General features: G+C 65.8%; 40 protein-coding genes and 1 pseudogene. 23 read left to right on the forward strand and 18 right to left on the reverse strand.

The window, feature by feature from the left end; all coding sequences use genetic code 11:
• Positions 1–90: 90 nt before the first annotated feature.
• A complete protein-coding gene (locus tag RFM40_RS28775; RefSeq protein ID WP_320278694.1) occupies positions 91–657 on the reverse strand; it encodes a hypothetical protein in 567 nt (188 codons plus the stop codon).
• A gap of 100 nt (positions 658–757) precedes the next feature.
• Positions 758–3,043, reverse strand: a complete 2,286-nt coding sequence (locus RFM40_RS28780) for a cation:proton antiporter domain-containing protein (RefSeq protein ID WP_320278695.1) — start codon at positions 3,041–3,043, stop codon at positions 758–760.
• A gap of 239 nt (positions 3,044–3,282) precedes the next feature.
• On the opposite strand from RFM40_RS28780, the gene RFM40_RS28785 reads away from it, so the two are divergent.
• Both RFM40_RS28785 and RFM40_RS28790 read left to right on the forward strand, forming a co-directional pair.
• Positions 3,283–3,471 (forward strand): hypothetical protein, encoded by a 189-nt coding sequence (locus RFM40_RS28785; protein ID WP_278075667.1) that lies wholly within the window; start codon positions 3,283–3,285, stop codon positions 3,469–3,471.
• A gap of 125 nt (positions 3,472–3,596) precedes the next feature.
• Complete coding sequence (locus tag RFM40_RS28790; RefSeq protein WP_320228648.1) at positions 3,597–4,328, forward strand: DUF2270 domain-containing protein; 732 nt, start codon at positions 3,597–3,599, stop codon at positions 4,326–4,328.
• Positions 4,329–4,356: 28 nt separating this feature from the next.
• Here RFM40_RS28790 and RFM40_RS28795 read toward each other — a convergent pair whose 3' ends face one another.
• The 3 genes from RFM40_RS28795 to RFM40_RS28805 all read right to left on the reverse strand — a co-directional run bounded on the left by RFM40_RS28795 (position 4,357) and on the right by RFM40_RS28805 (position 7,428).
• Entirely contained in the window at positions 4,357–5,733 is a 1,377-nt protein-coding gene (locus RFM40_RS28795; protein ID WP_320278696.1) for an amidase, read from the reverse strand.
• 111 nt (positions 5,734–5,844) lie between these two features.
• Positions 5,845–6,447: a sulfotransferase family protein gene (locus RFM40_RS28800; protein WP_320228645.1), complete on the reverse strand. Its 603-nt coding sequence runs from the start codon at positions 6,445–6,447 to the stop codon at positions 5,845–5,847.
• 81 nt (positions 6,448–6,528) lie between these two features.
• Positions 6,529–7,428 (reverse strand): VOC family protein, encoded by a 900-nt coding sequence (locus RFM40_RS28805; protein WP_320228644.1) that lies wholly within the window; start codon positions 7,426–7,428, stop codon positions 6,529–6,531.
• Between the two features lie 245 nt (positions 7,429–7,673).
• Here RFM40_RS28805 and RFM40_RS28810 point away from each other — a divergent pair, with 245 nt between their 5' ends.
• Positions 7,674–7,973: a hypothetical protein gene (locus RFM40_RS28810; protein ID WP_292303844.1), complete on the forward strand. Its 300-nt coding sequence runs from the start codon at positions 7,674–7,676 to the stop codon at positions 7,971–7,973.
• 246 nt (positions 7,974–8,219) lie between these two features.
• On the opposite strand, the gene RFM40_RS28815 is transcribed toward RFM40_RS28810, so the two are convergent.
• Together RFM40_RS28815 and RFM40_RS28820 are read right to left on the reverse strand one after the other, a co-directional pair.
• Positions 8,220–9,050 (reverse strand): aldo/keto reductase, encoded by an 831-nt coding sequence (locus RFM40_RS28815; protein ID WP_320228643.1) that lies wholly within the window; start codon positions 9,048–9,050, stop codon positions 8,220–8,222.
• A 253-nt stretch (positions 9,051–9,303) separates the two neighbouring features.
• Positions 9,304–9,927 (reverse strand): TetR/AcrR family transcriptional regulator, encoded by a 624-nt coding sequence (locus RFM40_RS28820; protein ID WP_430691744.1) that lies wholly within the window; start codon positions 9,925–9,927, stop codon positions 9,304–9,306.
• A gap of 518 nt (positions 9,928–10,445) precedes the next feature.
• Here RFM40_RS28820 and RFM40_RS28825 point away from each other — a divergent pair.
• The 3 genes from RFM40_RS28825 to RFM40_RS28835 are packed head-to-tail and all read left to right on the forward strand — an operon-like array spanning position 10,446 to position 14,178.
• Positions 10,446–10,907, forward strand: a complete 462-nt coding sequence (locus tag RFM40_RS28825) for a (2Fe-2S)-binding protein (RefSeq protein WP_320228691.1) — start codon at positions 10,446–10,448, stop codon at positions 10,905–10,907.
• The gene (locus tag RFM40_RS28830; RefSeq protein ID WP_320228642.1) at positions 10,904–11,887 is read left to right on the forward strand and encodes an FAD binding domain-containing protein; all 984 of its coding nucleotides are present in this window, start codon (positions 10,904–10,906) and stop codon (positions 11,885–11,887) included. Before RFM40_RS28825 ends, RFM40_RS28830 begins: the two co-directional genes overlap by 4 nt.
• Positions 11,884–14,178 (forward strand): xanthine dehydrogenase family protein molybdopterin-binding subunit, encoded by a 2,295-nt coding sequence (locus tag RFM40_RS28835; protein WP_320228641.1) that lies wholly within the window; start codon positions 11,884–11,886, stop codon positions 14,176–14,178. The genes RFM40_RS28830 and RFM40_RS28835 overlap by 4 nt, the downstream gene beginning before the upstream one ends.
• A 194-nt stretch (positions 14,179–14,372) precedes the next feature.
• On the opposite strand, the gene RFM40_RS28840 is transcribed toward RFM40_RS28835, so the two are convergent.
• A complete protein-coding gene (locus RFM40_RS28840; RefSeq protein ID WP_320228640.1) occupies positions 14,373–14,753 on the reverse strand; it encodes an SgcJ/EcaC family oxidoreductase in 381 nt (126 codons plus the stop codon).
• A 154-nt stretch (positions 14,754–14,907) separates the two neighbouring features.
• Positions 14,908–15,918, reverse strand: a complete 1,011-nt coding sequence (locus tag RFM40_RS28845; RefSeq protein ID WP_320228639.1) for a zinc-dependent alcohol dehydrogenase family protein — start codon at positions 15,916–15,918, stop codon at positions 14,908–14,910.
• A gap of 99 nt (positions 15,919–16,017) precedes the next feature.
• On the opposite strand from RFM40_RS28845, the gene RFM40_RS28850 reads away from it, so the two are divergent.
• Positions 16,018–16,947: a LysR family transcriptional regulator gene (locus tag RFM40_RS28850; protein WP_320228638.1), complete on the forward strand. Its 930-nt coding sequence runs from the start codon at positions 16,018–16,020 to the stop codon at positions 16,945–16,947.
• 52 nt (positions 16,948–16,999) lie between these two features.
• Here RFM40_RS28850 and RFM40_RS28855 read toward each other — a convergent pair whose 3' ends face one another.
• Both RFM40_RS28855 and RFM40_RS28860 read right to left on the reverse strand, forming a co-directional pair.
• Complete coding sequence (locus RFM40_RS28855) at positions 17,000–17,653, reverse strand: outer membrane protein (RefSeq protein ID WP_320228637.1); 654 nt, start codon at positions 17,651–17,653, stop codon at positions 17,000–17,002.
• A 320-nt stretch (positions 17,654–17,973) separates the two neighbouring features.
• Positions 17,974–19,134 carry a helix-turn-helix transcriptional regulator gene (locus RFM40_RS28860; RefSeq protein WP_320228636.1) on the reverse strand — a complete coding sequence of 387 codons (1,161 nt, stop codon included), beginning with the start codon at positions 19,132–19,134 and terminating at the stop codon, positions 17,974–17,976.
• 261 nt (positions 19,135–19,395) lie between these two features.
• Between RFM40_RS28860 and RFM40_RS28865 the strand changes: the two genes are divergently transcribed.
• Entirely contained in the window at positions 19,396–20,358 is a 963-nt protein-coding gene (locus RFM40_RS28865; protein WP_320278697.1) for an AraC family transcriptional regulator, read from the forward strand.
• 266 nt (positions 20,359–20,624) lie between these two features.
• Entirely contained in the window at positions 20,625–24,734 is a 4,110-nt protein-coding gene (locus RFM40_RS28870) for an autotransporter outer membrane beta-barrel domain-containing protein (RefSeq protein ID WP_320278698.1), read from the forward strand.
• 68 nt (positions 24,735–24,802) lie between these two features.
• Here the strand turns inward: RFM40_RS28870 and RFM40_RS28875 are convergent, their stop codons facing one another.
• Together RFM40_RS28875 and RFM40_RS28880 are read right to left on the reverse strand one after the other, a co-directional pair.
• The gene (locus tag RFM40_RS28875; protein ID WP_320228633.1) at positions 24,803–25,564 is read right to left on the reverse strand and encodes a slipin family protein; all 762 of its coding nucleotides are present in this window, start codon (positions 25,562–25,564) and stop codon (positions 24,803–24,805) included.
• A complete protein-coding gene (locus RFM40_RS28880) occupies positions 25,561–26,970 on the reverse strand; it encodes an NfeD family protein (protein ID WP_320228632.1) in 1,410 nt (469 codons plus the stop codon). Before RFM40_RS28880 ends, RFM40_RS28875 begins: the two co-directional genes overlap by 4 nt.
• Before the next feature lie 192 nt (positions 26,971–27,162).
• Here RFM40_RS28880 and RFM40_RS28885 point away from each other — a divergent pair, with 192 nt between their 5' ends.
• The 5 genes from RFM40_RS28885 (at position 27,163) to RFM40_RS28905 (ending at position 31,362) form a co-directional block, all read left to right on the forward strand.
• Positions 27,163–27,399, forward strand: coding sequence for a DUF1127 domain-containing protein (locus tag RFM40_RS28885; RefSeq protein WP_320220230.1), 237 nt, complete (start codon positions 27,163–27,165; stop codon positions 27,397–27,399).
• 271 nt (positions 27,400–27,670) lie between these two features.
• Positions 27,671–28,264: an OsmC family protein gene (locus tag RFM40_RS28890; protein WP_320228631.1), complete on the forward strand. Its 594-nt coding sequence runs from the start codon at positions 27,671–27,673 to the stop codon at positions 28,262–28,264.
• Positions 28,265–28,337: 73 nt separating this feature from the next.
• Entirely contained in the window at positions 28,338–29,582 is a 1,245-nt protein-coding gene (locus RFM40_RS28895) for a flavin-containing monooxygenase (protein WP_320278699.1), read from the forward strand.
• A gap of 17 nt (positions 29,583–29,599) precedes the next feature.
• Positions 29,600–30,910 (forward strand): NAD(P)/FAD-dependent oxidoreductase, encoded by a 1,311-nt coding sequence (locus RFM40_RS28900; RefSeq protein ID WP_320228629.1) that lies wholly within the window; start codon positions 29,600–29,602, stop codon positions 30,908–30,910.
• A complete protein-coding gene (locus RFM40_RS28905) occupies positions 30,907–31,362 on the forward strand; it encodes a MaoC family dehydratase (RefSeq protein ID WP_320228628.1) in 456 nt (151 codons plus the stop codon). The genes RFM40_RS28900 and RFM40_RS28905 overlap by 4 nt, the downstream gene beginning before the upstream one ends.
• Before the next feature lie 97 nt (positions 31,363–31,459).
• Here RFM40_RS28905 and RFM40_RS28910 read toward each other — a convergent pair whose 3' ends face one another.
• A complete protein-coding gene (locus RFM40_RS28910) occupies positions 31,460–33,031 on the reverse strand; it encodes a bifunctional AfsR/SARP family transcriptional regulator/alpha/beta hydrolase (protein WP_320228627.1) in 1,572 nt (523 codons plus the stop codon).
• Positions 33,032–33,379: 348 nt separating this feature from the next.
• Positions 33,380–34,798, reverse strand: coding sequence for an MFS transporter (locus RFM40_RS28915; RefSeq protein ID WP_320228626.1), 1,419 nt, complete (start codon positions 34,796–34,798; stop codon positions 33,380–33,382).
• Positions 34,799–34,932: 134 nt separating this feature from the next.
• Here RFM40_RS28915 and RFM40_RS28920 point away from each other — a divergent pair, with 134 nt between their 5' ends.
• On the forward strand, positions 34,933–35,859 hold the full coding sequence (locus RFM40_RS28920) for a LysR family transcriptional regulator (protein WP_320228690.1): 927 nt from the start codon (positions 34,933–34,935) through the stop codon (positions 35,857–35,859).
• Positions 35,860–36,026: 167 nt separating this feature from the next.
• Here RFM40_RS28920 and RFM40_RS28925 read toward each other — a convergent pair whose 3' ends face one another.
• Together RFM40_RS28925 and RFM40_RS28930 are read right to left on the reverse strand one after the other, a co-directional pair.
• Positions 36,027–36,329, reverse strand: coding sequence for a hypothetical protein (locus tag RFM40_RS28925; protein ID WP_320228625.1), 303 nt, complete (start codon positions 36,327–36,329; stop codon positions 36,027–36,029).
• A gap of 872 nt (positions 36,330–37,201) precedes the next feature.
• Positions 37,202–38,134, reverse strand: a complete 933-nt coding sequence (locus RFM40_RS28930) for a hypothetical protein (RefSeq protein WP_320228624.1) — start codon at positions 38,132–38,134, stop codon at positions 37,202–37,204.
• A gap of 227 nt (positions 38,135–38,361) precedes the next feature.
• On the opposite strand from RFM40_RS28930, the gene RFM40_RS28935 reads away from it, so the two are divergent.
• The 4 genes from RFM40_RS28935 (at position 38,362) to RFM40_RS28950 (ending at position 42,101) form a co-directional block, all read left to right on the forward strand.
• On the forward strand, positions 38,362–38,583 hold the full coding sequence (locus RFM40_RS28935) for a hypothetical protein (protein ID WP_320228623.1): 222 nt from the start codon (positions 38,362–38,364) through the stop codon (positions 38,581–38,583).
• A gap of 357 nt (positions 38,584–38,940) precedes the next feature.
• Complete coding sequence (locus RFM40_RS28940; protein WP_320228689.1) at positions 38,941–39,432, forward strand: RidA family protein; 492 nt, start codon at positions 38,941–38,943, stop codon at positions 39,430–39,432.
• Positions 39,433–39,492: 60 nt separating this feature from the next.
• The gene (locus RFM40_RS28945) at positions 39,493–39,714 is read left to right on the forward strand and encodes an alkylphosphonate utilization protein (RefSeq protein ID WP_126100844.1); all 222 of its coding nucleotides are present in this window, start codon (positions 39,493–39,495) and stop codon (positions 39,712–39,714) included.
• A 428-nt stretch (positions 39,715–40,142) separates the two neighbouring features.
• Entirely contained in the window at positions 40,143–42,101 is a 1,959-nt protein-coding gene (locus tag RFM40_RS28950) for an acyltransferase family protein (protein ID WP_320228622.1), read from the forward strand.
• 183 nt (positions 42,102–42,284) lie between these two features.
• On the opposite strand, the gene RFM40_RS28955 is transcribed toward RFM40_RS28950, so the two are convergent.
• On the reverse strand, positions 42,285–42,638 hold the full coding sequence (locus tag RFM40_RS28955) for a cupin domain-containing protein (RefSeq protein WP_320228621.1): 354 nt from the start codon (positions 42,636–42,638) through the stop codon (positions 42,285–42,287).
• Positions 42,639–42,893: 255 nt separating this feature from the next.
• Here RFM40_RS28955 and RFM40_RS28960 point away from each other — a divergent pair, with 255 nt between their 5' ends.
• From RFM40_RS28960 to RFM40_RS28975, 4 genes and pseudogenes are all read left to right on the forward strand, one after another.
• Positions 42,894–43,214, forward strand: coding sequence for a hypothetical protein (locus RFM40_RS28960; RefSeq protein WP_320228620.1), 321 nt, complete (start codon positions 42,894–42,896; stop codon positions 43,212–43,214).
• Positions 43,215–43,363: 149 nt separating this feature from the next.
• A complete protein-coding gene (locus RFM40_RS28965) occupies positions 43,364–43,693 on the forward strand; it encodes a hypothetical protein (protein WP_320228619.1) in 330 nt (109 codons plus the stop codon).
• A 154-nt stretch (positions 43,694–43,847) separates the two neighbouring features.
• Positions 43,848–44,195 carry a hypothetical protein gene (locus RFM40_RS28970; protein WP_320228618.1) on the forward strand — a complete coding sequence of 116 codons (348 nt, stop codon included), beginning with the start codon at positions 43,848–43,850 and terminating at the stop codon, positions 44,193–44,195.
• Between the two features lie 258 nt (positions 44,196–44,453).
• Positions 44,454–45,722 (forward strand): annotated as a pseudogene (locus RFM40_RS28975) (DUF763 domain-containing protein).
• Positions 45,723–45,834 lie beyond the last annotated feature (112 nt).

A 45,834-nucleotide genomic window follows, 5' to 3' on the forward strand; every position in this document is an offset into this window, starting at 1 on the left:
CCCGATAGCATGCAAAACTGTTCGCGATGTCCTCGCACACCTGTTCGCGATGTCCCCGGTCCAAACAGGCAGGAGTAGGGTGGGAGATCGCTAACCGCCTTCCGCCGCCACCATCTTCTCGACCACCCAGCGATACTTGCCGATCCTGCGATTGCGGCAAAAACCTTGCGCTTCAAACATCGCCAGCGCGCCGTTGTGCAGGAAGGCGCCGGCAACCGAACGCCCTTCAGCGTCCTCGGGATAGCTTTCCACCGAGCCGCCGCCGAGGCGGCCGATCTCGGTCAGCGCGCCGGCAAGCGCCGCCGCGGCCACGCCTTTGCCGCGCCGGGCCTTGTCGGAGAAGAAGCAGGTGATGCGCCAGTCCGGCAGCGCCGTCAGTTCCTCGCGATAGGCGCGCTGGTGTTTTATGCGCGGCAGCTCGGCGGTCGGCCCGAACTGGCACCAGCCGACGCAGTCCGGACCGTCGAAGACGAGCGCGGCGTGCGCCCGGCCCTCGCGCACCAAGGCCTCCTTGGCGGCACGGTTGCCGGCGGCGCCCACGCCCTTGGCGTGAAAGGCCATGCACCAGCAGCCGCCCCACACGCCATTGTGCCGCTCGACCAGCGCGGCGAAATGCGGCCAGGTGGTCATGTCGAGAGGTTTTGTGCTGAAACTCATCGCTGCCTCCTCAGCGGCGAGGATAGCCGATCCAAAGGGATTTTGAAGCAATGCTCTGGAGCGCCAATGTCCCCCACAAGGGGGGAGATTGGCTAATCGCCTACCCCGTACCCGTCCCCGACCTTAGCGCCTCCCTGCCCTCGTCGTCGCGGCGCAGGCGCGCGTCGGAGATCAGCACCACCGGGCACGGGCAGCGCTGCAGCACGCCGCTCGTCGTCTCGCCGAAGATGAGCTCGTCGCCCGGCCGGCGCGCCACGCCCATGACGATCAACGCCACGTTCCTGCCGGCCTGGCGGGCAATGGCATCGGCGGCGGCGGCCCTTGAGCGGATGGCGGTCTCGATCTCGACGCCATAGCGGTCGGCAAGCGCGACGATGTCCTTCAGCACAGCCTCCCTGCGGCGATGCGAGACGGTGTCGCGCGGCTCGTCGCGGCTGACCCGCGCGACATAAAGCATCTTGACCGGCGCGCCGGTGACGGCGGCAATGACAAGCGCCAGTTCGGCGCCTCGGCGGGCGACCGACGTGCCGTTGACCGGCACCAGGATCCGGCCTGACTGCGGACCGAGCCTCGGCATATGCCGGCCGGCGCTCGTCGCTTTCAGCACCAGGCAGAGCGGTCCGTCGAAGGCGCCAGCGATTTCGTTGAGCCGGCGCGAGAAGCCGCCCTTCGCGGTCAATGCGCGGCCGAGGCCGATGAGCAGCATGCCATAGCCCTTGCGCGCTTCCTTGGCGACCGCCTCGGCCGAGAGCGGCGCCTCGTGCCGGCGGCGTGTGAGCGGCGCTTCACGCGCCGGCTCCTCGTCGGCTTCCTTCGCCGCCTCGCGGCCCTCCTCGGCACCCTTCTCGATCTCGTCAAGATGCGCCGCCTCGCCGGGCTCGGCGTCGCTTTCGCCGCTGGCATGCAGCGCCGTCATCGGTTTGCCGGCGCCGATCACGCCGGCAAGGTAGGCGGCGAAGCGGCCGACCACGCCCTCGTCGACCACCACCAGCAGCCGCTCCAGATTGGCGATGAAGCCCCGCTGGTCGACCTCCTCGCGCTCCAGCCTTTTCTTCTCCGCCTCGCCGATCGGCAGCCGGCCCAGCGCCCAGCGCAGCGTCGGCGGCATGGCCAAAGTGGTGATGACGGCCATGGTGAGGATCATGGTGAAAAGCGTGTGCGAGATCACGCCGATCGACAGGCCGATCGAGGCGACGATGACCTCGGTCGAGCCGCGCGCGTTCATGCCGCAGCCGACCGCGATGCCCTCGGCGCGGCTCATGCCCGAGACTTCCGCGCCGATGAAGGCGCCGCCGAACTTGCCGATGCTGGCGATCGCCACCAGCGCCACGGTGAGCAACGCGAGCTGCGGATCCATGAGCACCGTGAGGTCGGCCGAGAGGCCGGCAACGCCGAAGAAGACCGGCATGAAGAGCGCGGTGATCACACCGCGCAATTGCCCCTCGATGTGGCGCGACAGGATCGGCGACTCGCCGACCAATATGCCGGCGACGAAGGCGCCGAGCACGGTGTGGACGCCGATCAGGTCGGTGATCAGCGCCATGGCGCCCATGATGGCGAGGATGACGGTGACGACGGCATATTCGGAGCGGAAGGTGTCGTTGGTCCAGCGGATGGCGTCAAAGACGATGCGGCGGCCGAGCGTGAAGGAAAAGGCCATGAAGAGGGCGACGCCGGCCAACGTGAAGGCTAAGCTGCCGGCCTCGATGCGGCCATGGGTGGCGATGCCGATGGTGATGGCGATGATCACCCAGCCGATCGTGTCTTCGATGATGGCCGAGGAGACAATGACCTGGCCGAGGTCGCGGCGCATGAAGTTCATCTCGCGCACCACCATGGCGACGATCTTGACCGAGGAGATCGACAGCGCAGTGCCGAGGAATAGGCCGGCGACGACGCGCTCGCCGCCTGCGGCGAGCAGCGTGTCCGGCATGAATTGCGCAGCGACGAAACCCAGTACGAATGGCAGGGCGACGCCAGCCGCGGAGATGGAAAAGCAGGCGCGGCCGACGCGGCGCACCAGCCGCAGATCCGTCTCCATGCCGGTGAGCAGGAGAAGCATCAAAACGCCGAGCTGGGCGATGGCGTTGATCATCGACTTTTGCGCGGCATCGCCGGCAAAGACCACGCGCTCGGCCGCCGGCCACAGCCACCCGAGCAGCGAAGGCCCGAGCAGAATACCGCCGATCAGCTGCCCCATCACCGCCGGCTGGCCGAGGCGCTCCAGCAATTCGCCGATGCCGCGGCCGACGACGAGCAGCAGGATGACTTCGAGAACGAAGATGCCTTCGCCGGACATGCCGCTCTTCTCGGCGGCGAAGGCGACGGCCGGCACCGGCGCAAGCGCCGCCGCGGCGAACGCGATCGTCCAGCGCCGATTAAGCATGAATGACAATTTCTGCACCCCTCGATTATGTCTGGCCATAACGGTTTCGCGCGGGCTTCGGTTGCACGGGGCGCGGGAGCTGCCAATCTCCCCCCTTGTGGGGGAGATCACCATCGCCGCACGCCTTCTGCCAAGTCAGTTGCAGCGTAAAATTCTATTCAAATGCGGCTGTGGATGTTTGCGTTTGCGTAAAGCGACTCGCGCATGTTCGAGACACGGCGGGCAATAAGGAGAAGCTAATGAAAAGCGACTTTGCCGCCGCCCACCTGCACCTCGACAGGGCCTGCCACTATCTGCGCGGCGACGATGAAACCAGCCGCACGGCACTTGCGGCGCTCGACCTCGTGATCGAGGCGGTCGCGACCGCCCAATATGCCCGGCCCGAGGCCGAAGTGGTGCCGTTTCCGGCGGCTTCAAAACGGGCATAGCGTCCCATCGCATCCTGACTTATCCGCCTGAAAGGGCGGGAACATTTTTGCCCGCCGCACATTGTGTTATATGGGGTGTGGCCGGCTCATTCGGCCGGCCACGGCGGAAGGCGCGTGGCAAGGGGATGTCGCAGGTCCAGACGATAAAGCCAACCGAGGCGGCCGCCGCGCCGCGAGGGTCTGATGCGTCCGCGCTGAACCTGACCTCATCCGAATTCGCAACCACCATGTCGCATTTCCACCGCGCCGAGATCGCACGCATGGCCGGCTGGCGCGACCGGCTCGATCGCACCAGCAACTGGTCGATCACGGTCGTCGCGGCGATGCTTTCGGTATCGCTATCGACGCCGAGCGCCCACCACGGCGTGCTGCTCTTTGCCATGTTGCTGATCACGCTCTTGCTGTGGATCGAGGCGCGGCGCTACCGCTTCTTCGACGTCTACCGGGCGCGGGTGCGCCAGTTCGAGCGCTATTATTTCGCGCAGATTTTTTCGCCACAGGCGGACTACGCCTCCAACTGGCTGGCCATACTCGGCGAAGGCCTGCGCTCGCCGCGTTTCCTCATCTCGCAGCGTTCGGCGCTGATCAGGCGGCTACGCCGCAACTACGTCTTCATGTACACGATCCTGATGCTCGCCTGGGTCTTAAAGATCACCACGCCGAGCCTGTCGCGCGAAGGCTCGCCGATCGGCTTCGGCGCCTCGCTCATCGACACCTTCCGGGTGGCGACCCTCGGTCCTATCCCCGGCATTGTCGTGGTGTGCGGTGTGGTAGTGTTCTATATCGGCATGCTCGCCGCAGCTTTCCTGATCAGCGCCGACGACGGCGAGTTGTCGTTCGGCGACGTGCATGTGTGAGCGGTCCAGCGTCGTATAAAGCGCCGCCTCACAATCCCGGCGGCCCGACGAAACCGTCGGTCAAGCGCGCCAGCGCCTTGGCGGCGGCGAGCAGCTTCATGTCCGAATGGCGGCGGCCAATGAGCTGAGCGCCGATCGGCAGGCCCTCCCGGTCGAGGCCGATCGGAAGGACGGCGGCCGGATGTCCAGTCAGGTTGAAGCGGCAGGCATGGCTCAGCGCGCTCCAGTAGGGCGTCTCGACGCCGTCGACGGGGATCGGCGCCCCCATCTCGCGATGGCGGAAGGCGGTGCACATCATCGCCGGGCAGACGAGCACGTCCCAGTCGTCGAAGAAGCGCTCCCAGGCGCAGATGAATTCGTCGCGTCGGTTGAGCGCCTCGAGATAGGCCGCCAGCGAGGGCGAGACTTCGCGCGGCTGCCGGAAGACCTCTGAGTACCAGGTGATGAGATCGGAAAACAGCGCCCGCTCGGCTACGAAATCGTGCCGCGGCAAGGTCTCTCCCACCCGCGCGCCGCCGACCTCGATCGCGCCTGCGAAACCTGCAATCGCCTCGGCGATGTCGAACGCGGTCGGCACGCCCGGGAATTCGGGCGCGAACGCCACCTTGAGCTCTCCGAGCGGCGGCTCCGGCGCCTCGTCGATCGCCACCGGCGGCACTTCGGTGTCGAAGCCGTCGGCGCCAGCGATGAGACGGTGGGCGAGGATGAGATCATCGACGTCGCGGGCTAAAGGCCCGATGTCGAACAGCAGGCGGAAAGAGCGCGGCATGTCGGGCGGATCGGCGTAGCTGCCGGTAATCGGCACGGTCGCCTGCGTCGGCTTGAAGCCGCAGATACCGGTGAGATGCGCCGGCACGCGGATCGAGCCGCCGGCGTCGCTGCCGATCTCCAGCGGCACCAGCCCCGCGGCCACTGCCGCAGCGGCGCCGCCGCTGGAGCCGCCGGGCGTGCGGGTGACGTCCCAGGGATTGACCGTGCGGCCGAAGATCGGGTTGGAGGTCTGCAGGTCGCGCAGCCTCGGCGGCACGTTGGTCTTGCCGATGATGATGGCGCCGGCCTTGCGCAGCCGCGCGGCGATGGTGCTGTCTGTTGTCGGAACATGGTCGGCAAAGGCCTCCAGGCCGACGGTGGTGCGCATGCCCGCGGTGGCGTGCCCGTCCTTCAGCGTGATCGGCACGCCATGCATCGGGCCGACGGCATCGCCGCGCGCGGTCGCCAGGTCGGCGGCTCTTGCGCCGGCGCGGGCCGCCTCCTCGTCGAAGGTGACGATGGCGTTGAGGAGCGGATTGACCAGCGCGATGCGGGCAAGCTGCGCCTCCATTGCCTCGACGGCGCTGACTTTCCTGTCGCGGATCGCCGCTGCCAGTTGCCTGGCGGTCAGGAAGGTGGTGTCGGAGTGGGTCATGGTCGTGTTCCTTCCGGTGGAAGGGGAGTAGGGCAGTAGGAGGAAGAACAGACTGCACGGACGCCGCGCATTTTTGACTCATTGTCTATGCCCTACTGCCCTACTCCTCCCTCAATTCAACGAAAGCGCCGTGCGAAACTCCTTCGTGGTGTTGCGGTTGGGATAGGGCTCGGCCGGCACCGGGACGCCGAGATGGGCGCAGAGCGGCTCCCAGCCATCGCCGAGCTTGTGGACCAGCAGGCGCTTGGCCGGCACGGTGTTGAGCACCGCCTCGACATTGGCCTCGTAAACGGCAAGCGCATGCGCGCGGTCATGCGGGCGGCCGCCGAAGACCTGCTTCGAGACGAGCGAAATGCCCAGCGACTCCTGATCCCGGCTGTCGGCGATGGCCGGCAGTATGGTCTTTTGGAAACTCTCCCACCAGCTTTCGGGCGAGCGCCAGGTGAGGATGACGCGCGCCTCGGGATAGGCTTCGATCAACTCGCGCCAATAATGCGCCGACGGCCAGTCGACGCAGGATTTATAGGCTGCAAATAGCCTGTTCCAGTCCGGCGCAGCGCCCTTGGCCAATGCCCGCCAGAGCCGTTTCTGCTCGTCATGCGCCGTGACTTCCGACATGTGATGGCAAGGGCCGAAGCCCAGCATCGTCAGCGCCTCGCGCATCGAATCCGTGCCGGTCCGGCCGAAGCCGGTTCCTATCACCCTGATTGTCATTTTTCCCCTCTTCAAACTATTTGTTTTGCGCAATTCCGGACAGAAAACCGCTTCACATTTTTCCTGGAATTGCTTTTGAACTCACCCTCCCTGAACCACGAGCCGCGAGCGATTGCCCTCCGGATCCGCTATGTCGATCGCGTCGCCGATCTTTTTCGCAGGCACATTGGCGGCGTCGAGCCTCAACGCGACAGCGGCAAGCTCTTCTGCCGAAGCAAGCTCGACCGTGAAATGGTCGAGGCCGGCCGCATTCGGCGGCGGCTCGCGCAGCTCGTCGCGCGCCCAGATGTTGAAAGCGATCATATGCGCCCGGCGCCCGGTGCCGCAGTCGAACATGCCGAAGGTCCTGGACTGGATATGCGGCTTGAAGCCGAGCACGCCGACATAGAATTCCATAAGCTGCTCCGGGGCGCGGGCGCGCATATGGATGTGACCGATGAAGGCGTCCGCGGCCATCCTCGGCTCGACATGGCCGGAATTGCCGAGGTCGCGCAGCAGGCCCGGGACGTCCAGCGGCTCGAGCCCGGAATGCGTGCTGCCGTCGGTGGCGATCAGCGCCACCCGGCCGTCGGCCGACACTTCCCGGCGCAGGAAGCGCTCCGGCGTGTCGAAGCAGATCTCGATGCCGTTGCCGGACGGATCGGAGACATAGAGCGATTCCGAGACCAGGTGATCCTGAGCGCTGTACCGCAAGCCTGACGCCTTGAGGCGGGCGACGGCATGGGCGAGATCGCGGCGCGTCGTCATATGGATGGCGACATGGAAAAGATCGCGCGATTTCTGCGGCAGGGGCAACTGCGCTCCGGCATGGAGCACGATCAGCGTGCGGCCGCCGGCGCCGAGTTCCGCCATGGCACTGTCCTCGCCGATCGGCTCGAGTCCAAGCGTGTCGCGCCAGACAGTCAGAGCCGCCGGGATATCGGTCACCCTGAGATGGACCGGCCCGAGACGTGTGGCTTGAGACAGCAATCCTTCGTCCATGTCGTCTATCCGATTGCGGTCGACAACATATTAGCTCTGAATGATATTTCTGTCTTGCGCCAAGTTCGGGTTGACCCCTCCCCGGCGGGCGGCGACTATTGCCAAAAGGCATTTCGTTTTGACGCAATTCCGGACGGAAAACCGCCGCACACTTTTCCTGGAATTGGTTATTCGTTCCCCCGCAATTCCGAACGAAAAACCGCTGCGCACTTTTTCTGGAATTGCTTTGAGCAGGAGGAATCCCCATGGACGAGACCGACCACTGGCGCAACATGGCGAGCGCGCCGAGGGACGGCAGCCGCATCCTGGTCACGGTGCGCTCGTCCGAGCAGGGACCGGCGGAGGTCGACATGGCCTACTGGTCGCGCGCCGACCAGTTCGGCGAGGAAGGCTGGCGGGCGTCCGACTCCTCGCCGGGCCGCGTGGTCGAATATGCCGAGCCGGAGCTCAGATGCTGGATGCCGCTGCCCACCGCCGGGCGCGCGTCGATGCCGAGCCCATGGGAGGGCGATGACGTACCGCTGGTGGACGGCGAGGGGATTTAGGCGAGGCGCTCCCTTGTCCCCTTGTGGGAGAAGGCGGGGCGCCGAAGCCGCTAATCTCCCCCCTTGCGGGGGAGATGGCCGGCAGGCCAGAGGGGGGTGCGAAGGAACGCTACCGTTGGCCGGACGGCCGTGCACCGACAGGGTGAATGTGGGACTGCCAAGAATTGACAGGCTGGCGGGACAGCACCCCCCTCTGCCCTGCCGGGCATCTCCCCCGCAAGGGGGGAGATTGGCTGTTTCAACGCCTCAGAACAAAAACGCCGCCGTCGCCGGATCGGGCCCGGTGCGGCCGTCGGCGGAGTCCATGCCGCGGATGGTCTGCGTGTCACCCGCATCCAGTTCGAAATCGAAGACGTCGAAATTGCCGGCGATGCGCTCCTGGTGGATCGACTTCGGGATGACGACCAGTCCCTCCTGCAGGTGCCAGCGGATGATAACCTGGGCCACCGACTTGCCATGCTTCTTGGCAATGCCTTCCAGCGTCGGGTCGGCGAGCAGCCGGCCGCTGCCCAGCGGGCTCCAGCTTTCTATTCTGATGTCGTGCTTCTTGTGGAAGTCTCTGCTGTCGCGCTGCTGGAAGCGCGGGTGCAATTCGATCTGATTGACGACCGGCGTCACGCCGGTCTCGCCGATGATGCGCTCCAGATGATCCTGGTTGAAGTTCGAGACACCAACCGACTTGATACGGCCGGCTCGCTTGAGCTCGACCAGCGTCTTCCAAGCCTCGAGATATTTGTTCTGGCTGGGCACCGGCCAGTGGATGAGGAAGAGGTCGATCTGGTCGATGCCGAGCTTTTGCATCGTGTCGTCGAAGGAGCGAAGCGCCGCATCGCGCTGGTGCGCGCCGTTGCGCAGCTTCGAGGTGATGAACAGCTCAGCCCTCGGCACGCCTGCGGCGCGGATCGCCTCGCCCACGCCCCCCTCGTTGCGGTAGCCCTCGGCGGTGTCGATCAGGCGATAGCCGGCCTCGATCCCCCAGCGCACGACTTGTGACGTGATATCCGGGTCGACCTGCCACACGCCTAGGCCGATCTGGGGAATGGTCGAGCCGTCGTTCAATGTCAGCTGTTCAGGCATGGGTGGTTCCTTCTGCGCGGTGGGTTGGCCCCGCCTATGTAGGCCGCGGCTCGATGAATGCGAGTCGATGACGCTGCTAGTCTCCCCCCTTGAGGGAGAGATGTCGCCGAAGGCGACAGAGGGGGTCGCTGCGCGTGAAGCGCCAGCGCTCTTTGCGGCGCCAGACGAGATTGGTGCTCTACGTGAGGCGACCCCCTCTGGCCGCTTCGCGGCCATCTCCCCCACAAGGGGGGAGATCAGCAGTTCCAGCGTCTCAACCCTTCGCCCCGAACCGCAAGCCATCCATCAAGAGCTTCACCAGCCGGCCCGAGCGCTCGCGCCAGTCGGGCGTGTTGGGGGCGGAGTAGATGCCGCCGAGCGCATGCATCACATCCGAGGCGTCGACGTCGCCGCGGATTTTGCCTGATGCGGCGGCCGCTTCGATCAGGCGCCGCATGGCCTGCGAGACGCGGCCCGAGGTGTCGGAGAACAGCGTCGAGTTGGTGGTGAGCAGGATGCGAAGGCTTGTGGCCAGGCCGCGCTTGGTGGCGATATAGTCGACGAAGCGCTGCATCCAGAGTTCCAGCGCGACGTCGGCTGGATGATCGCGGGCGAGTTCGTCGGCCGCCTGGCAGAGCCCTTCCACCTCGCGGCGATAGACCACCTCGACCAGGTGCTCACGCGTCGGGAAATGCCGGTAGAGCGTGCCGATGCCGACCCCTGCCCGCTTCGCTATCTCCTCCAGCGAGGCATCGACGCCGTCGGCCGCGAAAGCCTGCGCCGCCACCTCGACCAGCTTGTCGCGGTTGCGCTTCGCATCGGCGCGCAGCGGCTTCTGTGCCGGCGCTTCCGGCCTTTCAGCAGTCTCTGGCGGCTGGTCGGACAGTTTTTTCTCCACTCTCGCAATATGGGGTTGAACCAAGGCGGCCCAGCCCCCAAGTAAATAAACGGAGGCGCCTCCGTTTTAGTGGAGCAGCTTTATCATATAATCAGGGGAAGCGGTATGTCACGTGTTGATGAGAGCGTGATCTCCCCCCAAGTGGGGGAGATGGCCGGCAGGCCAGAGGGGGGCGCTGTCCCGCCAGCCTCTCAATTCCTGATAGGCGCTTCCTCGGAAGATGTCTCCTTCGAGAAAAGTAAGTCGCAAACGCCTCGTTCCTTCGCGCCCCCTCTGCCCTGCCGGGCATCTCCCCCACTTGGGGGGAGATTGGCAGTTTCCACGCCCTCGCCCTTCCTCAGACGTTGCCCTTGCCCCATCCCCCCGGGGCGCCATTTCCATCCCCCTAGCGTCCAGCAATTGGAGCCCGACGCCTCATGACCAGCCAGACCATCATCGATCCTCCCGAAGACGGCCATTTCAGGAATGGCGATGCCGCCAGCGGCTCAACCAGCCAGCCCAGCCCGACCACCCTCTCCATCCACCTCACCATCAACGGCCACGACCATGCGCTCGAGGTCGAGCCGCGCGTGACGCTGCTCGACGCGCTGCGCGACCGGCTCGCTCTCACCGGGACAAAGAAAGGCTGCGACCAGGGCCAGTGCGGCGCCTGCACCGTCCATGTCGACGGCGAACGCGTGCTCGCGTGCCTGACGCTGGCAGCGCAGGTCGAGGGCCGCGAGATCACCACCATCGAGGGGCTTGCCGACGGGGACGGCACGCTCAACGCCGTGCAGGCCGCCTTCCTCGAACAGGACGCCTTCCAGTGCGGCTATTGCACGCCGGGGCAGATCATGTCGGCGGTGGCATGCATCCGCGAGGGCCACGCCGGCTCCGACGAGGAGATCCGCGAATACATGGCCGGCAATCTGTGCCGCTGCGGCGCCTATCCGCACATCGTCGCGGCCGTCCGCCAGGCAGCCAAGGAGCTCCGCTCATGAGAGACTTTTCCTATCTTCGCGCCGACAGCGTCGAGGCCGCGCGCAATGCGGCCGCCCTCCCCGGCGCCGTGCTGCTTGCCGGCGGCACGACGCTGGTCGACCTCGCGAAATGCGGCGTCGCCGAACCCTCTGTCGTCATCGACATCAGCCATATCGAAGGGCTGAACGCGATCGATGTAAACGCCGACCGCGCGGTGATCGGCGCGCTGGCCAGGATGAGCCATGTCGCCGACAATGCCGAAGTGAAGAGCTATTTCCCGGCCGTGTCGGAGGCACTGTGGCAAGCCGCTTCGGCGCAGCTTCGCAACATGGCCACCATCGGCGGCAATCTGATGCAGCGCACGCGCTGCCCGTACTTCCGCGATCCGCAAAACTTCCCGGCCTGCAACAAACGCGCGCCGGGCAGCGGCTGCTCGGCGATCGGCGGCGTGACTCGCGGCCATGCGGTGCTTGGCACCAGCGAGGCCTGCATCGCCACCTATCCGGGCGACCTTGCCATCGCGCTCGTCGCCTTCGACGCCGAGGTCGATCTCGGCGAACGGAGGCTCAAGGTCGAGGACTTCTTCCTCGCCCCCGGCGCCACGGCCGAGCAGGAGCACGACATCCGTCCCGGCGAGGTGATCACGGGAATAGAGATCCCGGGCTCGGCCGTCGCGCGGCGCTCGACCTACCTGAAGGTGCGCGACCGCCAGTCCTATGAATTCGCAGCGGCAAGCGCCGCCGTCGGACTGGAGCTCGAAAGCGACGGCCGCACCGTCCGCGACATCCGCGTCGCGCTCGGCGGCGTTGCCACAAAACCGTGGCGGGCGCGCGAAGTCGAGCAGGCGCTCAAAGGCAAGCCGCTCGACGAAGCGACCGTGCGCAAGGCGAGCGAGCTCGCCATGGAGGGCGCTGTCGACCATGGCGCCAACCACTACAAGATCGCATTGGCACCGCGCGTGATCGCGCGCGCCATCCTGAAATTGGGAGAGACGGCATGACTGTTCATGACGTGAAACACGCAGCGTCGGACAGCGCCCGCCTGGAAGCGGTCGGCGGAAGGCTGTCGCGCGTCGACGGCCCGGCCAAGATCACCGGCGCCGCCCATTACGCGGTCGAGCAGCAGCTCGAGGGGCTGACGCATGCCGTGCTGGTCGGCGCGACGATTGCCGCCGGCAAAGTCACGGCCATCGACACCCGCGCCGCCGAGACCGCGCCGGGCGTGCTCGCCGTGCTGACGCCCGACACCATCATGGAGCTGAAGGGCGCATCGGACTGGTTCGGCAGACCGCCATCCGCTGAAACCTACTGCCCGCTCGCTCGCGAGGTCACCTTTTCCGGCCAGCATGTCGCGGCCGTGGTGGCGGAGACCTTCGAGCAGGCGGTGGCGGCGGCAGCGCTGGTCAAGGTCTGGTATGACGAGACGCCAGCCATCGTCGATCTGAGCGACGGCAAGGCAGGCGACGGCATCCCTATCGACGCCATGACCAAGGAATGGGGCGACGCTGAAGCCGCCTTTGCCGAAGCCCCCGTGCGCATCTGCGCAGCCTACAACACGCCGCGCGAGTTCCAGGCGGCGATGGAACCGCATGGGCTGATCGCGCGCTGGGAAGGCGACGCGCTCACCATCTGGGAGCCCAGCCAGTGGCTGGACGGCATGGCGCGCACCTATGCCGAATGGTTCGGCATTCCCTTCGAAAATGTGCGGCTGGTCTCGCCCTATATCGGCGGCGGCTTCGGCTCGAAGGCGCTGGCCTTGGCGCATAGCGCGGTGGCGGCGGCTGCGGCAAAGATGCTCAACCGGCCGGTGACGCTGGTGCTCAACCGCCCGCAGAACTTCACCTCCTATGGCGGCCGCGCCGCGACGCGCCAGACGGTGGCGATCGGCGCCGACCGGGACGGCAAGATCCAGTCCATCGTGCATCGCGGCGTCAACGAGACGGCCGTCGACGGCATGTGGGTGGAGCCGCTCGGCTCGGTGACCTCGATCATGTATGCGACGCCCAACTTCTCCTCGAAGCAGAATGTGGTGCGGGTGAACACGGTGGTGCCGGGGGCAAAACGCGCGCCGGGCGAGAACCCGAGCGCCTTTGGAATCGAATGCGCCATAGACGAGCTCGCCCATGAGCTCGGCATCGATCCGCTGGAGATGCGGCTGATCAACTATGCCGAACAGGATCCGCATGCGAAGAAGGCTTGGTCGACCAGGCAGTTGCGCGAAGCCTTTGCCGCAGGGGCGGAAGCCTTCGGCTGGGCGAAGCGCTCAGCCGCGCCGCGCTCGATGCGCGACGGCCACCAACTCATCGGCTGGGGTGTGGCGGCCGGCACCTATCCGGTGCGGCGCGCCCATGGCGAGGCGGTGGTGAAGATACTCGCCGACGGTTCGGTCGAGGTCGAAAGCTCCTCCATCGACATGGGCCAGGGCACCTACACGATCCTGGCGCAGACCGCCGCCGAGACGCTCGGCGTGCCGGTGGAGAAGGTCTTGGTGAAGCTCGGCGACTCGCGCCTCGCCCGCGCCGGCGTCACCGGCGGCTCGCGGCTTGCCGGCGTCATGACCGGGGCCGTCTACAAGGCGGCCGGCCAGGCGCTCGACGAACTGGTCGGGCTGGCGCTCTCCGATCCGCGCTCGCCCTTCCAGAAGCTGCAGGCGAACACGCTGGTGGTGCGGGATGGCCGCATCGCCTCGCCACGCGGCGATGGGCCGGAGCTGTCGATCGCCGAGTTGCTATCGGCCGTCGGCCGCGAGCGGATCGAGGCCAAGGGCGACACCGTTCCGGCCAACTTCACGCCGGAGCAGCGCTACAACAACTACACCACCATCGCCATGGCGCTGCCGCACACCGAGGGCGACTATTCGCGCCATTCCTGGTGCGCGCATTTCGTCGAGGTGCGCGTCGACGAGGATTTCGGCACGGTGCGTGTCTCGCGCGTGGTGTCGGCGCTGGATTCCGGCCGGCTCTACAACCCGAAGCTGGCCGAAAGCCAGTGGAAGGGCGGCATCATCATGGGCATCGGCCAGGCGCTCCTGGAAGAAGGCATCGTCGACCGCCGCCACGGCCGCATCGTCAACGGCAACCTCGCCGACTACATGCTGCCGACTAATGCCGACATCCCCGACATTGAGACGATCTCGGTCGGCATCCCCGACCCGCATTCCTCCGCCCTCGGCGGCAAGGGCGTCGGCGAACTCGGCATCGTCGGCGTCGCGCCGGCGATTGCCAACGCGGTGTTCCATGCGACGGGGAAGCGGGTAAGAGATCTGCCGATCACGCTGGAGAAGTTGATCTGAGGGTGGCGCGAGGCACCCCCCCTTTGCCCTGCCGGGCATCTCCCCCTCAAGGGGGAGATCATGCGCTCCGCTGCCTTCGGCAATCGCCGGCGTTGTAGGAGAAGCGGCGGCGGTCAAGCTACCAATCTCCGCCCTTGAGGGGGAAATGGCCGGCAGGCCAGAGGGGGGTGCGTCTCAGCAGACCCAGCGGGAGATCAGGCGCTCGCCAACAAATTCGCGTCCCTTGCCAGCCGCCAGCGCCCATCGCCTTCCTTCCGCAGCAGCGTCAGCGTATAGCCCGACCGCCGCACAGGCTCGCCGCCGGGCGGCGTCGCCGTCATCTCGATGCGGTTGCGGATAACGGCCCAGTCGCCGAGCAGCTTGAGCTCGACGATCTCGCTGGTGCCGTCGATCTTCGTCTCGCCCATGCCTTTGGAGGCAGCGGCGAAGGCTTCCTTGCCGAAGGGTTCCTTACCGGGAACCATAAAGACGACATCGTCCGTCATCAGGCCAAGCACGGTCTCCAGATCGCCTTTGCGGCTCGCCGCCATCCAGGTTTCGACCACCTGCCGGATAGCGGATTCGTCGTCGGTCATGGTTTGAGCCTCCCTGCATCGGCTCGTTGGCGTCGGTGAATAGGTGGCGCAATCGTCGCCTTTGGCAATGGTATTGGAGTGGGCGCCAGAGCGCGTGATCTCCCCCGCGGGGGAGATCGGCAGTTCCGGAGCCGGCGCCCTGGGAAGATTGCGTCTACCACTCCAACCCGAACACCAATTTGCCGAAGTGCAGGCCGCCGGCGGCCATGTGGGTGTAGGCCTCGGTCGCTTCGTTCTGTGAAAACATCTTGTCGACGACCGGCTCGATCCCGGCAGCGCCGATTGCGCGGGCGGCGTCGCGCAGGTCGGAGACCGATCCGGTGTTGTTACCCGTCACCTTCAGCGCCTTGATGATGATCGGCAGCAGATTGACGGTCGCCTCGGCGCCGGTGACGAAGCCGATGGTGAACAGCGTGCCGCCCGGCGCAGTGGCATTAACGGCGCGGGCGAAGGTCGCCGAGCCGCCGGTCTCGACGACGAGGTCGGCGCCGAGGCCGTCGGTCAGTTCCAGCACCTTGCCGTCCCAGTCCGGCGTCGCGCGGTAGTTGATCAGGTGATCGGCGCCGAGCGCCTTGGCCCGCTCCAGCTTCTCGTCCGACGACGAGGTGATGACGACGGTGGCCCCGGCCGCCTTGGCGAGCTGCAGCGTGAAGATCGAGACGCCGCCGGTGCCGAGCAGCACGACCACCGAGCCCGGCCCGACATCGGCGGCGCGGATCGCGTTCCAGGCGGTAGTGGCTGCGATCGGCAACGTCGCCGCGGCCTCGAAGGAGAGATGCGGCGGGATCGGCACGACCGAATTGGCCGGCAGCGCGACATATTCGGCGAGCGATCCGGGCAGCGAGATGCCGCGCATCTGCGTCATCTCGTAAGGGCGCGGCCGGCCGCCGACCCAGCGCGGCTTGGCATGGGCGACGACGCGGTCTCCCGCGCTGAACCTCGTCACGCCCTCGCCGAGCGCGACGATCTCGCCGGCGCCGTCGGCGACAGGAATGAGCGGGAAGCTCGGCCCGGGATAATTGCCGCTCGCCACAGCGACATCGACGAAATTCAGGCTCGCCGCGCGCTGGCGGATCAGCACCTCGCCGCGCTGCGGTTCGGGTGTGGCGACATTGGCGGCGCGGAAGGCGTCAAACCTGGGTTGGCTCAGTTCGATGGCTTTCATGGGTTCACTCCGTGGGTGGCCGTTTGGCGGGTTGAGTGAACCTAGCTGCTGCGCTATTCCTCGATAATCCTTGGCCTTTGCATTTGAGTATTGCGCAACATGCAGCAATCCCATGAACCGGCGGCCCTTGCCGAAATGGCGGCCTTCGCGGCCGTCGCCGAGGCGCGCTCCTTCACCAGGGCGGCCGTGCGGGTCGGACGCGACGCCACCATTCTGTCGCGCCGCCTGCAATCGCTGGAGGAGCGGCTGGGCGTCAGGCTGCTCCACCGTACGACGCGCAACGTGTCGCTGACCGAGGCCGGCGCGGAATTCCTGCCGCGCGTGCGCGCCATCCTCGCCTCGGTCGACGAGGCCGAAGCGGCTGCGTCGGCGCATGCAGCCGGCGGGCCGCGCGGCCTGCTCAGGCTGGCGCTGCCCGGCACATTCGGGCGCATGTGGATCGGGCCGCTCTTGCCGCTGTTCCTGGCGGAGTTCCCCGATGTCCGCATCGAGGCCGAGTTCTCCAATCGCTTCGCCGATCTCGTCGCCGAGAATTTCGACGCTGCTGTCCGGCTGGGCAGCCTGGAGGATTCGCGCCTGGTGGCGCGCAAGGTGGCGACGCGGCGCCGGCTGCTCTGCGCCGCGCCCTCCTACCTTGCCCGAAGGGGCAGGCCGGAAACGCCGCAAGCGCTGCTCGAACATTCCTGCCTCGGCTTCACCGGCTTCCAGACCTTTCCGGCCTGGGAGATGACAGACCGCGAGGGCCGGCGCGTGCGCGTCGAGGTTTCGGGGCCGCTGGTCAGCGATGATGCCGAGGTGCTGGTCGAAGCAGCGGTGCAGGGTGTCGGCGTGATGATGAGCACCGACTGGTTGGTCGGACGCGAGCTCGCCGACGGACGGCTGGTGCCGATCCTGGAGGACTGGACCCTGGCCGACGAGGGCGCGGTCTATGTCGTCATGCCCTCAGCCAAGGGCCAGGCCGCCAAGACCCGCGCCTTCGCCGACTGGATCGGCAAGCGCTTCGCGCCGGAGCCGCCGTGGCGGCGGTGAGGCGCACAAACGAACCCCGGCGCGAGCGCCGGGGTTTGTTCGGTCCGCCGTATCAGAACTTGTAGCTGAGGCCGGCCCGTACATCGTGGGTCTTGAGATCGACGTTCGCAACCGTGCCAGGACCAAGAAGCGGTATCGAGATATCTTTTTTGCCGAAGTCGGAGTAGCGATATTCGACGCGAGCGATCCACCTGTCGGTGAAGGCGTGCTCAACGCCAGCCCCAACCGTCCAGCCAAGATGGGTTTCGTCGTGGATTGGTATTGAACCGCCGGGGCCGGTGGTGATCACGCTCATCTCATACTTGGCCGCGTCCACGCCTGCTGTAATGTAAGGCAAGATCCGATCGAAAGCATAGCCAGCCCGCAACCGCGCCGAACCCGACCACTTGAGTTCGCTCTTGAGCAGCGCGCCGGCACCGGTGAAGGTGCCCAACCCATCTACATTGTTGTACGCAAGGTCAGCCTCGGCACCGAGCACGAAGCGGTTCGCCAATTCCTGGTTGACGCCGATATGGACGCCGCCAATAAAACCGCTCGGATCGAGGGGAACGTTAACATCGGTGCCCCCAACGCCGGCGCCGGCGATGAAGAGATTGGATTTTCCGGCCACGTAACCGAAGTGAACGCCGGCATAGAGGCCGGACCAGTCGTAGGCGGCCGCAACGGGCGAAGTTTCACTGATGTCCGCCGCGGAACGACATGCCAACAGGCGCGAGAATGAAGGCTGTGGCGAGAAGAACCGTTTTCACTATTTGCTACCCAATGTTGCTTCCCCAGCCGCGAAATGCTCGGCGGCGATCCGGGTGTCGTCGAGGTTTGGCATTGTTCGCCAGCGGCGTCTTGGGCTGAGCCGCACCTGAATTGTCCTGGAGAGCGCCGCAACGCTTTCTCGGTCGGTGTGGCCATTCAGCCTCAGTCGATCGGCGCGCAATGCCGGTCGGATGGCATGCTGTCGGCTCTCCGCAGGCGCATTTCGAAGGCGAGCCGCTGAAGCTGCCGATTCAATAAGTGGAGAGATTCGCTCCTTCAGCGCGAATCGGGCGCGAAAGGCATGCCTATGTCCGAAATGAGTTTGACGAGATCGGCTTGGCGCCCCGTGCCGGTCTTGGCAAAGATGCGGTTGAGGTGGGTTTTCAAGGTGTTTTCGCTGATACCGAGCGACAAGGCGCTCTTGGACGCGCTCAATCCGCTGCCGATCCGCAGGAGGACCCGGGCCTCCGCGGGAGTAAGGTCGAACAGCGTTGTGAGAACGGCCTCCGGGAGCGGGGAAGAGGACGTCGTGGTCGAAACGAAGACGGCGGCACAGGCGGGTCGGAAAGCCGCGCGCGCGGTCCCTTCGGTCAGCGGCAATACATAGGCTACGGCGGGCGGTTGACCTGGCGCTGAAACGGGCAGCCCGATGCCGCGAGAGCCAAGCGAAGCATCTGCGCTCGCAGCGCCGGCTATTGCTTCCGCCAGAGCGCGGGCGACCGCCGGATTCTGCGGCTGGAGCAGGCCGTTCCTGGAAAGAATGGGACCCTGCCCGGAAAACATCCGGTCGGCAGCCCCATTCGCATGGAGGATTGCTCCGTCGGCGCTGGCAAGAACAACAGGCACGGCGAGATGGTCGAGCGTCTCGCGATAGAGATTGGCGGTGATGCGGGTCTGATCGAGCAGATCCCCAATCAGGGAAGCGCGACGCAGATGCGGCGAGAGCAATGCCAGGAAACGCTGCTCTTCAACGGTTATGATACCCCTGTTGGCACGCGTGGTGCAGCCCATGAGCCCAATCCGGTCCGGCGTGTGAACGAATTTGGTGATGCAAGCCTCGCGCAATCCCTGCGGCTTGGCCCAATTCTGAAAGAACGGCGTTTGCCGGAGCTCGGCCTCGCTCATATGCGACAGCGTCGCAACAGGCGTGTCGATGTCGCCAACGACCGCCGCCTTCAGTCCGGGAATTCCGTCAAAGTCATAATCCTCCTGGAGCGCGCGCATTTGCACGGGATCCCAGGCTGATTGAGCCGCGAAACGGCCGTGATTGTCAGCAGTGCCGGCCAGCGCGACCGTGGTATAGGCAGCGTCGACAGCTTCGGTGATCCGGGTCATCACCCCGGCCCAGCCTTCCGGATTCAAGACGCAATCATAGATTTCACCGATAATGGAACCAAGAACTTCGCTGTCCAGCCTCTCCACCACGCCCCCTGACATGCCCTGCCCCCGCATGAGGGATGAGCGAAAAAAGATGAATACAGCAACAAGTTGAACAGCGGCTCAGGTGCGAAGACGCCGATCTCGCCTCGAAGGATTTTGCGGCGTCACACTTTCGGGTGACGCCACGCGTGGTTGAACTCGTATAAGGGTCTAATGCGATCGGTCGAACGCCGAGCGATCAATGTCGCCGGTTATTCCCGGATTGGAAAGCATCGCGTTCGATAATTTTTTGAAGCGTAGATTTTTCGGGGTGTTCGATTGTCGCGAAAGACGGTGTTTTCATCGGCTCAGTTGCCCTCGCACCTTAGCGAACGCGATCGATTTTCCCTCTGGCAAGACATCCATGTCGCGGAGATATGGTCGGTTGAATACGGCATATCCGCGACCCTGCCTTTCGAGGCAGCGATCGAAGCCACGGCTGTCGGATCACTGGTTCTTGGCCAGATGTCCGGAACGATCAGGCATGCAACGAGGAAGGCGAGCAACATCGCCGACGACGACAACGACGGATATCTCCTGCTGATCAACAAAGCCGACACCGTCTTGACCGGGGCACAGGTCGGCCGCGAGTACGGTGTCGGCAAGGGAGAAGCGGTCCTGGTCACGGCATCGGAAGCACTGAAAATGGTCGGTGCCGACAGAAATGTGTGGGCGAACGTGGTGGTCCCACGCGCCGTCCTCACACAGGCCTTCCCGCAGATCGATGACAGGCTGGCATTGAAGATCGGCGCCGAAAACGAAGCTCTCGATCTTCTCAAACGTTATTGCCAGCTTCTTGAGACCGGCCGCCCCCTCGTCTCGGCCGATCTCATCACACACGTAACGGACACGATCGTCGATCTGATCGGTCTGGTGACGGGCGCGAAAGGTGAGGCTGCCGAATTGGCCGGACTGCGCGGCCTGCGAGCCGCCAGGCTGCAGGCAGTCCTGGCCAAGATCGCTGACAATTTCGCCGCCCCTGGTATCTCTGCGCAGGGCGTCGCAAAAGAACTCCGTTTGTCGGCGCGCTATGTTCACGACATCCTTCAGGAGACGGGTATCAGCTTCTCCGAGCGTGTACTCGAGCTGCGCTTGCAGAGAGCACACAAGATGCTCTCGCAGAGACACAATGACGACATGCGCGTCAGCGAAATTGCGATGATGAGCGGATTCAGCGATGTGTCGTATTTCAATCGCTGCTTCCGCCGTCGCTTCGGCTACACGCCAACGAGCGCCAGATAGGTCCTGGCGCCTCCGGCGACCGGCCAGGCGCCGCGATTCCGTTTCCCATCAATCCCGCCCTATCTGTTTGTTTTAGCCGCATTTCTGCGACGCCAAGCGATTCCGCTTGGCTGCAAAATGCTCGGTGGTGCCAAACCATCACAGCGCGCAGAAAAGGCATGGCATCGCTTTCCAGTCCAATTCCAGTGCGGTCCTGCCCAAGACAAAGCCGGGTTCCAATGACATGTCAGCCTCAGGGTGAAACGACTGTCATGTCAGGGGATTGAATGCCGCAGAATAGATTTGGAGGCCGCAAGGCGACAGGATTGAAGTATCTGCTGCTGACTTCGACCGCGCTGGTCGGTCTTGGCCAGCCAATCGCCGCCACAGCAGCCGAGACCTGGACCGGCGCTATTTCCACGGACTGGTTTGCCGCCGGAAACTGGAACCCCGGATCGCTGCCGACCGCGGCCGATAATGTCACTATCAACACAGTCGTTATAAACCCCACCATCATCAACGCCGGAAATGCTTTTGCCGCCGGTCTCACCATAGCCGATGGCTTTTCTTCAACCGGCAATCTGACCATTTCGAATGCCGGCACTCTCACCAGCCAAGACGGAACCCTGGCGTATTCAGCAACAGCCAATGCATCGGCAACGGTCACGGGTGCCGGCTCCTCATGGACTACTTTCGCCAATCTCATAGTTGGATATGGCGGCACCGGTACGCTGGACGTTGCCAGCGGCGGCGTTGTGAATGATCTCAATAGTTATGTCGGCTACGTTTCCGGCTCCTCGGGTACGGCCACGGTTGATGGCGCCGGGTCGCAATGGAACAGCACGGGCAATCTCTATGTCGGTCTCGGCGGCACAGCCTCGGTGACGGTTTCAAATGGCGGCCTGTTGTCGGACGATCTTGCCAATATCGGTGGGGGTTTCTCAGCATCCGGCACCGTTGTGGTGACAGGTGCGGGATCGACGTGGACGAACAGTTCCCAGGTGACCGTCGGCGATCAGGGCACCGGCTTTCTGGACATATTCACCGGTGCCACCGTAACGGATGTGACCGGCCTCGTCGCCGCGAATGCCGGCTCCCATGGCACGGTGAATGTCTCCGGCACGGGATCGACATGGACGAATAGCGGCGATTTGACGGTCGGGCAGAGTGGCACGGGCGCGATGATCGTTTCCGCCGGCGGCAAGGTGACCGACAGCCTAGGGACAATTGCCAAAAATTCAGCCTCCTCGGGTACAGTCACCGTCGATGGCGCGGGTTCGATCTGGACAAATTCTTCCCACCTGTTCGTCGGCGATCGGGGCGCCGGTGCGCTGAACGTCTCGAACGGCGGCAAGGTCACCAATCTGAGTGGCATTGTAGGCAACCTGGCTGGTTCCGTCGGCATAGCAACTGTCGATGGTACCGGTTCGACATGGACGAACGGAGCCCTCGCTGTCGGCAACGCCGGCACTGGCGCGCTGACGATTTCGAATGGCGGCGTGGTCACCAGTTCGGTGGGTTATGCGGCTTACGCCGAGGGTTCTAGCGGCACGGTGACAGTCAACGGCGCGGGCTCGACCTGGGCAAACTCGTCCGACCTGTTCATCGGCGACCAGGGCCAGGGCGCGCTGACGGTCTCAGGCGGCGGCGCGGTCAGCAACGCCTTGGGCTATGTCGGCGACTTCGCGGGCTCGACGGGCATCGTCTTCGTCGATGGTGCCGGCTCGACCTGGAGCAACAGCGCGGATTTGTATGTCGGCAATTTCGGCGCCGCCAACGTGGCGGTCACCAATGGCGGCGCCATCAGCAACGACACGGCCCATGTCGGCAACTCGGCGGGCTCGACCGGCTTCGTGTTCGTCGACGGCGCCGGCTCGACCTGGACGAACGCAGACCTGTTCGTCGGCAATGCCGGCACGGGCACAGTGGCGATCTCGCATGGCGGCACGGTCAGCAGCGGCACTGGGTTCATTGGCTCGCAGGCGGGCTCGACCGGCATGGTGATTGTCGACAACGCCGGCTCGACCTGGACCAACAGCGCGGATCTGTTTGTCGGCGATTACGGCATGGGCACGCTGGCGATCTCGCATGGCGCGGTCAGCAACGGCTCTGCGATTGTTGGCGCGAAGGCGGGCTCGACCGGCATGGCGTTTGTCGATGGCGTCGGCGCGACCTGGACCAACAACTCAACCCTCTATGTCGGCGAAGACGGCACCGGCACGCTGGCGATCTCGAACGGCGGTACGGTCACCAGCAGCGCCGGCTATCTGGCCTTTGATGCCGGCTCCATGGGCACGGCAATGGTCAGCGGCGCGGGTTCAACCTGGACCAGCAGCAGCCTCCTTTTTGTCGGTCATCGTGGTACGGGCTCATTGATCGTCTCGAACGGCGGCAAGGTGGCCAACACCGATGGCTATCTGGGCGGTAATGCGGGGTCCGTCGGTCTGGCCGGCGTCAGCGGCCCCGGCTCGACGTGGACCAGCAGCGGAGATCTCAATGTCGGTGTCGGTGGCACAGGCACGCTGACGATTGCGAATGGCGGCGCGGCGTCCGCCGGCGGCGCGGTCAACATCGCCGTCCTGGCGGGCTCCGTCGGCACGCTGAACATCGGTGCGGCGAGCGGATCGCCGGCGACGGCCGCAGGCACACTCAATGCGGCGAGCATCCAGTTCGGACCGGGCGCGGGTACGATCAACTTCAACCACACCGACACGAACTACATCTTCGCGTCGGCGATCGGCGGAGTCGGCACGATCAACCAGATCGCCGGCACAACGAACCTCATTGCCGATTCGAGCGGCTTCACCGGCGCGACCAACATCACCGGCGGGCGGCTGGCCGTGAACGGTTCGCTGGCCAACTCGCTGGTGACGATCTCGGGCGGCGTTCTGGGCGGCAACGGCACGGTGGGCGGCATCGTGGCTCATTCGGGCGGCATCATCGCGCCGGGCAATTCGATCGGCACGCTCAATGTCGCGGGCGATGTCGACCAGGCGGCGGGTTCGGTCTACCAGGCCGAACTGACCTCGACCGGCCAGTCCGATCTGATCCAGGCGACGGGAACGGCGACGATCGCCGCCGGAGCGGTCCTCGACGTGGTCAAGACGGATGCCGCGCCTTACGTAGCGGGCACGCATTATACGGTGTTGCAAGCGGACGGTGGCGTCGCCGGAAACTATACGCTCACAGGCGATATCGGCACGGCTTTCCTCGGCCTCGCCGACAGCTATGACGCCAATCATGTCTATCTCGATGTGATCCAAAAAACCTTCGCTCAGGTTGGCCTGACGCCGAACCAGATCGCCACCGGCGGTGGCGCCGAAAGCCTGGGGGCCGACAATCCGCTCTACGACGCAATCGCGGTGCTGCCGACGGCTGCAGCCGCCCAGAACGCTTTCGACCAGCTCTCGGGCGAGATCCATGCCTCGGCCAAGGGGATGTTACTGGAGGACAGCCGCTTCATCCGCGACGCCGCCACCAAACGGATCAGCGCCGCGTTCGGCGATGCCGGCGCAGCCGCATTGCCGGTCATGGCCTATGGCGAGAGTGAGCCGGAGTTGGTCGCCCCGGACACCGACCGTTTCGCCGTCTGGGGCCAGGCCTTCGGCTCCTGGGGACATACCGGCAGCGACGGCAATGCCAGCGCCTTCGATCGCTCGACCGGCGGCCTCCTGGCCGGCGCCGACAGGCTGGTCGGCGACTGGCGCGTCGGCCTCATCGGCGGCTACAGCCATTCGTCCTTCGACGCCGACGCTCGCCGTTCCAGCGGCGCCAGCGACAACTACCATCTCGGCCTCTATGGCGGCACCAACTGGGGCGCCATAGCCTTCCGCACCGGCGCCGCCTACAGCTGGAGCGGCATCTCGACAAAACGATCGGTTGCCTTCAACGGCTTCGCCGACCAACTGTCGGCTGACTATGACGCCGCCACCGCGCAGGCGTTCGGCGAACTCGCCTACAAGATTGATGCCAACCGGTTCCATTTCGAGCCCTTCGCCAATCTCGCCTATGTCAGCGTGCAGACTGACGGCTTCACTGAGGAAGGTGGCGCCGCGGCGCTGACCAGCGCCGGCTCAACCACCAATGCCACCTTCGCCACGCTCGGGCTGCGCGCCTCGACCAACGTCGCGCTTGGCGGCATAAGCGCGACCGCACGCGGCACGCTCGGCTGGCGCCACGCCTTTGGCGATGTCGCGCCGACTTCGACATTCGCCTTCGCCGGCGGCGATGCTTTTGCCATCGGCGGCGTGCCTATCGCCAAGGACAGCGCGGTGGTGGAGGCGGGCATCGAGCTGCGGATGTCGGCCAATGCGACGCTTGGCCTCACCTACGCCGGCCAGTTCGGCGCCCACGCCGCCGACAATGCAGCCAAGGTCGATCTCAGCGTCAAGTTCTGACAACGAAGGCGGATCAGCGAGGACGCACGGGGCGGCAGCGGTCGCCCTGATGGGAGGCGGCAGTGGGCTCACTTTGTCTCCCTTTTCCTGTCGAAATGGCTGAGCAGGTCCATCGGCACCGGGAACACCACCGTCGTCGAGCGCTCGCCGGACACGTCGTGCAGGGCTTCGAAATAGCGCAGCTGCATGGCCTGCGGTTCCTCGGCCAGCATCTTGCCGGCCTCGACCAGCTTTGCCGCGGCCTGCTGCTCGCCGTCGGCGTTGATGACCTTGGCGCGCCGCAGCCGCTCCGCTTCGGCCTGCTTGGCAATGGCGCGGATCATGCTCTCGTTCAGGTCGACATGCTTGATCTCGACATTGGAGACCTTGATGCCCCAGGCATCGGTGCGCTGGTCGAGGATCTCCTGGATGTCGCTGTTGAGCCTGTCGCGCTCGGCCAGCATCTCGTCGAGCTCGTGCTTGCCGAGCACCGAGCGCAGCGTGGTCTGCGCCAGCTGGTTGGTGGCGGTCATGAAATCCTCGACCTGGATGATCGCCCGCTCGGCGTCGACGATACGGAAATAGAGCACCGCGTTGACTTTTACCGAGACGTTGTCACGCGAGATGACGTCCTGCGGCGGCACGTCCTGAACCACCACGCGCAGGTCCACGCGCACCATCTGCTGGATGAAGGGCACCAACAGGATGAGGCCCGGCCCCTTGACCCCGGTGAAGCGGCCGAGCGTGAAGACCACGCCGCGCTCATATTCCCTGAGGATACGGATGGCCGCCGATAGGAACATGATCACCAGCAGCGCGAGGATCAGATAGCCGACATAAGCGACTGTCATTGTTTAGCTCCGTCGTTTCCTGCCCCCGTAGATTCCCGCCCGGTTTTTCCTGCCCCGTCGTTTCCGACACCGCGCCGCCGCACCGTCAGCACCAGGTCACTGACGGCGGTCACCTCCGCGCGATCCCCCGGCGCGATCGGCCCGTCGGCTCTCGCCCGCCAGCGCTCGCCGAGCGCCAGCACATGGCCCTCGCCGCCTTGCCAGTCGAGGATCTCCACGGGGAGGCCGCGCATCGCATCGCCGCCGATGCGCGGCGGATTGCGCCGCGCCGCCCAGAGGTAGCTGCCGGCAAACAGCGCGAGTCCCAGCGTCAGCGCCGCGGCAGGACCGATGATCGCCCACGATATGGCGAAGCCCGGCCCCTCGACCTTGAGCAGCATGGCTGCGCCGAGCAGGAAGGCGGTCGCGCCGCCCAGCCCCAGCAAGACCGTCGGATTGAAGGCCTCGATGATGAGAAAGGCGACGCCGAGCAGCATCAGGGCGAGGCCGGTATAGTTGATCGGCAGCAGATCGAGCGCATAGAGGGCGAGCACGAGACAGATGGCGCCGATGACGCCCGGCGCCACCGCGCCGGGGCTCGTGACCTCGAAGACGAGGCCATAGAAGCCGAGCAGCATCAGGAGGACGGCGACGTTCGGATCGGTGATGACGGAGAGAAGCCGGATGAACCAGCCGGGATCCAGCGTCTCGACGGTCAGGCCCTTCGTCGCCAGAACCTTCTTCTTGCCGGCCACGTCGACGGTGCGGCCGTCTGCCAGTTGCAGCAGCTCGGTCGTGTCGCGGGCGACGAAGTCGATGACATGTTGCTGCAGCGCAGCACTTGCCGGAAGGCTCGCCGCCTCGCGCACGGCCTTCTCGCCCCAGTCGCCATTGCGCCCGCGCATCTCGGCGAGCGAGCGGATGAGCGCCACCGCGTCATTGGTCACCTTGGCCATCATTGGGTCGGCGGATGGCTGCCCGGTGCTCTTGTTGTCCTTCTCTCCGCCGGGAAGCGAGGGCAGCCCGCCGATCTCGACCGGCGTCGCGGCCCCCAGATTGGTGCCGGGGGCCATCGCCGCGACATGGGTGGAGTAGAGGATATAGGTTCCGGCACTGGCCGCATGGCCGCCGGCCGGCGCGACGTAGCCGATGACGGGAACCGGGGAGGCCAGGATATCGGCGATCATCTCACGCATCGAGGTGACCAGGCCGCCCGGCGTGTCGAGCTGAAGGATGAGGACCTCCGCGTTGCGCTCGGTCGCGGCCTTGAGCGCCTCCTTCAACTGGCGCGAGCTCGCAGGGCCGATGGCGCCGTCGATCGCGATGCTGACAGCAACCCTCTCCGCCGCCGTTCCGGCCGAGGAGAAGGGAAAAAGAAGGGCGGCCACGAAGACCGCTGCCAGAAGGGCCACCCGCGCGAGTTTCACGCTCAAAGCTCCTTGGATTCAATATGGGGTTGTGCCGGGCGAAGTCCAATGAGCTGCTGATCTCCCTCCTCGAGGGGGAGATTATCTGCCCCTCACGATTCCACGGCAATTTCGACGCGGGCTCCAACGCTCGCTCCCTCGCTCATGCCTCACCGTCCCCATTGACCGCGCCAACGAACAATGGAGACGACAATGACGACTTTAGCTCGAACAACCAATGAAACCCGCAGCGCCGACTTCAGCCTGTTCGGCTTCGTCGGCCGCGCCGTGCGCCTGGCCTATCGCGCCATGAAGATGCGCAGCGAACGCGCCGCGCTGCAGGCGATGCCGGACCATCTGCTCAAGGATCTCGGCATCAGCCGCTCGCAGATCGAGTACTGCACCTCGATCCGCCTTGCGCCCTCCGACACGGATGGGATGAGCGACTGAAGCATGGGTCGCTTCGGCGGCCGGAACAGCTTGAAGGCCGATCAAAAGCCCCGGTATCGCCGGGGTTTTCGCGTTTGGCCCTGCCCCGTCGACCGGCCCGCCCGGCGTTGGATTCCGGCCGCGGGCGCACGTGCGAACGAAACGTCCGATGCAATTTCCACGGTGCGCGTACCAAAAATTCCACGCTCGCACCCACTCTCGTTCACACGCTCTTCCGCCAAAGAAAAGCGTCACGGCAACCAAGCCGCAAACAATCCTGGGAGTAGAGAAAATGCAACCCAACACCAAACCTGCCAACACCAAGCCCGCAAGACTTCCGCTCAACGGCGTCGACACGCCGAACCTCATGGCGACGATCAATTTCGTGGCGGGCCAGCCGGAGCTGGCGAAGTTCCAGTTTCGCGCCCACAACGAATGGATCGAGGGCACGCATAGCAAGAGCGTCATGCATGGCTTTTACGGTGCCGGCCAGGAGCAGAAGCATGAGAAGCCCTATTACGCCGACAGCGACCATCCGGCGATCCTGTGCGGCGCCGACAATGCGCCGACCCCGGTCGAATGGCTGCTGCATGCGCTGGCGAGCTGCCTGATGTCGGGCGTCGCCAACATTGCCGCCGCGCGCGGCATCAAGCTCACCCGGGTCAAGTGCTCTGTCGACGGCGACATCGACCTGCGCGGCATCCTCGGCATCTCCGACGAAGTGCGCAACGGCTTCCAGAACATCCAGGTATCGTTCGAGGTCGAAGGCGACGCGCCGGCCGAGAAGCTCACCCAGCTCGTCGAACAGGCCCGCGCCCGCTCGGCCGTCTTCGACGTGCTGACCAAGGGCGTGCCGGTCACGGTCGGGATCAAGACCATCCAGTGACGCCGACACTCCAATGACCCGATGGGAGACGGTTCGCACAAGGCCGTCTCCCTCAACGCCATCGGAAAGAACCATGAAACGGGCTGACGTCGTCATCGTCGGCGCGGGCCAGGCCGGCCTTGCGCTCAGCCATTGCCTCGGCCAAGCCGATATCGAGCATGCCGTGATCGAGCGCGGCCGCATCGGCGAACGCTGGCGGTCGCAGAGCTGGCGCTCGCTCCGGCTCCTGACGCCGAACTGGCTGAATGCGCTGCCCGGTTCGCCCTATGCAGGCGGCGATCCCGGCGGCTTCATGGGCAAGGCCGCCTTTGTCGAGACCCTGGAGGCCTATGCGGGGCGCTGGCAGGCACCCATCGAATGCAGCGTCGAGGTTCTTTCCTGCAGGCGAACCGGCAACGGCTTCGTGCTCGACACCAGCGCTAGCGCTTGGTCGGCCAAAGCCGTCGTGGTGGCCACGGGCCATTGCGACCGGCCAGCGATCCCCTTTGGGTCCAAGATTATGGGGGCGTCCGAGAACGTGGGCGCGGCGCTGAGCATCCACGCTTCGCGATATCGTTCCCCCGGCGAATTGCCCCCCGGCGGGGTACTGATCGTCGGCGCCTCCTCCTCCGGCGTGCAGATCGCCGACGAGCTGGCGCGGGCCGGCCGGCGCGTGACGCTATCGGTCGGCAAGCATACACGCCTGCCGAGGCTGTGGCGCGGCAAGGACATCTTCTTCTGGCTCTGCCAGATGGGCTTCATGGCGCAGCGCCCGCAAGGTCTCGCCAATCCGGAGAGCGCCAGGCGCCAGCCTTCGCTGCAGCTCGCCGGGCGGCCGGACAAGGCCGATGTCGACCTCGCCACCCTGCAGGCGCTGGGCGTCGAGCTGGTCGGTCGCGTGCGTGGACTTGCCAATCGCGAGATCGCCTTCGCCGACGATCTCGTGGCGAGCGTGGCGGCAGCGGAGGCCAAGCAGGCGCGCCTGCTCGCCGAGATCGACCGCTTTGCCGGCGCCGAGCGGCCGACGCGCCGCGAGCCAGTAACCGTGCCTTCGGCCCGCCCACAGCGGCTCTCGCTGACCGACGGATCGATCCGCACGATCATCTGGGCGACCGGCTATGCGCGATCCTTCGACTGGCTGGAACCGCTGGCGCTCGGCGGCGACGGTGAGCTCGCGCATCAGGGCGGCGTCACCAGCGTGCCCGGGCTCTACGCGCTCGGCTTCCGCTTCTTGCGCAAGCGCGATTCCAATTTCATCGGGGGCGTCGGCGCGGACGCGCAGGCGATCGCCACCGAGATCTCCCGCTATCTCGACCGCAACGGCCGGCAAGCCGCCTGAGGCTGAGGACAATGACGATGCCAACGACCGCGATTTCCCTTCGGCCTACACCCAAGCGCGCCCATTACGATGCCGTCATCGTCGGCGCGCGCTGCGCCGGCGCCTCGACGGCCTTGCTGCTCGCCCGCGCCGGCCTGAAAGTGCTTGCAATCGATCGCAGGCCTTATGGCTCCGACGCGCTTTCGACGCATGCGCTGATGCGGCCCGCCGTGCTGCAGCTTTCGCGCTGGGGCCTGCTCGAGCCGCTGCTCGAGGGCGGCACGCCAATCGTCGAGGCGACAACCTTCCACTATGGCGACGAGGAGATCACCATCCCGCTCAATGCCGGGCCGGATCTTCCCGGGCTGATCGCGCCGCGGCGCACCGTGCTCGACCGCATGCTCGTCGACGCTGCGCGCAAGGCCGGCACGGAGGTCCTGCATGACATGGCGGTCGGCGACCTCTTTGCCGACACGCGTGGGCGCGTGCGCGGCGTCGAGATCCGTGGTGCCGGCCGCGCCGCCTTGCGGGTGAGCGCCGACATCGTGGTCGGCGCCGACGGCATCGGCTCGCTGGTGGCGAAATGCTGCGACGCGCAGCTGCTTAGAAGCGGCGCCGTGTCGGCCGCTCATGTCTATGGCTACGCGCCCGTCGATCCCGGCGCCGGCTACCATTGGTATTTTCGCGACGGCATCGCCGGCTCCCTCATTCCCACCAATGACGGGCTTGCCTGCATCGTCGCTTCGGTGCCGACAAAACTGTTCGACCAGCGCTTCCGCCTCTGCCATGCGCGCGCCCGCACGGAGGTGCTGGAAGCGCTTTCGCCGGCGCTTGCCGAGCAGGCGAGCCGCGCGCCGGAGGACGCCCGCCTGCAAGCGTTCCGCGGCGTGCCGGGCTACATCCGCCAGGCCTATGGCCCGGGCTGGGCACTGGTCGGCGACGCCGGCTTCTTCCGCGACCCGATCACCTCGCACGGTATTTCCGATGCGCTGCGCGATGCGGCGAGCCTGGCGCACGCAGTCCTCGACGGCTCGGCAGCGGCCTTCGCTGCCTGGCAGCAGGAGCGCGACCTCTTCGCCAACCAGGTCCTCGACACCACGGACGCCATTGCCGGTTTCGACTGGACGCTCGCCGATATCGGCGAGCGGCATCGCCGCTTCAGCGCCGTCATGAAGGCCGAGGTCCAGACGCTCGCCGGACAGCCGATGCCGGACCGCTATGCCTCGCCCACCATGGGGCGGCCGACCTACCGGGCACCGGCCAACCAGGACGAGCCGCGGGCCCCGGCCGGCGTCTCAAATCCCGGCGCCTCGAACCATTATCGCAACCGAATGGGAGCAAGACCATGACTGTGCATCTGATGAAGGACGGGTGGATCGGCGTCATCAAGGGACGGCCGCGGGTGGGCGCCGTCGCCGAGCGTTCGCGGCGCACGCAACCGCAGGATATCGACGCGTTCGCGGACATGACCGGCGACCGCAACCCGCTGCACTACGACAAGCGGCTCGCCGAAGCTTCGGTGTTCGGCAAGCTGATCGTGCAGGGCGGCGTCACCTCCGGCATCCTGAACGCGGTGGTGGCGGAGGATCTTCCCGGCCCGGGTTCGGTGTTCCTCGAAGTCTCATGGAAATTCGTCAAGGCGGTCGGCGTCGGCGAGTTGATCACCGGTCGCGTCGAGGTCAAGGAAGTGCGTGCCGACAAACCGATCACCAAGCTGGAGACATCGGTGCGCAACGAAGCGGGCGAGATTTGCCTGACCGGCACCGCGACGGTGTTCACCGTGCCGCTGGCCAAGGACTGAATGCGTCGCCGGTTTGATGCCACATACTTTCGGGAAGCCCACCAGATCTAAAGGCCAGAAGCGATCACGGGCGTCCAGATAATCTCGCCCGCAGGCCTTACGATCCCGCCGTCTCGGCGACGAAGGCCCGGACATGGGCGATGAACTCGTCGAAAGCCGGCTCGCCTTCGAGCAGGATGTGGTTTTCGCTTTCCAGCTCGAAGAAGCGCGCCCCGGGAATACCAGCCGCCATGGTGCGCCCGGATTCGACCGGGGCCACGTTGTCTTCCCGCGCATGCAGCACCAGGGTCGGCACCCGCACCTTTTCAAGCAGATCGCTGACGTCGATCACGGAGAACGCGCTTTGCAGGCGCCAGGCGTCGTCCGGCGACACGGTGCGCAGCATCAAATCGTCCATCCAGGCGAAATGTTCGTGCGTAGCGCCGGGGATGAACATCGAGCAGAAGGCCTGGCGGAACATCGGATTCGACTTGCCCCAGCTCTCGCGCATCAGCGTCGCCACGGCCTCGCGCGTCGCGATCTCGCCGGCGTCGCCGCGCGCCCGCCAGCCTTTGACATAGCCGCCGTAGAGGATCATTCCCGAGACCTTCTCGGGATGGCGAATGGCATAGGCGATCGAAACCGCGCAGCTCTGCGAGAGGCCGAGAAGCGTGAAGCGATCGAGCCCTGCCGCCTCGACCACGCATTCGAGGTCCGACACCATGGTGTCGAACGAGACGTCGACCACATGGCGCTGCGATAGTCCGTTGCAGCGCTCGTCGTAGCGCACCAGTTGGTTCTCGCGCGACAGTTCCGACATCCAGTGCCGCCAGATCGGGCTGTCCCAGTCGAAGGTGAGATGCGACATCCAATGCGCGGCACGAAGGATGGCCGGGCCGCTGCCGGTCTTGGCGAAAGCAAGCCTTGTGCCGTCGAGAGCCCGGCAGAAGTGGATGGCTCGGCCAGGGTCCTGCGTGGCCGTCGGGCTCTTTGCGGGCGGAGGCGATTGCGCCTTCGCCACGCCGGTCGCGCCGGGTGGCCCAGAGCGTGTCGTGGGCTGGGCGGCAGCAAACCTTACCTTCTCCTCCAGCGCCTCGATCTCTTCCGCCAGGCCGATATCCTCCGGCAGCAGGCGGCGCAGGCGCCGGGCAAGCGGCAGCGCGCGCCTGGGCTCGCCGGCCAGGCGCTCGACCAGCTCGCGCAATATGCCGAGCTCGACGATCTCGACCTCGCTGGCGACGCCCGCGCGCCAGGCCTCGTATTCGAAGCAGCGCTCGAGCGAGAGATCGGCGAGGAAATCGCCGCGGATCGAAGCGGCGACGGCCTCCAGTTCTTCCGTCGACCAAGAGGAAAGGTCGCCCCTCACCAGCGGCAGCAGCCGGGCATAGTCCGTTCCGACCTTGAGCGAGACCGTGTTGCGGTCGGCGACCAAAGCGGATTCGTCGTCGCCCAGCACCTGGCGGATCTTGGACAGGCTCCAGCGCAAAGCGCCGCGCGGATCGTCAGGAATGTCCCAGAAGATCTCGCAAAGCCGCTCGCGCTGGTGCGCCTTGCCGGTGACGGCGAGATAAGCGAGCAAGGCTCTCGTCTTGCGCGACGGCGGCAGGTCGATGAGTTCGCCACCGCGGGCCACCTGGAAATCGCCGAGCACGCAAAGGTCCAGCAGCCCGGCTTGCGGACTGTCGATCATGCGGCCGAGCACCCTTCGGTTGCCATATACCCCCTGGCTCCTCATCGGCGCAGCGAGAGAAGACCGCACCGCCATATCAAAAACAGCTAAAATGCGGAAGTCACGTTTGCCGACTACGACAGAACGGGCGTCAGGACTGTGCGATGGGTTACATTGGGCGGTCAGTGGGGCGCGGCGCCGACGCTGCCAATCTCCCCCCTTGTGGGGGAGATGTCCGGCAGGACAGAGGGGGGCGCGAAGGAACTCGCCCTTCCGTAATCTTATGTGTGACAAAACGGACAGGGCGGCGGGACAGCGCCCCCCTCTGCCTTGCCAGGCATCTCCCCCACAAGGGGGAGATTAAGCGCGTCAACGCTTTCGCCAACCACCGGCCATCGCAACCACAACCGCCACCAGCACCAGCCCCGCCGCGACCACAAAAGTAACCCGCATCCCGCCTGCCACCGCCTCCGGCGCGGCGCCTGCGATATTCCCCGCCCCCACCGCGAACGCAAACACCGCGCCCATCACCGCCGTGCCGGTGACGAGGCCGAGATTGCGCGAGAGGCTGAGCATGCCCGACACCACGCCGCGCTCGTTGCTGTCGACATCGGCCATGACGGCGGTGTTGTTCGCCGCCTGGAAGAGCTGGTAGCCGGGCGTCAGCAGGACGATCGCCGCCGTGTAGCCGGCGACACCGAACAGCGCCGGCAGCAGAGAGAGCGCAGCGCAGCCGACGACCATCATCGCCAATCCGGCGACAACCATCGAGGATGCACCCAACCGGTCGACGGCGCGGCCGGCGACGACGCCGCACGGCGCCGAGACGACCGGACCGATCGACAGGACGGCACCGACCAGCGCTTCGCTCAAGCCGAGCGCGCGCGACAGGAAGAAGGGCCCGACGATAAGCGTCGCCATCATCACGGTGGAGACCAGCACATTCGCGGCGAGGCTCGGCGCCAGCGCCGGGTCGCGGAACAACGCGAGCTTGACCAGAGGCGAGGTCACCTTGCCCTCGGCGTAGAGGAACAGACCGGCGCCGAGAGCGGCCATGCCAAGCAGCGCGGCGTTCATGCCGCCGAAACGGCCGCGCCCCGTCGTCATCGCCAGCGCGTAGGCGGCGAGCGTCAGCGCCAGCAGGATCGTGCCTGGCACGTCGAAGCGTCCCCTCATCGCGCTGCGATCTCCCCTCGTCTCGCCCGCGGGCAGGAAGCGCCGGGCGGCGAGCATGGCCGCGACACCAAGCGTAGCATTGACGAGGAAGATCGAGCGCCAGCCGAGAGCGGCGATGAGCACACCGCCGAGCGACGGCCCGAGCGCGGTGCCAACCGCCGACATGGTGCCGAGCAGGCCCATGGCGCTGCCGATGCGGTCCTTCGGCACCGTCTCGCCGACGAAGGCAATGGTCAACGCCATCATCACCGCGGCGCCCAGGCCTTGCGCGGCGCGTGCCGCGATCAGCAGCGGCAGGGTCGGCGCGAGCGCGGCCGCCAGCGAGGCGGCGCTGAACAGCGCCAGGCCGGCGGTGAGCAGCGGCCGGCGGCCGACGAGATCGCCCAGCCGACCGACGCTGACGATCATCGAGGTGATGGCAAGCAGATAGGCGAGCACCACCCACTGCACCGCCGGGAAGGACGCTGCGAAGGCGGTGCTCAGCATCGGCAGCGCGACATTGGCGATGCTGGTGCTGAGCGAGGACAAGAGCATCGCAAGCGACAGGCTGGCCAGCGCGCCGGTTGCCGAGCGGCTCGCTTGTACGGCGCGTGGATCTGCAATGTCGGCCATGGCTCTTCTCCGGCTGGTGTAAAATTTGCCGGGAAGATAAGCGCGCTAGTGACATGGCGGAAGGCGCAGCATTTGCATTGTATTCGTGTATGGAGCGCCATGTCATCTTGACGGAACCGTGCTATGGTCGCGCCATGTCGCGCCCCGATCTCAACCTGCTCGTCACGCTGGATGTGCTGCTCGCCGAAGGCAGCGTGGCAAGGGCTGCGCGGCGGCTGAAGCTCAGCCCCTCGGCGATGAGCCGTGCCTTGGCGCGCCTACGCGAGGCAACTGGCGATCCGCTGCTGGTGCGCGCCGGGCGCGGCCTGGTGCCGACGCCGCGCGCCATCGAGCTCAGCATCGACGTCGGTCGGCTGGTGAAGGAAGCGGAAGCCGTGCTGAGGCCCGCCGAGCGGCTCGACCTGAAACGCCTCGCGCGCTGTTTCACGCTGCGCAACAGCGACGGTTTCGTCGAGAATTTCGGCCCTGCCCTGCTTGCGCGCGTCGCCGAGGAGGCGCCCAGCGTGCAGTTGCGCTTCGTGCCGAAGCCCGACAAGGACAGCGCGCCGATGCGCGAGGGCAGCGTCGACCTCGAGACCGGCGTGGTCGGCGGTTCGACCGGGCCGGAGGTGCGGGCGCAGGCGCTGTTCCGCGACCGTTTCGTCGGCGTGGTCCGCATGGGTCATCCCTTGTGCGAGGGCAAGATCACGGCCACCCGTTTCGCCGCCGGCCGGCACATACTGATTTCGCGCCGCGGCCTCGACCGCGGGCCGGTGGACGACGCGCTGGATCTCGCCGGGCTGACACGGACGATCGCGACCGTGGTCGGCGGTTTTTCGGAAGCGCTCGCGCTGGCGCACGGCTCCGACCTCATCGCCACCGTGCCTGAGCGCTACACGGGCAAGCTGCGCGAGAGCCTGCTCACCTTCGCGCTGCCGGTGAAGCTCGCCCCGCTGACCATCTCGCTGCTATGGCACCCCCGCCTCGACGCCGACCCCGCCCATCGCTGGCTGCGCGGGGTGGTGCGGGAAGTGTGTGGGGGGCAGAAACAGCCGACGAAGCAGCTCGGCGGCGCGAACTGAGGCGTTGGCGGGCTACCGGAATTCCTTCACCTCCCCGAGGTGAGGAGGGGCGACCCGGCAAAGCCGAAGCGGAGAGAGGGAACGCGCTACGAAGGCCCCCTCTCCGCCCGTTTCGCTGCCACCTTCACGGCGCTGCCGTCACTGGCTTGTTCTTGCGCATCGTGATCTCATAGTTCAGCCGGTAGTGGTCGTCGTCGAAACTCGCGCAAGCCGGTGAGGTGCCGGTCTGCTTCTCGGTCCGGCCCGTGGATCTGCGCCAGGCGGCCGACGAAATTCGGGTTGGCGCATTTGAAGATCGGCGACAGCAGATAGGCGTTGAAAGCGGCGACACGCACCTTCTCCACCTCCCGCGCGCTGGCGCCGCCCATGAGACCGGCGATCAGCGTTGCGAGAAAGATGAGCAGCCCGAGCGCCGCCCTGTCCAGCCAGGACTTGCGCCTCGCAAGCATTTCGAGCAACCGATCGCCCATCGCCGCCTCTCCCGCTAGGTGCCATATCCTAGCACGCCGCAGCGACCGCATCATGAAGCAGTTCACAGAGAGTGGTTGGCGGCACCACCTCGGGAATTGGCGAAAGCGGCCGCGACGCCCGATCTCCCCCACAGGTGGAGATTGGCGATTTTTGCGTCTCGCCCGCCCTCGATGTTGCGCTGCGGAAATGCACCCAAAAAAAGTCAAGTTGAGAACCGGACCCCAAAACACCTCAGCCGGCGAAAAACGAGCTTATTCAAGCGGATAGGCATACAGGCCCGCGCCCGCTCGCGAAATGGCCGAAAAGCCCGGAAATCCGCCATTTTCGGGTTTCCGCCAACCGCAATGGCGCGTTCGGGGAGAACGATTTCGGCCCTGCACAATGCGAAAAATGCGCCTCGCGCAGCGGCGTTGACAGCAGGTCCGGCCGATGGCACTCCGCAGTGACTGGTCACGCCATGACCGTTGCTGTTGGGGACGGACGGGGTTTCAGCAGCTTGGCGGCGGCGCCGGACGGGCGGGCACCTATGCAGTGTACCGCCCGCTCCTGGCCGGCTGGACGCGCCCCGCCACATCGATGAGATGGAGCGCCCACCCTTGCCTTCGTCATCCCGGGCGATGCCCGCCTTCCCCGACGAGGATCAGCAAAGGTTCCCTCGGCCCAGCGGCCTCAGAATGAGAAACCGGATGACGGCGCGACAGCTGTCGCGGCCGAAAGCCTGTCGCGCTTTTGCAGCCTGGGCTTCTCGTAGGTCTTCTTCATCGTCCGTTCCTGCGCGGGTCAACGACCGGCGCAGGTGAGCGCGATGCGGCCGCCCTGTCAAGTTTGCGTCTCGGCACCCTTTCGGGGCGCGCAGTTCAATGCGGGCTATCTAGCCCGCCTGCTGCAGCCAGTGGCGGTCGAACACGTCGAGGACGGCGCGGAAATCGGCCGGCGGGATCTGGTTGGCGCCGCCACCGCTGTCGGCGCCGAGGAATTGCTCGAGCTGCGGGTCGATCGTTTCCGGATGCTCCACGGCGATGCCGAGGCCCGCCAGGTCGCCGGCGATCGAGCCGCCGGCCGGCAAGTATCCGCCCCATGTTTCGGCTCCAGGCGCGGCATCGCGCAGACGCACCAGGAGGATCCTCGTGATCGACGGCTGCGCCTCGGGCCCGATGATGGCGGCACCGCACATATAGCCGCCGAGCACACTGACCGGCTGCGTATGCGGGAACAGGCAGAGGAAGAACTGGGCGTCGCCGCCGACCTCCTTCAGATGCACGTAGAGGCCGCGCTTTGCCGGGTTGACCGGACCGCCGAGCTGCAACTGGCCGGTCGGCAACGTCTCGCGGTAGGTGGCCGTCAGCCCGTGCACGCCGGGTCCGGCCTCGATCGCCAGGCGGCCCTTGATGAACTGGCCGCGATAATAGGGCGACCAGGCGCGCGAATAGCAGGCATAGATCCCGGCAAGCCCGGAGCCGAGGCCGCGCTCGTCATGCGCGGAGGCCTCGAACCGCATGCCGGCGCGGCGCTCCAGCTCGGCGCTGTCGATGCCGTGGCGAGCCGCGATCGCGGCGGTGAAGCTTGCCAAGTCGCTCTCGGCGATCCAGGCGCCAGCCTGCTCCAACTCGAGCAGCCTTGCCCAGTCGTCATAGACGCTCATCTGGCGCGGCCGGGCGCGGCCCTGCAGCCATTTGTCGGCGCGGCCGAGATCGAACGCCGTCTTCGGGTTGACGGTGCGGAACGCCGCCGCCAGATCTTTGCGGGTGACCGTCCCCAGCAGGGCGGACGTCAGCCTTAGTTTCTGCGCGATATGCTGCGCCATGCCACAAGCCCCTCGATGCTTCGCCGCTAGAGCATTTCGGCGTTTGGCGGGAATCGCCGAGCTGCCCTAACGATGTGGTTTAGCACTCCATGCCCGGCCACGCTGATTTTTCCATCGCCTAATATTCCAGGAAATCCAGAGAATTCCACAGCGTTCCGCGCGCGCCACCTTTGCGGCCTGGCGGCCAACGCTAGGTTCGCCTCGGGGTGGGTGCAGGGGAAGCTGTCATGAAAGTCGTTCTATCCGCGCTTGTTGTGGCGCTTGCGCTATCGCAAACCGCTGAAGCCAAAACGAAAATCCTGGTGACCGAGACCAAGACCAGCACCGAGAAAGCCCGGCCGCCGCTCGATGGGACGGCCACCGGCGGCATTGTGCCTTCGGCCGGTGCGATGGCGAAGGACGCCGAACCGGGCCAGGCCTATCCACCGCCGCTAGACCTGCATTTCTAGAAGCAATCCGGGAAAGTGCTCGGCGGTTTTTCGTCCGAGATAGCGCAAAACAAAAGCGAGCCATTGCTGGACGACCGCGTGGCGGTCGCCGGTCGATCGGCGAGGAAAAACGATCGGCCGGGCAAAGGCCGAACCAAACAGCCACCCGGCCAGCCTGAGGTTTGGGGGCTTGGCGCCGCCGCGGGGGCAGGCGCCCGCCCGCGCGGATCGCAAAGCTGCGGTCCGCGCGGGCCATGCCATTCTTCGGACCGGCCAATTCTTGCCGTCTTGACGAAAGGACGGCGAACCGGAAAGCTCGGCATGGTCGCGGCCAGGAAGCAGCAGGGTATGGCGCGACGGCTTGAGGGAGGCTATGCCATGGGCGCCGACGAAAAGCTTGCCGCGCTCGGCATCGTGCTGCTGCCGCCGCTGAAGCTGCCGCCGGGCGTGGTTCTGCCCTTTCCCTGGGTGAATGTTCGCGGCGACCGCGTCTACATCTCCGGCCACGGGCCGCAGGAGCCGGACGGCTCGCTCGCCGGCCCGTTCGGCGCCGTCGGCGAGAGCGTGTCGCCGGAAGAAGCGCGGGCCTCTGCCCGCAAGGTCGGGCTGTCGATGCTCTCCAGCCTGAAGCGCGAGCTCGGCAGCCTCGATCGGATCACCGGATGGTGCCGCGTGCACGGCATGGTCAATTCGGCGCCGGGCTTTACCCAGACGCCGGCGGTGATGAACGGCTTTTCCGACCTCATCCTCGAAGTATTCGGGCCGGAGATCGGCCGCCACGCCCGCACCGCTATCGGCGTCGCCGCCCTGCCATTCGATCTCCCGGTCGAGATCGAGGCAGAGGTGATGATTGGGGAGCGAATGGCTTGACCGGCCCGTCGTCGGCGCGATAGGCGGGCGCACCACCATCCAACCGATGAAAGACCCGCCATGACAGACGCCATCGTAAGAGACAGCAACGGCACGCCGCTCAATGACGGCGATTCCGTGACCCTGATCAAGGACCTCAAGGTCAAGGGCACGTCCGAGACGATCAAGCGCGGCACGCTGGTGAAGAACATCCGCCTCAACGGCAATCCCGGCGAGATCGAATGCAACACCAAGCAGGTGAAGGGCCTGGTGCTGAAGACGGAGTTTTTGAAGAAGGCGTGAGCGGGGCCTCCCCTTGTGGGAAGGCGCCGCCACTCAAATTCCCGGTCGAGACGATAATCAAGGGTGATGCGGCGCTTGAGATTGGCGAAGCGGATGCAACAGCCAATCTCCCCCTTGCGGGGGGATGTCCGGTAGGACAGAGGGGGGTGCTGTCCCGCCAGCCTCTCAATCGCATCCCTTGAACGCCGAGAAATAGTCTACGCTAGTGAGGAAATGCCGGCGTTCCTTCGCACCCCCTCTGGCCTGCCGGCCATCTCCCCCGCAAGGGGGGAGATTGACAGCCTCGGCGCCGCGCCACCCTTCCTCATCGCCTTCGTCGCCTCCCCTTATGTTGCACTGCGTTAGATTTGTTGCATTGCGATATAAACCCGTAGGCGCGAGGCTTGCCTTAAGGCGGGATACGAACGACCATTGCGAGGTTCGTCTTCGTGTCAGCACCATCGCCGGACTTCCGGCCAGACATCGAAGGGTTGCGCGCGCTGGCCGTAGCGGGCGTCGTCGCCTTCCATTTCGGCCTCACCGCGCTGCCCGGCGGTTTTGCCGGCGTCGACATCTTCTTCGCCATTTCCGGCTATCTGATCACCCGCCATCTCGTCACCGAGATTTCGCAGACCGGCCGGCTCGACTTGCTGCGTTTTTATGCCCGGCGGGCGCGCAGGCTGCTGCCGGCGGCGCTCTTCGTCATCGCCGCGACGCTCGCCGCCGGCGCCATCATCCTGTCGCCGGAGGAGCAGGCGCTCTATTCCAAGGGCGCGATGTGGGCCTCTGCCTATATGATCAACCTATGGCTGATCCGCTGGTCGTTCGACTATTTCGCCAACGACGCCGCCAACAACCCCTTCATCCATTACTGGTCGCTGTCGGTGGAGGAGCAGTTCTATCTCGCCTGGCCGGCGCTCTTGATGCTGGCTGCCTGGCTGCGGCCCGGCAAGCGGACGATCATGCTTGGGATGGGCATTGCCGGCCTCGTCTCCTTCGCGATCTGCGCCTGGCTGACGACCGTGTCGCAGCCCTGGGCCTTCTACTTCTCGCCGCTACGCGCCTGGGAGTTCGCCGCCGGCGGACTGGCCTCGATGGCGCCGGCATGGCTGCTCCAGAAGCGCCCGCGGCTTGGCCTGGCGCTTAGCCTCTGCGGACTGGCGCTGATTGCCTTCGCATACCTCACCTTCAGCGAGGAGGCTCCCTTCCCCGGCTTCCTGGCACTGGTGCCGGTGGCCGGCACTGTCCTTCTCCTGCTGGCGGGCGCGGCCGGCGTCAGGGACGGCGTGAATGCTGCCCTGGCGCTGCCGCCCTTACAGTGGGTCGGCAAGCTTTCCTATTCGCTTTACCTGTGGCACTGGCCGGTCATCGTCTATGCCGGCATGCTGGTGGAGGATCTGACCCTCGCCCAACGCCTCGCCTGCCTCGGGCTGACGCTGGCGCTTTCGGCGCTGAGCTATCATCTCATCGAGAATCCGATCCGTCGCAACGGCTGGCTTATGGCCAATGCGGCGCGGGCGCTGGTGCCGGCCCTCCTCCTGACCGGCACCGGCGTCGCAGCCGCTTATGGCAATGCAGCGCTTGCCGTGCGCGGCCAGGACCCCGAGCAGCGCGAGATCGCGGCAAGTGCGGCCAAACCTGCCACCGCACGCGCCACGGCCTGCGTCGAGGGCTACGACACGGTGGCGCCGAAACCATGCGTGTTCGGCGATGGCCGGCGCATGATCGCGCTGTTCGGCGATTCCCACGCCGATCACTGGTCGACGCCGGTGATCGAGGCGGGAAAGAAGAACGGCTACCGCGTCGAGACCTGGCTGAAGAGTTCGTGCCGGCCCTCGCGCTTCTCCTACTTTGTCACGAAGCTCAACCGCGACTACCGCGAATGCGACCAATGGCGCGAGCAGGCCATCAAGGAGATCATCGCCGCGAAGCCTTCGCTGGTGGTGATCTCGGAGCTGGCGCTGACCTCTTCGCGCAAGATGGCTGCCGGCAAGGGCGAGCCGGACACGCCGGACGCCGTGTGGCGGGCCGGCCTGCGCTCGACGCTGACCAGCTTGAGCAAGGCCGGGCTGAAGATCGCCTTCATCCGCGACGTACCGTTCAACGACGAGAACATCGACACCTGCGTGTCGCGCGCGCTGTGGCGCGACAAGGCGCCCTCGCTCTGCGACCAGACCCGCGCCGATGCCGCCAACGACAAGATGGCGGCGGTCGAGCGCGAGATCGTCACCAGCGTGCCCAACGCCTCTTACGTCGATCTCACCGACCGCTTCTGCAACGCCACCACCTGCCACGTCTTCATCGACGGCCAGCTCGCCTTCCGCGACCAGCACCACCTGGCGACGCCATTTGCGGAATCGCTGGAGCCGGAGGTCGAAAAGAGGGTGATTTCGAAGGTGGGAAGGTAGGGCGGGGCGGCGGAGCGTGATCTCCCCCCTTGAGGGGGAGATGGCCGGCAGGCCAGAGGGGGTCCTGGCGCGTAGAGCGCCGGCGCCTTCTTCGCTGGCGTCAACAGAGGTCGGCGCTCGACGCGCAGCGACCCCCTCTGTCGCCTTCGGCGACATCTCCCCTCGAGAGGGGAGATCAGACCCTTACCCCACAACAACCACAAAATGCTTGGTCACCGGCTCGAGGATCTTCCAGGTGCCTTTGAAATCCGCCTCGACCACAAACGCGTCGCCCGGCCCGACCTCGACCGGCTCGCCGCCATCCGGCGTGATGACGATGCGGCCGGCGATCATGTGGACGAATTCGTAGTCGGTATAGGTGGCGTGGTAGGTGCCGGGCGAGGCGCGCCAGGTGCCCGACATCACCTTGCCGTCCTCGCTGGTGTGCTGGACGGCCGTCTGCATGGTCGGCGACCCCTCGACAACAATCCAGCCCGGCAGGTCGCCGGCGTCGGCATGCTCGACGGCGCCGAATTTGAGAATGGTGGGCTTGGTCATGGGAGGCTCCTGTTTGGGTTGGTTGGACGTGGCATAGCCGATGGGCCGCATGGACACGCGCGGCGCCGCGACACGGCCGACGGAATGGCGACTGGCCAATCTCCCCCCTTGTGGGACTCTTTTGGGGAGATCGGGCAGCTCCAGCGGAGCTCCTCGCTCCGCCCAGGATGTCGCGCCACTTTTCCCGGGAACACCGGCCGTGCCGAAACCGTTTACTCCCTGAAGGGGCATCTATCGAACCTCAAGGAGGCAGCGATGAAACGGCTTCTGCTTGCTTCGATGATCGCCATCGCCTCGGCGTTTGCGATCGCGCCGGCCAGCGCCGGCAGCGTCCAGTTCGGTATCGGCGTCGGCCCGTCCTACGACCCGTACTATGGAGACGACTACTATGGCGGGTATTATCCTCACCGCTACTACCGACACGTCTACGATGACGACTACTACACTCCCTATCGTGAGCGTTATGTGGTTCGCTATCATAACCGGTATTATGGCGATAATTGCCGGATCAAGGTCGTGAAGCACTGGCGCCATCACCACCGCGTCATCGAAAGAATCCGCATCTGCGAGCGCTGACCGACTAGTGCCCGCGACTGGCTGACCTTCCCCGGGAGGGGAATGACCGCCCGCCCATTCCGAGCGATGGGCGGGCGAATATTAGCGATTGGGAACATAGGCTGCATCCGGCGCGTTTATGGGGTGATCAACCTCAGGAGGAGGTAGCGATGAAAAAGCTCCTGCTCGCCTCCATCATGGCGATTGCGTCAGCTGCTGCCACGGTTAGCCCGGCCAATGCCGGCCGCCTCGAGTTCGGGATCGGCATCGGCGACGGCTATTACAATGACTACGACAACGACTACGGGCCCTACTATGGCGACTATTACGGCGATCGCTACATGTACCGCCCGTATTACGGCGAATATTACAGCTACAGGCCGCACTACTACCGGCACCACTACTACTTCCGGCACCACAGGCGTTGCCGCGTCGAATATGTGAGGCACTGGCGGCATCACCACCGGGTCTACGAGGCAATCCGGGTCTGCAGGTACTAAGCCTGGCTGGGCAACGGCAAGCTGGCTCTCTAGCCATTTGCGACCATCCTCGAGGGCGAGGGGTCACGCTCGGCATCGGCGAACATTAGCGATCGGGAACATGGGCTTCCTGCGGCGCGTTTATCCGATGATAGGCCTTCAGGAGGAGGTTGCCATGAGAAAACTGCTACTTGCTTCGGTAGTCGCCATTGCCTCCGCGGCAGCCACGGTCGCCCCTGCGGACGCACAGTTCTTCGGTCTGGGCGGCGGCTTTTTCGGTCCGTTCGGCGGCTTCAGCCCGTTCTACCGCCCGTATTACGGCGGTCCGTACTATGGCGCTCCGTTCTACGACTACGGCCCCCGCTATTACGGCCCGCGCTACTACGGCGGCCCCAGATATCTGATGCGCTATCCGCACCGCTACTACCGGCACCATCATCGCCGCTGTCACCGGGAATGGGTGAGGCATTGGCGTCATCACCACCGCGTGGTGGAACGCGTGTGGGTGTGCGGATATCGATGAGGCTGGCTGATCTCCCCTTTGTGGGAGATGGCCGGTAGGACAGAGGGTGCTGTCCCGCCACGTTTCGGCCTTTGGCCGCCGCAATTCCTTTCACGTTGGTAGCCGTCCTACGGCCAAGACCGAGAGGCCGCGATCCTTCGCGCCCCCCTCTGCCCTGCCGGGCATCTCCCCCACTTGGGGGGAAGATCGGCAGCTTCAACGCCTTGCAAATCCCTCCCAAAATGCCATCTAAGTCGCCGGCATTCAGGAGAAAACCACGTGACGCAGCGAAGCGGCAGCGCCGACCTGCCGCTGCATGGCGGGCGGGTTCCGAAATGGCTGGGCGAGCGCATGACCAGGCTCGGCGCGGTGCTGTGTGAAGCCATCATCCACCATTACGGCCGCGACGAGCTTCTGCGGCGCCTGGCGCATCCCTTCTGGTTCCAGTCTTTTGGTGCCGTGATGGGCATGGACTGGCATTCCTCCGGCATCACCACTTCCGTTATCGGCGCGCTGAAGCGCGGCCTGAACCCGATGGCCGGCGAGCTCGGCATCCATGTCTGCGGCGGGCGCGGCGCGCATTCGCGCAAGACGCCGGGCGAGCTCATCGCCATCGGCGACCGCACCGGCCTCGACGGCGAGGCGCTTGCCACCGCCAGCCGCCTCGTCGCCAAGGTCGACAGCGCCGCCGTGCAGGACGGCTACGACCTCTATTTGCATGGCTTCATCGTCACCGATGACGGGCGCTAGGTGGTGGTGCAGCAGGGCATGAACGGCGACGCCCGCCAGGCGCGCCGCTACCACTGGCTGTCGGAGGGGCTGATGAGCTTTGTCGACCAGCCGCATGCGGCGATCGAGGGCGAGGCTCAGGGCGAGATCGTCAACCTCACCGACCATCGCGCGGAGAAAGCGCGTGGAAGCCAAATCCAGCTTTTGAAGACCATGAGCCCGGAAAAGATCCTGACCGAGCTTGCCGCGCTGGAGCCGCCGGCCGAAGCGCCCGAGCCCGCCGCGCAGCCGCTCTTGCCCAATCTCGTCATGCCCGCGCATCACGACGTGCGCGAGAGCAACATCGTCATGCGCCGCCTGCACGGCAATATCGCGTCCGCCATTGAAAGCGGCCCGAAGGATTTCCCCGAGCTGCTGCTGGTCCCTGGCGTCGGCCCGCGCACGGTGCGCGCCTTGGCCATGGTCTCGGAAGTATTGCACGGCGCGCCCTACCGTTTCTCCGACCCGGCGCGCTTCTCCCTCGCCCACGGCGGCAAGGACCGCCACCCCTTTCCCGTGCCGCTGAAGGTCTATGATGAGACGATCTCGGTGCTGAAATCAGCGGTGGGGAAGGCGAGGCTCGGGCGGGAGGAAGAGCTGCAGGCGCTCAAGCGGCTGGACAGCGAGTCGCGCTGGATGGAGCGCTATGTGACGGGGCCAAGCTTGAAGGAGATCGTCGCGGGCGAGATGGACCAGTCGCATCTGCTCGGCGGGCGGAGTGTGTTTGGGTGGGAGGGGGCGCCGGGCGCCGAGCCGAAGTCGTCAAAGAAAGGCGCCTGAAGCGCCGCTGAACAACGCGACAAACTATGCCGATAAGGGCCACCGGTCGGCGCCGCCCCTTGTATCTGCACGGACAGAGATTTGTGCGATGGAAGCGACTGAGCCTCGAACC

Source organism: Mesorhizobium captivum, from assembly GCF_033977165.1.
Classification (GTDB): domain Bacteria; phylum Pseudomonadota; class Alphaproteobacteria; order Rhizobiales; family Rhizobiaceae; genus Mesorhizobium; species Mesorhizobium captivum.

Excerpts from the sequence above, each read along its gene's own strand:
- RFM40_RS28780 (WP_320278695.1), bottom strand. The coding sequence starts at position 3,043 with ATGCTTAATCGGCGCTGGACGATCGCGTTCGCCGCGGCGGCGCTTGCG.
- RFM40_RS28785 (WP_278075667.1), top strand. The coding sequence starts at position 3,283 with ATGAAAAGCGACTTTGCCGCCGCCCACCTGCACCTCGACAGGGCCTGC.
- RFM40_RS28960 (WP_320228620.1), top strand. The coding sequence starts at position 42,894 with ATGAAACGGCTTCTGCTTGCTTCGATGATCGCCATCGCCTCGGCGTTT.
- RFM40_RS28900 (WP_320228629.1), top strand. The coding sequence starts at position 29,600 with ATGCCAACGACCGCGATTTCCCTTCGGCCTACACCCAAGCGCGCCCAT.
- RFM40_RS28955 (WP_320228621.1), bottom strand. The coding sequence starts at position 42,638 with ATGACCAAGCCCACCATTCTCAAATTCGGCGCCGTCGAGCATGCCGAC.
- RFM40_RS28890 (WP_320228631.1), top strand. The coding sequence starts at position 27,671 with ATGCAACCCAACACCAAACCTGCCAACACCAAGCCCGCAAGACTTCCG.
- RFM40_RS28845 (WP_320228639.1), bottom strand. The coding sequence starts at position 15,918 with ATGAAAGCCATCGAACTGAGCCAACCCAGGTTTGACGCCTTCCGCGCC.
- RFM40_RS28965 (WP_320228619.1), top strand. The coding sequence starts at position 43,364 with ATGAAAAAGCTCCTGCTCGCCTCCATCATGGCGATTGCGTCAGCTGCT.
- RFM40_RS28895 (WP_320278699.1), top strand. The coding sequence starts at position 28,338 with ATGAAACGGGCTGACGTCGTCATCGTCGGCGCGGGCCAGGCCGGCCTT.
- RFM40_RS28810 (WP_292303844.1), top strand. The coding sequence starts at position 7,674 with ATGGACGAGACCGACCACTGGCGCAACATGGCGAGCGCGCCGAGGGAC.
- RFM40_RS28870 (WP_320278698.1), top strand. The coding sequence starts at position 20,625 with ATGCCGCAGAATAGATTTGGAGGCCGCAAGGCGACAGGATTGAAGTAT.
- RFM40_RS28860 (WP_320228636.1), bottom strand. The coding sequence starts at position 19,134 with ATGTCAGGGGGCGTGGTGGAGAGGCTGGACAGCGAAGTTCTTGGTTCC.
- RFM40_RS28885 (WP_320220230.1), top strand. The coding sequence starts at position 27,163 with ATGACGACTTTAGCTCGAACAACCAATGAAACCCGCAGCGCCGACTTC.
- RFM40_RS28800 (WP_320228645.1), bottom strand. The coding sequence starts at position 6,447 with ATGACAATCAGGGTGATAGGAACCGGCTTCGGCCGGACCGGCACGGAT.
- RFM40_RS28775 (WP_320278694.1), bottom strand. The coding sequence starts at position 657 with ATGAGTTTCAGCACAAAACCTCTCGACATGACCACCTGGCCGCATTTC.
- RFM40_RS28875 (WP_320228633.1), bottom strand. The coding sequence starts at position 25,564 with ATGACAGTCGCTTATGTCGGCTATCTGATCCTCGCGCTGCTGGTGATC.
- RFM40_RS28835 (WP_320228641.1), top strand. The coding sequence starts at position 11,884 with ATGACTGTTCATGACGTGAAACACGCAGCGTCGGACAGCGCCCGCCTG.
- RFM40_RS28915 (WP_320228626.1), bottom strand. The coding sequence starts at position 34,798 with ATGGCCGACATTGCAGATCCACGCGCCGTACAAGCGAGCCGCTCGGCA.
- RFM40_RS28935 (WP_320228623.1), top strand. The coding sequence starts at position 38,362 with ATGAAAGTCGTTCTATCCGCGCTTGTTGTGGCGCTTGCGCTATCGCAA.
- RFM40_RS28930 (WP_320228624.1), bottom strand. The coding sequence starts at position 38,134 with ATGGCGCAGCATATCGCGCAGAAACTAAGGCTGACGTCCGCCCTGCTG.
- RFM40_RS28790 (WP_320228648.1), top strand. The coding sequence starts at position 3,597 with ATGTCGCAGGTCCAGACGATAAAGCCAACCGAGGCGGCCGCCGCGCCG.
- RFM40_RS28970 (WP_320228618.1), top strand. The coding sequence starts at position 43,848 with ATGAGAAAACTGCTACTTGCTTCGGTAGTCGCCATTGCCTCCGCGGCA.
- RFM40_RS28910 (WP_320228627.1), bottom strand. The coding sequence starts at position 33,031 with ATGATCGACAGTCCGCAAGCCGGGCTGCTGGACCTTTGCGTGCTCGGC.
- RFM40_RS28940 (WP_320228689.1), top strand. The coding sequence starts at position 38,941 with ATGGGCGCCGACGAAAAGCTTGCCGCGCTCGGCATCGTGCTGCTGCCG.
- RFM40_RS28795 (WP_320278696.1), bottom strand. The coding sequence starts at position 5,733 with ATGACCCACTCCGACACCACCTTCCTGACCGCCAGGCAACTGGCAGCG.
- RFM40_RS28945 (WP_126100844.1), top strand. The coding sequence starts at position 39,493 with ATGACAGACGCCATCGTAAGAGACAGCAACGGCACGCCGCTCAATGAC.
- RFM40_RS28925 (WP_320228625.1), bottom strand. The coding sequence starts at position 36,329 with ATGGGCGATCGGTTGCTCGAAATGCTTGCGAGGCGCAAGTCCTGGCTG.
- RFM40_RS28840 (WP_320228640.1), bottom strand. The coding sequence starts at position 14,753 with ATGACCGACGACGAATCCGCTATCCGGCAGGTGGTCGAAACCTGGATG.
- RFM40_RS28805 (WP_320228644.1), bottom strand. The coding sequence starts at position 7,428 with ATGGACGAAGGATTGCTGTCTCAAGCCACACGTCTCGGGCCGGTCCAT.
- RFM40_RS28830 (WP_320228642.1), top strand. The coding sequence starts at position 10,904 with ATGAGAGACTTTTCCTATCTTCGCGCCGACAGCGTCGAGGCCGCGCGC.
- RFM40_RS28850 (WP_320228638.1), top strand. The coding sequence starts at position 16,018 with ATGCAGCAATCCCATGAACCGGCGGCCCTTGCCGAAATGGCGGCCTTC.
- RFM40_RS28905 (WP_320228628.1), top strand. The coding sequence starts at position 30,907 with ATGACTGTGCATCTGATGAAGGACGGGTGGATCGGCGTCATCAAGGGA.
- RFM40_RS28815 (WP_320228643.1), bottom strand. The coding sequence starts at position 9,050 with ATGCCTGAACAGCTGACATTGAACGACGGCTCGACCATTCCCCAGATC.
- RFM40_RS28920 (WP_320228690.1), top strand. The coding sequence starts at position 34,933 with ATGTCGCGCCCCGATCTCAACCTGCTCGTCACGCTGGATGTGCTGCTC.